Origin of the sequence: Kutzneria viridogrisea DSM 43870 (assembly GCF_000525635.1) — a bacterium.
GTDB classification, from domain to species: Bacteria; Actinomycetota; Actinomycetes; order Mycobacteriales; family Pseudonocardiaceae; genus Kutzneria; species Kutzneria viridogrisea.
Genome location: NZ_CP007155.1, coordinates 5892121 through 5949213, shown reverse-complemented (window position 1 = coordinate 5949213; position 57093 = coordinate 5892121). Strand labels below are relative to the sequence as shown.

General features: G+C 68.4%; 58 protein-coding genes and 2 pseudogenes (2 of these 60 cut by a window edge). 31 read left to right on the top strand and 29 right to left on the bottom strand.

Features of this window, described 5'->3' with window-relative positions:
* Nucleotides 1-432, bottom strand: a pseudogene (gene istA / locus KALB_RS26435) (IS21 family transposase) (it extends 1075 nt beyond the left edge of the window).
* On the opposite strand from istA, the gene KALB_RS49405 reads away from it, so the two are divergent.
* Together KALB_RS49405 and KALB_RS26425 are read left to right on the top strand one after the other, a co-directional pair.
* Nucleotides 340-1278 carry an integrase core domain-containing protein gene (locus tag KALB_RS49405; RefSeq protein WP_236650022.1) on the top strand — a complete coding sequence of 313 codons (939 nt, stop codon included), beginning with the start codon at nt 340-342 and terminating at the stop codon, nt 1276-1278. The pseudogene istA and the gene KALB_RS49405 overlap by 93 nt on opposite strands.
* Before the next feature lie 240 nt (nt 1279-1518).
* Nucleotides 1519-2253, top strand: coding sequence for a prepilin peptidase (locus KALB_RS26425; RefSeq protein ID WP_025358704.1), 735 nt, complete (start codon nt 1519-1521; stop codon nt 2251-2253).
* Nucleotides 2254-2383: 130 nt separating this feature from the next.
* Here the strand turns inward: KALB_RS26425 and KALB_RS44275 are convergent, their stop codons facing one another.
* The 3 genes from KALB_RS44275 to KALB_RS26410 all read right to left on the bottom strand — a co-directional run bounded on the left by KALB_RS44275 (nt 2384) and on the right by KALB_RS26410 (nt 4324).
* Nucleotides 2384-2845, bottom strand: coding sequence for a DUF6292 family protein (locus KALB_RS44275; RefSeq protein WP_148309657.1), 462 nt, complete (start codon nt 2843-2845; stop codon nt 2384-2386).
* 119 nt (nt 2846-2964) lie between these two features.
* Entirely contained in the window at nt 2965-3336 is a 372-nt protein-coding gene (locus KALB_RS44270) for a DnaJ domain-containing protein (protein WP_030108678.1), read from the bottom strand.
* A gap of 547 nt (nt 3337-3883) precedes the next feature.
* Complete coding sequence (locus KALB_RS26410; protein WP_025358701.1) at nt 3884-4324, bottom strand: Hsp20/alpha crystallin family protein; 441 nt, start codon at nt 4322-4324, stop codon at nt 3884-3886.
* Nucleotides 4325-4478: 154 nt separating this feature from the next.
* Here KALB_RS26410 and KALB_RS26405 point away from each other — a divergent pair, with 154 nt between their 5' ends.
* Nucleotides 4479-5075 (top strand): hypothetical protein, encoded by a 597-nt coding sequence (locus tag KALB_RS26405; protein ID WP_025358700.1) that lies wholly within the window; start codon nt 4479-4481, stop codon nt 5073-5075.
* 900 nt (nt 5076-5975) lie between these two features.
* On the top strand, nt 5976-6308 hold the full coding sequence (locus KALB_RS26400; protein ID WP_025358699.1) for a MerR family transcriptional regulator: 333 nt from the start codon (nt 5976-5978) through the stop codon (nt 6306-6308).
* Nucleotides 6309-6860: 552 nt separating this feature from the next.
* On the opposite strand, the gene KALB_RS26390 is transcribed toward KALB_RS26400, so the two are convergent.
* A complete protein-coding gene (locus tag KALB_RS26390) occupies nt 6861-7598 on the bottom strand; it encodes a 5-formyltetrahydrofolate cyclo-ligase (protein ID WP_025358697.1) in 738 nt (245 codons plus the stop codon).
* A gap of 10 nt (nt 7599-7608) precedes the next feature.
* Complete coding sequence (locus tag KALB_RS46890) at nt 7609-8049, bottom strand: tetratricopeptide repeat protein (RefSeq protein WP_236650021.1); 441 nt, start codon at nt 8047-8049, stop codon at nt 7609-7611.
* Between KALB_RS46890 and KALB_RS26380 the strand changes: the two genes are divergently transcribed.
* Complete coding sequence (locus tag KALB_RS26380; protein WP_051913253.1) at nt 8021-8998, top strand: IS630 family transposase; 978 nt, start codon at nt 8021-8023, stop codon at nt 8996-8998. The two genes, KALB_RS46890 and KALB_RS26380, sit on opposite strands and share 29 nt — an antisense overlap.
* Before the next feature lie 19 nt (nt 8999-9017).
* Here KALB_RS26380 and KALB_RS50265 read toward each other — a convergent pair whose 3' ends face one another.
* The gene (locus KALB_RS50265; RefSeq protein ID WP_081789515.1) at nt 9018-9197 is read right to left on the bottom strand and encodes a LuxR C-terminal-related transcriptional regulator; all 180 of its coding nucleotides are present in this window, start codon (nt 9195-9197) and stop codon (nt 9018-9020) included.
* A 396-nt stretch (nt 9198-9593) separates the two neighbouring features.
* The gene (locus KALB_RS26375; RefSeq protein ID WP_025358695.1) at nt 9594-10334 is read right to left on the bottom strand and encodes an SDR family oxidoreductase; all 741 of its coding nucleotides are present in this window, start codon (nt 10332-10334) and stop codon (nt 9594-9596) included.
* 26 nt (nt 10335-10360) lie between these two features.
* Between KALB_RS26375 and KALB_RS26370 the strand changes: the two genes are divergently transcribed.
* A complete protein-coding gene (locus KALB_RS26370; RefSeq protein WP_081789514.1) occupies nt 10361-10963 on the top strand; it encodes a TetR/AcrR family transcriptional regulator in 603 nt (200 codons plus the stop codon).
* 913 nt (nt 10964-11876) lie between these two features.
* Here KALB_RS26370 and KALB_RS26355 read toward each other — a convergent pair.
* Both KALB_RS26355 and KALB_RS26350 read right to left on the bottom strand, forming a co-directional pair.
* On the bottom strand, nt 11877-12545 hold the full coding sequence (locus KALB_RS26355) for a response regulator (protein WP_025358691.1): 669 nt from the start codon (nt 12543-12545) through the stop codon (nt 11877-11879).
* A 78-nt stretch (nt 12546-12623) separates the two neighbouring features.
* Nucleotides 12624-13886 carry a sensor histidine kinase gene (locus tag KALB_RS26350; protein ID WP_148309655.1) on the bottom strand — a complete coding sequence of 421 codons (1263 nt, stop codon included), beginning with the start codon at nt 13884-13886 and terminating at the stop codon, nt 12624-12626.
* 299 nt (nt 13887-14185) lie between these two features.
* Between KALB_RS26350 and KALB_RS26345 the strand changes: the two genes are divergently transcribed.
* Nucleotides 14186-15445, top strand: coding sequence for a hypothetical protein (locus KALB_RS26345; RefSeq protein WP_148309654.1), 1260 nt, complete (start codon nt 14186-14188; stop codon nt 15443-15445).
* Here KALB_RS26345 and KALB_RS26340 read toward each other — a convergent pair.
* Nucleotides 15433-17064 (bottom strand): sensor histidine kinase, encoded by a 1632-nt coding sequence (locus KALB_RS26340; RefSeq protein WP_025358688.1) that lies wholly within the window; start codon nt 17062-17064, stop codon nt 15433-15435. The genes KALB_RS26345 and KALB_RS26340 overlap by 13 nt on opposite strands.
* A 459-nt stretch (nt 17065-17523) precedes the next feature.
* Here KALB_RS26340 and KALB_RS26335 point away from each other — a divergent pair, with 459 nt between their 5' ends.
* The 4 genes from KALB_RS26335 (at nt 17524) to KALB_RS26320 (ending at nt 22551) form a co-directional block, all read left to right on the top strand.
* Nucleotides 17524-19107, top strand: coding sequence for an alpha/beta fold hydrolase (locus KALB_RS26335; protein WP_025358687.1), 1584 nt, complete (start codon nt 17524-17526; stop codon nt 19105-19107).
* Between the two features lie 168 nt (nt 19108-19275).
* Complete coding sequence (locus KALB_RS26330) at nt 19276-19671, top strand: DUF5684 domain-containing protein (RefSeq protein ID WP_051912866.1); 396 nt, start codon at nt 19276-19278, stop codon at nt 19669-19671.
* 67 nt (nt 19672-19738) lie between these two features.
* Nucleotides 19739-20737: a phosphatase PAP2 family protein gene (locus KALB_RS26325; protein ID WP_081789513.1), complete on the top strand. Its 999-nt coding sequence runs from the start codon at nt 19739-19741 to the stop codon at nt 20735-20737.
* 233 nt (nt 20738-20970) lie between these two features.
* Nucleotides 20971-22551 carry an alpha/beta fold hydrolase gene (locus KALB_RS26320; protein ID WP_025358684.1) on the top strand — a complete coding sequence of 527 codons (1581 nt, stop codon included), beginning with the start codon at nt 20971-20973 and terminating at the stop codon, nt 22549-22551.
* A gap of 562 nt (nt 22552-23113) precedes the next feature.
* Here the strand turns inward: KALB_RS26320 and KALB_RS26315 are convergent.
* A complete protein-coding gene (locus KALB_RS26315; protein WP_025358683.1) occupies nt 23114-23800 on the bottom strand; it encodes a hypothetical protein in 687 nt (228 codons plus the stop codon).
* A 769-nt stretch (nt 23801-24569) separates the two neighbouring features.
* On the bottom strand, nt 24570-25466 hold the full coding sequence (locus KALB_RS26310) for a hypothetical protein (protein ID WP_025358682.1): 897 nt from the start codon (nt 25464-25466) through the stop codon (nt 24570-24572).
* Between the two features lie 247 nt (nt 25467-25713).
* On the opposite strand from KALB_RS26310, the gene KALB_RS26305 reads away from it, so the two are divergent.
* The 14 genes from KALB_RS26305 to KALB_RS47765 all read left to right on the top strand — a co-directional run bounded on the left by KALB_RS26305 (nt 25714) and on the right by KALB_RS47765 (nt 38312).
* On the top strand, nt 25714-26160 hold the full coding sequence (locus KALB_RS26305) for an Hsp20/alpha crystallin family protein (protein WP_025358681.1): 447 nt from the start codon (nt 25714-25716) through the stop codon (nt 26158-26160).
* 11 nt (nt 26161-26171) lie between these two features.
* Entirely contained in the window at nt 26172-26678 is a 507-nt protein-coding gene (locus KALB_RS26300; protein ID WP_025358680.1) for a general stress protein, read from the top strand.
* A complete protein-coding gene (gene dnaK / locus KALB_RS26295; RefSeq protein ID WP_025358679.1) occupies nt 26678-28531 on the top strand; it encodes a molecular chaperone DnaK in 1854 nt (617 codons plus the stop codon). The genes KALB_RS26300 and dnaK overlap by 1 nt, the downstream gene beginning before the upstream one ends.
* A 9-nt stretch (nt 28532-28540) precedes the next feature.
* Complete coding sequence (locus KALB_RS26290; protein ID WP_025358678.1) at nt 28541-29071, top strand: nucleotide exchange factor GrpE; 531 nt, start codon at nt 28541-28543, stop codon at nt 29069-29071.
* A 6-nt stretch (nt 29072-29077) separates the two neighbouring features.
* Nucleotides 29078-29932, top strand: coding sequence for a DnaJ C-terminal domain-containing protein (locus KALB_RS26285; RefSeq protein WP_025358677.1), 855 nt, complete (start codon nt 29078-29080; stop codon nt 29930-29932).
* Complete coding sequence (locus KALB_RS26280) at nt 29932-30228, top strand: chaperone modulator CbpM (RefSeq protein ID WP_025358676.1); 297 nt, start codon at nt 29932-29934, stop codon at nt 30226-30228. Before KALB_RS26285 ends, KALB_RS26280 begins: the two co-directional genes overlap by 1 nt.
* Nucleotides 30219-32834, top strand: a complete 2616-nt coding sequence (gene clpB / locus KALB_RS26275) for an ATP-dependent chaperone ClpB (protein WP_025358675.1) — start codon at nt 30219-30221, stop codon at nt 32832-32834. The genes KALB_RS26280 and clpB overlap by 10 nt, the downstream gene beginning before the upstream one ends.
* Complete coding sequence (locus KALB_RS26270; RefSeq protein WP_025358674.1) at nt 32831-33274, top strand: thioredoxin family protein; 444 nt, start codon at nt 32831-32833, stop codon at nt 33272-33274. The genes clpB and KALB_RS26270 overlap by 4 nt, the downstream gene beginning before the upstream one ends.
* A gap of 73 nt (nt 33275-33347) precedes the next feature.
* Entirely contained in the window at nt 33348-33611 is a 264-nt protein-coding gene (locus KALB_RS26265; protein ID WP_025358673.1) for a UBP-type zinc finger domain-containing protein, read from the top strand.
* Nucleotides 33608-35287, top strand: a complete 1680-nt coding sequence (locus KALB_RS26260; protein ID WP_025358672.1) for an FAD-dependent oxidoreductase — start codon at nt 33608-33610, stop codon at nt 35285-35287. The genes KALB_RS26265 and KALB_RS26260 overlap by 4 nt, the downstream gene beginning before the upstream one ends.
* Nucleotides 35287-35739, top strand: coding sequence for a DUF1931 family protein (locus KALB_RS26255; RefSeq protein WP_025358671.1), 453 nt, complete (start codon nt 35287-35289; stop codon nt 35737-35739). Before KALB_RS26260 ends, KALB_RS26255 begins: the two co-directional genes overlap by 1 nt.
* 268 nt (nt 35740-36007) lie before the next feature.
* On the top strand, nt 36008-36886 hold the full coding sequence (locus tag KALB_RS26250) for a PrsW family intramembrane metalloprotease (RefSeq protein ID WP_025358670.1): 879 nt from the start codon (nt 36008-36010) through the stop codon (nt 36884-36886).
* A 36-nt stretch (nt 36887-36922) separates the two neighbouring features.
* A complete protein-coding gene (locus KALB_RS26245) occupies nt 36923-37966 on the top strand; it encodes an IS630 family transposase (RefSeq protein WP_025357638.1) in 1044 nt (347 codons plus the stop codon).
* A gap of 175 nt (nt 37967-38141) precedes the next feature.
* A complete protein-coding gene (locus KALB_RS47765) occupies nt 38142-38312 on the top strand; it encodes a hypothetical protein (protein WP_158510817.1) in 171 nt (56 codons plus the stop codon).
* Nucleotides 38313-38339: 27 nt separating this feature from the next.
* Here the strand turns inward: KALB_RS47765 and KALB_RS48645 are convergent, their stop codons facing one another.
* Nucleotides 38340-39161: an integrase core domain-containing protein gene (locus KALB_RS48645; protein ID WP_236650020.1), complete on the bottom strand. Its 822-nt coding sequence runs from the start codon at nt 39159-39161 to the stop codon at nt 38340-38342.
* A gap of 164 nt (nt 39162-39325) precedes the next feature.
* Here KALB_RS48645 and KALB_RS26235 point away from each other — a divergent pair, with 164 nt between their 5' ends.
* On the top strand, nt 39326-39646 hold the full coding sequence (locus KALB_RS26235; RefSeq protein ID WP_025358669.1) for a transposase: 321 nt from the start codon (nt 39326-39328) through the stop codon (nt 39644-39646).
* A complete protein-coding gene (locus KALB_RS26230; protein WP_025358668.1) occupies nt 39643-40554 on the top strand; it encodes an IS3 family transposase in 912 nt (303 codons plus the stop codon). The genes KALB_RS26235 and KALB_RS26230 overlap by 4 nt, the downstream gene beginning before the upstream one ends.
* A gap of 452 nt (nt 40555-41006) precedes the next feature.
* Here the strand turns inward: KALB_RS26230 and KALB_RS26225 are convergent, their stop codons facing one another.
* The 10 genes and pseudogenes from KALB_RS26225 to KALB_RS49920 all read right to left on the bottom strand — a co-directional run.
* Nucleotides 41007-41411, bottom strand: a complete 405-nt coding sequence (locus tag KALB_RS26225) for a hypothetical protein (RefSeq protein ID WP_025358667.1) — start codon at nt 41409-41411, stop codon at nt 41007-41009.
* The gene (locus KALB_RS26220; protein WP_025358666.1) at nt 41396-41761 is read right to left on the bottom strand and encodes a hypothetical protein; all 366 of its coding nucleotides are present in this window, start codon (nt 41759-41761) and stop codon (nt 41396-41398) included. The genes KALB_RS26225 and KALB_RS26220 overlap by 16 nt, the downstream gene beginning before the upstream one ends.
* Before the next feature lie 147 nt (nt 41762-41908).
* Entirely contained in the window at nt 41909-42559 is a 651-nt protein-coding gene (locus tag KALB_RS26215; protein WP_025358665.1) for an NUDIX hydrolase, read from the bottom strand.
* Between the two features lie 204 nt (nt 42560-42763).
* Nucleotides 42764-42886, bottom strand: coding sequence for a hypothetical protein (locus tag KALB_RS49925; RefSeq protein ID WP_268872217.1), 123 nt, complete (start codon nt 42884-42886; stop codon nt 42764-42766).
* Nucleotides 42887-42981: 95 nt separating this feature from the next.
* Complete coding sequence (locus tag KALB_RS26210; protein WP_025358664.1) at nt 42982-43827, bottom strand: hypothetical protein; 846 nt, start codon at nt 43825-43827, stop codon at nt 42982-42984.
* A 62-nt stretch (nt 43828-43889) separates the two neighbouring features.
* Entirely contained in the window at nt 43890-44771 is an 882-nt protein-coding gene (locus KALB_RS26205) for an aldo/keto reductase (RefSeq protein ID WP_063750721.1), read from the bottom strand.
* On the bottom strand, nt 44708-45919 hold the full coding sequence (locus tag KALB_RS26200; RefSeq protein WP_025358662.1) for a JmjC domain-containing protein: 1212 nt from the start codon (nt 45917-45919) through the stop codon (nt 44708-44710). The genes KALB_RS26205 and KALB_RS26200 overlap by 64 nt, the downstream gene beginning before the upstream one ends.
* 90 nt (nt 45920-46009) lie before the next feature.
* Nucleotides 46010-46162 carry a hypothetical protein gene (locus tag KALB_RS48305; protein ID WP_169743536.1) on the bottom strand — a complete coding sequence of 51 codons (153 nt, stop codon included), beginning with the start codon at nt 46160-46162 and terminating at the stop codon, nt 46010-46012.
* Between the two features lie 272 nt (nt 46163-46434).
* Nucleotides 46435-47532: an XRE family transcriptional regulator gene (locus KALB_RS26195; protein ID WP_236650018.1), complete on the bottom strand. Its 1098-nt coding sequence runs from the start codon at nt 47530-47532 to the stop codon at nt 46435-46437.
* Nucleotides 47533-47718: 186 nt separating this feature from the next.
* Nucleotides 47719-47874 (bottom strand): annotated as a pseudogene (locus KALB_RS49920) (helix-turn-helix domain-containing protein); the annotation flags it as partial.
* Between the two features lie 134 nt (nt 47875-48008).
* Between KALB_RS49920 and KALB_RS26190 the strand changes: the two are divergent.
* Nucleotides 48009-49049, top strand: coding sequence for an IS630 family transposase (locus KALB_RS26190; protein ID WP_025353822.1), 1041 nt, complete (start codon nt 48009-48011; stop codon nt 49047-49049).
* Between the two features lie 48 nt (nt 49050-49097).
* On the opposite strand, the gene KALB_RS26185 is transcribed toward KALB_RS26190, so the two are convergent.
* The 5 genes from KALB_RS26185 to KALB_RS26165 all read right to left on the bottom strand — a co-directional run bounded on the left by KALB_RS26185 (nt 49098) and on the right by KALB_RS26165 (nt 53625).
* A complete protein-coding gene (locus tag KALB_RS26185; protein ID WP_025358660.1) occupies nt 49098-50012 on the bottom strand; it encodes an IS3 family transposase in 915 nt (304 codons plus the stop codon).
* Nucleotides 50012-50335 (bottom strand): transposase, encoded by a 324-nt coding sequence (locus KALB_RS26180; RefSeq protein ID WP_025358659.1) that lies wholly within the window; start codon nt 50333-50335, stop codon nt 50012-50014. Before KALB_RS26180 ends, KALB_RS26185 begins: the two co-directional genes overlap by 1 nt.
* Before the next feature lie 168 nt (nt 50336-50503).
* The gene (locus KALB_RS26175) at nt 50504-52006 is read right to left on the bottom strand and encodes a helix-turn-helix domain-containing protein (RefSeq protein WP_025358658.1); all 1503 of its coding nucleotides are present in this window, start codon (nt 52004-52006) and stop codon (nt 50504-50506) included.
* Between the two features lie 381 nt (nt 52007-52387).
* Nucleotides 52388-53302, bottom strand: coding sequence for an IS3 family transposase (locus tag KALB_RS26170; protein ID WP_025358650.1), 915 nt, complete (start codon nt 53300-53302; stop codon nt 52388-52390).
* Nucleotides 53302-53625 (bottom strand): transposase, encoded by a 324-nt coding sequence (locus KALB_RS26165; RefSeq protein WP_025358651.1) that lies wholly within the window; start codon nt 53623-53625, stop codon nt 53302-53304. Before KALB_RS26165 ends, KALB_RS26170 begins: the two co-directional genes overlap by 1 nt.
* A 160-nt stretch (nt 53626-53785) precedes the next feature.
* Between KALB_RS26165 and KALB_RS26160 the strand changes: the two genes are divergently transcribed.
* The 3 genes in view from KALB_RS26160 to KALB_RS26150 are tightly spaced (each overlapping or abutting the next) and all read left to right on the top strand, a layout consistent with a single transcriptional unit that may run on beyond the window.
* Nucleotides 53786-55348: a TIGR02677 family protein gene (locus KALB_RS26160; protein ID WP_025358657.1), complete on the top strand. Its 1563-nt coding sequence runs from the start codon at nt 53786-53788 to the stop codon at nt 55346-55348.
* Complete coding sequence (locus tag KALB_RS26155; RefSeq protein ID WP_025358656.1) at nt 55332-56582, top strand: TIGR02678 family protein; 1251 nt, start codon at nt 55332-55334, stop codon at nt 56580-56582. Before KALB_RS26160 ends, KALB_RS26155 begins: the two co-directional genes overlap by 17 nt.
* Nucleotides 56579-57093: the start of a TIGR02680 family protein gene (locus KALB_RS26150; RefSeq protein ID WP_051913368.1), read on the top strand. Its footprint extends 3706 nt past the window's final position; only the first 515 of its 4221 coding nucleotides appear in the window; the start codon lies at nt 56579-56581; its stop codon lies off the right edge, out of view. Before KALB_RS26155 ends, KALB_RS26150 begins: the two co-directional genes overlap by 4 nt.

The following is a 57093-nucleotide window of genomic DNA, read 5'->3' as shown; positions in this document are numbered from 1 at the left end:
CACAGCCAGGTCTTGCGTCCGGCGATGGTCGGGCCGTCGCCCCAATCCCATTGCAACCAGAGTCCTGGCTCTGGAATCCAGGGACGGAAGACTCGCCGGTGGCCGGCGCGATAGGAGGCTTTCGCCGCGGCCACCGCGCGTCTGGTGGTGCGGTCGGTGCCGGTGAACCCCATCGCGGTGATCTTCTCGTGGACTCGGTCGGCGCCGATCCCGGCCGCCCGAGCGTTCGATGAGCTCCTCGATCTTGGGCAGGAACTCGTCGATCATCTTGGGTCTGTCTTGCCGCTTGGTCGGGTCGGTGCCCTTGCCGCGCAACTCGACGTAGCGCTTGACGGTGTGATGGTCGCAGCCGGCCAGGTCGGCGGCCGCGCGGTAACTCCCGGTGAGGTCGTAGGCTTCCAGAATCTCCATGATCTCCTCCTTCGTCTTCACAACCGGTTACTGGAACAAACCGGACGGTCAGACACCAAAAGGATCACGAGTCCATCAGTGGGGAGCTCCGCTGTCCGCCAGCGGGGAGACAACCAGACCGGCTATGGGGAGCTTCGCATTTCCGCCGTCAACCACAACTGGGGGTACAAGCGGATTCAGGGTGAGCTGCTCAAGCTCGGCCACCGGGTCAGCGCCTCGACGATCCGGCGGATCTTGAAACAAGCAGGCATACCTCCCGCGCCGGACCGGCGTACCGACACGACCTGGCGGGAGTTCCTGCGCACGCAGGCCTCGACGATGCTGTCGTGCGATTTCTTCCACGTCGACTGTGCGCTCACCCTCCAGCGGGTCTCTGTGTTGTTCGTGCTGGAGGTCGCCACCCGCTCCGTCCATGTCCTCGGCACGACGACCAATCCGGACGGCGCGTGGACCACGCAGCAGGCCCGCAACCTCGTGATGGACCTGGGGGAGTGGGTCGGCGAGGTCCGGTTTCTCGTCCGCGACCGGGCAGGTCAGTTCGCGGCTTCGTTCGATGCCGTGCTGGCTGATGTGGGCATCAAGGCGGTCACGATCCCGCCGCGTTGCCCACGGGCGAACTGCTTTGCCGAACGGTTCGTGCGCACTGCCAGATCCGAGGTCACCGATCGCATGCTGGTCCTGAGCCAGCGGCATCTGGGCGCCGTGCTGGCCGAGTACGTCCGGCATGACAACGGTCGACGGCCGCACCGGTCTCGCGAGCTTCGCCCACCGCGGCCGACCTACCCGGTGGCGAACTTCAACTCTCAGCGGATCAGGCGACGGCGGCTCCTCGGAGGCCTGATCAACGAGTACGAACGAGCCGCGTAAAACTACAGGTCAGCACCAGTGGCTGACTTTTGGAACCCCACAGGCCAACCTGCACGACCGCAAGGCCGAGGCCGAAACCCAGGGCTGGCGCGGGGAACTCGCCGGCCTGGAGGTCAGCATCGCCGCCGCGGAACACAAGCTCATGGCGATGCGCGAGTTGGCCACCCGTCACCAGGTCACGCACCTGGGGATGCCCGATTTCGGGTCGGTCACCGGCCGCGCCAGCGCCGGGGAGGTCTCGTGTCGCCCGGCGTGATCACGGTGTTCGCGATCATCGGCGTGCTGGCCGGCATGGGGGTACGGCCGATCGCGTTCGCGCTATCCGTGCCGACCGGACAGCCGCCGCGCACGTCGTGCCCGCGATGCCATGCCCTGGTGTTGCGTCGCGAGCGCCGGGCGGTTGTGGCCGTGCTGGTGGGGCGCTGCCGTTCCTGTCGCACTCGCATCGGGGTGCCGCCGGCCATGGTCGAGGTGGTCCTGGGCGTGGTGTTCGCGCTGCTCGCGTGCCGACAGTCCGGGGTGTGGGTGGCGCTGGCGTGTTGTTGGTTGGCCGCGCAGGGCGCTGCCGTGGCGTTGGTCGACGTCGCCGTGCGGCGTGTGCCGAATGTGCTGGCGGTGTCCGCCTACGCGGGCGTGGTGGCCCTGCTGGCGGTGGCCGGCGTGGTCGAGCACCATCCGGCCACTCTGTTGCGCGCGGTGCTGGCCGGGATCAGGCTGGTCGCGTTCTACGGCCTGATCGCCGTGGCCAGCCGGGGCGGGCTGGGGATGGGGGATGTCAAGCTCGCCGCCAGCCTGGGCACCGGTATGGGATGGATCAGCGTGACCGCTGTCGTTGGGGGCACGCTGCTCGGGTTGTTCCTGGCTGCGATATACGGGCTCGCGGCGATCGTCGCGAGCCGCTCGCGATGGCGCGCGCAGTTTGCCCTTGGCCCGTTCCTGATAGCGGGCGCGCTCGTCGTGCTTGTCATCGGATGACCGGAATTCAGATTCGCCAAACGATCATCTGGCTGCCCGGTGCCGCCAACCGGCTGCGTGCTGGGTTGTCACGTCCCGCTGCCGTCAACGCCTCACGTGACGCCGGTGCCGGCCAGACACGCGCAGGGAATCAGCCGGTTCGATTGTCGAGGGTCGGCTCGGGCTCGGCCCAGTCGATCAGCCGGCGGGTGAGGTCGGCGCTCACCGCGGTGCTGGGAGGCACGCGTGTGTCGGTATGCCGACCGGTCATCACGGCGCGGACGAACGCGGCGACGGTTGCTGGCGGTGGTAGCACATCGCCGCCCAGTGACGCGGTGATCAAGAGGTCCTCGCCGCAGCCGGTTTCCACCGCGACCGCCCAGCCCTGCTCGGCGGCCCAGATCAGGGCCGCGTCCCGGTCCGGGTGGTCGGGCAGCCTGCTCTCCAGCGCGATGTAGGCGGTGGGCGCGTCGGCCCACTCCGACCAGGCCGCTTCGGGTCCGGCGCCCATGGCGTTGGCGGTTTGGGCGATGTAGTGGTGTAAGCCGTGTTCGGCCAGTTCGTGCCAGACGTCGTCGTCGGTGGGACCGTCGGCGTGTTCGGTGACAGGCATCAGGATCACGGCACATTCCCGGTCAGGACAACCGCCGAGACCGTCCGCAGGTCTGGTGTGGGTGCCCAGGTGCGGCGGAGGGGCAGGGTGGTGTGGCTGTTGGGTAGGCAGAGTCGTGATCACTGGTGTCCTCGGTGGGGTGGGCCGTGGTAGCGGACAGGACCCACGCGCAGCAGCGGCGTCCGGCTCGGTGGGGCGAACGGCGTGCTGGGGGGTGGGGTACCGGGCGTCGGGGGACGGGTGTGCGTGGTCGGCTGGCGTTGCCGGTCGTACTCGGCGCGCCGGGCCGGGTCGCGCAGCACCGCGTAAGCGGCGATCACCTCGCGCAGCCCCTGTGACCCCGTGTCATGCCCAGTGTCATGACCGGCGTCGGGCCGGGCGTCGGGGTGCTGATCGCGGACCCGGCAGCGGTAGGCGTGCGCGATCTCGGCCGACGACGCGGTGCTGACCACGCCCAGGACGGTGTAGTAGTCGGGCAGGTCGTGGGTCATGTCGCGCTCTTTCGATCAGACGGTTGGGGTGGTCCCGGCTGTCTGCCGGGACCACCCCAGCATCGGACGAGGCTGCCAGTACGGCTCGCCGTGTCACAGTGCCGTGTTGGCGTTGGCGGGCCTGGGGGTGAGGGCCCGCGGTGTTGTGGTTACGGTGGCGAACGGCCTGACAGCACGTCCCGCGGTGTCCTTCAGCGACAGGTGATCGCCCTCCTTTCTGACTCCTTCCCGGGTTTCGGTCCGGGCAACAGCACTGGGGGCGGGGACCGTCCCCGGCGCCACACGAACCCGCACCGGCGATGGGCCGATCCTGCCCGTGCCGCCCTCGACGGCGGCTGGCGTGGCCATGCCTCGAAGGGCCGGTGCGGCGGGGTCGGTCGTGGCGGCCGGGGGCGGTCCCAGTTCGCCGCCACGATCGCGTCGAACTCGGCGCGCAGCAGGTCCTCATCCGCGCACAGCAGGACGAGGAACTCCTCCTGCGGGTCCATTCGCGTAGCCGACACCATGGTGATCACCCCGTGATCAGCTCGGCGATCACGTCACCGGGTCAGGCTTTGATCTCCTTGCGGGTGTCCTGCCCACTGCCGATCTCGATCTTGCGGGGCTTGGCCTGCTCGGCGATGGGAATCCGCAACGTCAGCACGCCCGCGTCGTAGTCGGCCTTGATCGCCTCGGTGTTCAGGGTGTCGCCGAGGAACAACTGCCGGGAGAACACACCCAGGGGCCGCTCGGATACTTGCATCTCCACCGACTCGGTGGAGATGGTGGGCCGCCGCTCGGCCTTGACGGTGAGCACGTTGCGCTCGATGTCCAACTCGATCGCGTCGGGATCGACGCCGGGCAGATCGAAGGCGACGATGAACTCGTCCCCGGCGCGGTAGGCGTCCATCGGCATCGCCGTGGGACGCGACCAGGTTCCAGCGGTGTTGTTGAAGACCTGCTGGGTCAACCGGTCCAACTGCCGGAACGGGTCGGTGCGCATCAACATGACTTCCTCCCTGTGGTGTTCTGGTGCCAACGCGCAACTCCGGTATAGCATGTCATCGAAACGATGACAATCTACATGTCACTGAAAGGACGACACGCTGAACGACAGTGCAGGCGGATACACCGCCGTCGAGGCACTCGCCCTGGTCCAGGGCGTGCTCACCGACACCCGTGCGAGGTCGGCGACTCCCGCCGACCTCGTCGCCGCGCTCACCGCACTGCGCCGGCTCCGGGAGGAGCTGGCCGACTGGGAACCCGCACTGATCACCGCCGCACGCGCGCAGAACGTGAGCTGGGCCGCCCTGGCCCCGGCGCTCGGGGTCACCAGCCGCCAGGCCGCCGAACGCCGCTACCTGCGCCTGCGGCCCTCCGACACCGGCGAACGGACAGGCGAACAACGTGTCCGCGCCCAACGCGACAAGCGAGCGGGTGACCGGGCGGTCGCCGCCTGGGCCCGCGACAATGCCGCAGTCCTACGACAGCTCGCCGGGCAGGTCAGCGCCCTACCGGACCTTCCCCACCGCGCCCAGCATCATGCGAACCTGGTCGGTCAGGCTCTCGCCGACAACGATCCCATCACCTTGTTGTCCCCGCTGGCCGACACGCACACCCACCTGACGGCAAACCATGCCGACCTGGCCGCCCAGATCCAGGCCATCACCGACCAGGCCACGCAGATCCGCCACACCACCCACGCGACGCGGTCGGGCTCACCACCCACCGCGGAGCGTCGGACCAACAGCCGCCACTGAGCCCCAGCCACTAGCCAGGTGGTGTCGCGCCTCGGCGTCGGCTCTGGCTGGCCTCCTCTCGCAGTAGTCATTGGTCGCCCGGCCACCAGCGCAGGATGCCAGCCAGAGCCGGACAGCACCTGCTCGATCGACCGCCATGGTCACCGTCGCACGGCCGCGCGGCCGGAGCCCGGGTTCGCTGGTGTCCGTGATCGCAGCTCTGGCCAGCCGGTCACTGACGCACCCAACCCGCCGAGAAAATCTATGCTGGCCGAGGTAGACATTCTGCGATGGATGTATGTAGTCTTCTACCCGTAGCGAGAGAGACAATGTCGAGCAGGCACGGGAGATGACGGAACTACCCGTGAGGTGAGACAGGCGGTCGAGGCAAGACCAGTGCAGCAGTGAGGTCATGCTCGACAGCCGGGAAGACCGGGACCAGTGAGTGAACGATCGAGGTAGTACCCGGTCCTGATGATGAAGTAGCAGTACGTGGGTGGAGATGTCGCGCCCACGCAGCAGGTGAAGTGAGTAGGAGAACGGTTGGTTGGGGCCGGAACCCATCAGGAGAAGCGGTTCCGGCCCCGGTAGTGAGCGAGGCGTCATGCGTGCTGGGACCGGTCTCGGTAAGAGGTCCCGACGCGCGACGTTCGTGGTAGTACACGGTAAGTGGACAGCACATGAGAGAAGGGATGGGTCACGTCATTGGATCGGCCGCCCAGGCCCCATCGGGCCGGGCGGGTACCGCAGTCCCATCAGATTGGTAGGTGGTGCTCGGTTACGAACACGCGATCCCCGCGATGTCTGCCCGTCGAGCGCACGCGGGTACCACAACCCGATCTCACGATCGGGAAATGATGAAACCCAAAACCCTGGGGCCCCGGTGCTGCAGCGCCGGGGCCCTGTGACCGTGAGGTGACTTTGATCCCGGACCCACGTGACACGGCCGCCGCAGACGCGGCCGACAAGTTCGATGACGAGCACTACCCCGCCTACACGATGGGGCGGGCTGCGGAGATGCTCGGCACCACTCCGGGATTCCTGCGCAGCCTGGACGAGGCGAAACTGATCGAGCCGCAACGCTCCGCCGGCGGCCACCGCCGTTACTCCCGCTACCAACTGCGCATCGCCGCCCGAGTACGGGAACTCGTCGACCAGGGCACCGGTCTGGACGCCGCGTGCCGCATCGTCAGTCTCGAAGACCAGCTCCACGAAGCGCAACAGCTCAACGCCGACCTCCGCCGCTCCGACTGACCCTCCGCGCGGTCCTCGGATCGCGCGGAACGGAAGCGATTCCCACAGTTCATCGTTTCTCGGCCGCTTACCCGGCTGCCAACATGAGCACCGACGCCGGAACGCTCCCCCTCCTGATCATCTACCCGCGGCCAGCCAGCGGAATCCCGTTCGCGAAGCCACCGTGCAGAGGGTTTCGAGCATTCGCACCGTGCAGTCGCCTCCGAAGATAGACCAGGACGGCGACACGCCCGGAAATACCAACACTACCGGAGCAACGGCATCACCGGCTGTAATGCCGACCGTCACATGCTGAAGGTCATCAACTCGTTAGTTCAGAAAAGATGTGAAGCTGGGTGGCTTGCTCGGGCTGGCCCTGGGGTGGTTGGCCTTGGTCACGGCGACTTTCCTGGGGTGGTTCGTCGCGGCCCTTGTGTGGCTGATCCTCCGGGTGGCGTGGCGAACACCGCGAGGCTCGTTGCTGCCGATGGGGCCATTTCTGGTGTTGGGTGCCTTACTTGCGATCGGAGTGCTGCCAACCTGACCTCGATGGGCGCCCAGCGCGGGCATCGCCTACTGATCGGCGCGACCAGGAGCACGCGCCGCCAAGGTAGGGATCGCGGCGATCTTTTCCGGGCTCAAGTGGTCCCAGATCAACCCGGCGGGGCGACGCGCAGGGCCACAGCGGATGACTTCGTCCGGCGTGACGATCAGGTCGACGCTGAAGTCGTGCTCGGTCTCCGGCAGCGCAGTGTCAACGACCTGTAGAGCGTGCACGGTGGTCACGATGACGGTATCCGGTCCGATCACCCCAGCCTCTTGAAGGAGAGCCACTTCCAGGTCGGAGTAGCCAGCCCCCTTCCCCAAACGGACGCCGTCACGGTTGACCGCCACGCTGCCGCAAATAATCAGGTCGATCGGACGGAGTTCGTCTACGCCGACATTGGGTGCCACGTCGGCGGCGCCCTGGCTGGACGCGGCGACATCGGGCGGAACGGGCAGTGTCGTCGGGTCGAGCAGGTAGAAGGGGTGCTGCTTCGCGAGTTTCGGCACCGCCATGTAGACGACCTTGTTCTCGCGCAGGGCTCGGACTCGGGCGGGGAGCTGGGCTTTGTCCGGGACCGCCTTGATCACGCGGCTGGCTTGCCACACGGGCAACTCGGCTAGCCGGTCGGCGGCGGCTTCGGCGCCGACGAAGTTCGGGATGCGGCCGTGGACGTCGGTGTCGAGTGCGGCGTTGTGCTGTTCGAGAAGGTCCCAGATGCGTTCGCGGATGGCGTTCTTCGCGTCGTCGACGTTTTTGCTTGTCACAGCGCTCCTTCTAGGCGGCGGTCATCAGGGAGAGCAGCCGGTCATAGACCTCGCTGACGAGTTGTTCACTTCGCCAGCGTCGAAGTTCCTTTCCCGCGTCGAACACGATGTTCAGGCCACCGCCGCCTCGTGTCTCCTCGACCACGTCGATGGCCTCGTGGAGCGCGGCGGTGGCGGCGTCGAGTTCGCCTTGACGTAAATGAGCGAGACTCAGATTGCCTAGTACGATGGCGCGGGATTTGTTTTGTCGCCGGATTCCGCGCGCGGTCTTCTCCAGAACCTTCTGGGCGCGGCGGTGATCGCCGAGGAACAGATATTGAGTCGAAAGTGATCGTTTGCCTGTATGTTGCTCACTTGTGATCGAGGTCGAGGACGCGCGTCGTCTGTCGCCCGCTGAGCGGGAGGTGCTGCGGTTGCGGGTAGTGGCCGCGTTGGAGTCCGGCACCGTCACCGGCTATCGGCAGGCGGCCGAGGTGTTCAGGGTGGCCGAGCGGTCGGTGGGCGCGTGGTGGCGGGCGTATCGGGATGGTGGCCGTGAGGCGCTGGCGGTGCGGCGGGTGCGCCGCCCTGGACCGGCCGAGCTGATCACTGCCGCCGAGCGGGGCACGCTATTCATGGCGATGGCCGACTACACGCCCGAGGAGTTGCTGATCGGTGGCCCGTTGTGGACCCGGGCGGCGGTGGTCGAGTTGATCCGGTTGGTCACCGGGGTGGTGATGACCGAGCAGGGCGTGGGGCTGTGGTTGCGTCGTCACGGGTTCACCCCGCAGCGCCCGGCCCGGCGCGCCTACGAGCAGCAACCGGCCGCGGTGCGGGCCTGGCTGGACACCGAGTATCCGGCGATCGCGTCGCGAGCCAAGGCCGAGGGCGCGGTGGTGGCCTGGGTTGACCAGTGCGGGTTGCGCTCGGATGCGGCCCCGCCGGGGCGGTCGTGGGCGCCCAAGGGACACACGCCGGTGGTGCGGGTGACCGGGAAACGGCTGCGGGTCAACGTCATGTCCGCAGTCGCGTCCCGGGGTGCGTTGTGGTTCACCGTGTTCACCGGCCGGTTCACCGCGCCGGTGTTCACCGCGTTCCTGGCCCGGCTGGCCCGGCAGGCCGGGCGGAAGGTGTACGTGATCGCCGACCGGCACCCGGTCCACCGCAGCAGGGTGGTGCGTACCTGGCTGGAAGCCAACACCGACCGGATCGAGTTGCACCTGATGCCCGGCTACAGCCCCGAGTTGAACCCCGACGAGCTGCTCAACGCCGACCTCAAACGCAACATGCCTGCCGGTCGTGCTCGCACTGTGGAGCGGCTCGCCCGGGACACGCGCCGCTTCCTGCACCGCCGCCAGCGCCAGCCACACCTCGTCCGTGGCTACTTCCAGGCACGCCACGTCCGCTACGCGATCATGTAGGCAACCAAACAGTTTCGGCTCAATAGGTCTTGATACTCGCTTCCCGTATCCGCAGCCGTGTGCCGATGTCGGCATTCGACAGCCCTTCACCCAGAAGCCGCAGCACATCCTGCTCACGCGGGTGAGGGTGGCGATCAGCTGCTGGGCCTTCTGCCGTCGCGGCCGGTCGGTCGTGGTGATCATGCCGACGACGCGGCAAGTGACCGCGGGCGACAGGTAGGTATTTCCCTGGTGGACTGCCCGGATTCCCTGCGGCAACTCAAACACGCCGAGCCATCTGGGGTAAACGTGCGAACCTGCTGGTCAGCTTGGGTGTGGCTGTGCTGGGCGGCCCCACGTGGAGCTGACCTGTAGGAACAGGTGAGCGGCTGATGCTCACACCTTGTAGGTGTCTTCGAGCACCAGCCGCTCGCCTGTTGATGTTGCCCATGTTTTGTGTGCCCCCGGGAAGAAGTGCACCTGCGATGTCGATCTTCTTGCATCGCCTCTGACCTGGCGTTTCTCGGAGGTAGGGGGCACCTGAAACTTCCGCTGGAGTCACCAACCTGTGCGAGCTCACGCCCGGCCGCGTCCTCTCATGCCGATGAGCGGGCGCTCAGCCCTGGCGAGTCGGTCGAATAGTGAGGTCTCCGATTTCGACGTCGTCGGGTTGGTCGATCACGAATGCGATCGCCCGAGCCACTGCCGTGGGGTCGATACCGAGGTTGGCCATGTTCTGCCTGACCTGCTCGCGCACGGCCGGGTCGTCGACGGCGTTGTCGACAAGCTCGGTGCGGACGTAGCCCGGGGAGATCGACGTCGTCCGCAGAACCCCGTCGATGCTCTCCTGCCGCAGGCCCTCCAGGAGGGTGCGCACCGCGTTCTTCGTCCCGGCGTACACCGCCTGGGTGGGGACGATCTTCAGGCCGGAGGTCGAGACGACCGTGACGAGGTGACCACTGCCCTGACGGCGGAACACTGGCAGGGCCGCGGCGATCCCATGCAGGATCCCCTTGACGTTCACGTCGACCATTGCCGACCAGCCCTCGACGTCTAGGTCGGCGATGGTGCTGATCCTGCTGATCCCGGCGTTGCCCACCAAGACGTCCAGGCGGCCGAAGCGCTCGATGGCGACGGTGACGAGCGACTGGAGGTCGTCGGGATGGGTGACGTCCACGCGCGTGGCGGCCGCCTCGCCGCCGTCGGCTTCGATCTCGGCGACCAGCCGGTCCAGCCGGTCGGTGCGGCGGGCGCCGAGGACGACGGCGGCACCGAGTGAGGCGAGGTGGCGAGCTGTTGCTTCACCGATTCCGCTGCTGGCGCCGGTGATGGCGACGACCTTGCCGTGGATGGTCATGAAGATCCTCCGGGTAGAATGGACACATGTCCGGTTACCTCGACGACCTTAGCGGACACGTGTCCGATTCTGTCAAGGGCGGCGGAACGCGGCGTGCGGACGCACAGCGCAACCGCGAACGAATCCTTCAAGCGGCACGCGATCTCGTGCGCGAGCCGGGAGAGCTGAAGCTCAACGCGGTCGCGAAGGCCTGCGGCATCGGGCAGGGCACGCTGTACCGGCACTTCCCGACCCGTGAGGACCTCCTCGCCGAGGTGTACCGCCATGAGGTGGACGAACTGGTTGCCGCAGCTCCGCGGCTGCTGGCCACTCACCAGCCGCTGGACGCGCTGGCGGAGTGGTTCGACCGGGTCGCCGCCTACGCCCGGGTCAAGCGCGACGTGTTCGCCGCCGTCGAGGCGGCGACCTGGCGCGACCTCGCTGCCCACAGCCTCGGCCCGATCGGTGAGGCGGTGGAACTGCTGCTGGCGGCCGGCCGCTCGGCCGGCGGCGTCCGCGCCGACGCCGAAGCCCGCGACGTCATCGTGCTCATCAGCTGGTTGTCGCGGCTGGACGACGCCGAACTCGACGCCCGAGGGCCGCGGCTGCTGTCGATCCTCGTCGATGGTCTCCGCGCACACCACCCCTGAGGCGAATGCGCCGTGGGCAAAACGCTCATGACGCCGTCCGCGCGGCGCACGGTCATGCCGCGAAGCGGGTGTTCGTCGTTCCGGAGATCGGCGGTCGATGGGGGCACTTGCTGTTCGGTGGGTGTCACGATGGCGCGGCGAGCGGTGGCGGCGTGGGTGGCTTCCTGAAGGCTGGCACAGCCCGTCCGGCCCAGACATAACGACGAACGTGCGCGAATTAGATAGCTTCGCCGGCTACAGCCACGAACGGCTGATGATTACTGTCGCCGCGAAACCTATGGTCAGCGGCGCGCAGTTCTGTGGAGTGCCCCCGGGACGGTTCGGGTCCATCGATGCTGACCCCGACCGTGAAGTCGTGCCACCTGAACAGCTCGCACCACTGGTCGGTGATCAGCGTCGCGCCCGTCTGCACACGTGCTGGATCCGGCCTTGCGCGCGAAGCGGTTCGAACGGCGCTAGGAGTTCGACCAACCGTGATCGGCCGATGGCCAGGGATTCGCTGCCGTGCCACACGATCCCGACCGGTGCCCGCGCTGACCACCGGGGCGGGATGGCCGCCGCGATGGTCTCCGCCGTGGCGGGCACCATCCGCTGGCTGAGGTCCCGTTGCGGTAGGTAGCAGTAGGTGCAGTCGAGCGGGCACAGGATGGTGGGTTGAAGGATGATCGCCGTCGGCGTGGTGGAAACCCGCGGGTGCGCAGTGATCGGTGAACCCGGTCCAGCCACGCGGTGTCCAGGCCGGCATCCTGTCGACGGGCGCGTTCGCCCCGCGGCCTTACCACGAGGTCACACAGCCTGTGGGTCACGCTGGCAACGAGCTGGCCCCGCTCGCTGTCCTCCACGAGACACAAGCTGCTCGCGGCCTTCCTCCACCGCCACATCGCGGTTCTACCCTGGTGACCGCCAGCCTGGTCTACCCATCCTGGCCGCGGCGTGGAGTCGGTCCCGCGTCGTGGGCCAGCAATGCGATTTGCACGCGGTTCGTGCAGCCCAGCTTCGCCAACATACGGCTCACGTAGGTCTTGATGCTGGCTTCCCGCATCCTCAACCTGGTGCCGATGTCGGCATTGGACAGGCCTTCGCCGACCAGCCACAGTACGTCGCGCTCGCGGGGGGTGAGGGTGGCGATCAGCTGCTGGGCCCTCTGCCGCCGGGACTGGTCGGGGCTGGTGATCATGGCGACGACGCGGCGGGTGACCGCTGGTGACAGGTAGGTGTCGCCGCGATGGACCACGCGGATGCCGTGCAGCAATTCCTCCGCGGCCGAGCGTTTGAGCAGGAAACCGGTGGCGCCGGCCTGCAGGGCGGCGGTGATGTTGGAGTCCTCGTCGAAGGTGGTCAGCACGATCACCCGGGTCTTCGGCGCGGCCCGACGCAGTCGCGGTATCGCGGTGAGCCCGTCCATGCCTGGCATCCGTAGATCCAGCAGCACCACGTCCGGCTGCTCCACCAGCGTCCTGTCGATCGCCTCCAGGCCGGTGCTGGCCTGGCCGATGACGATGATGTCGTCGGCCGCGGAGAGCAGGGTCGTGATCCCGGCCCGCAGCACGGGTTCGTCATCGGTGATTAGGGTGCGGATCACGCGGGGCCTCGTATCGCTGGTGCTGAAAGACTGGGGTGGGCTTGGTGTCGTGGTGATGGTCGCGCGCCGGGCCGTTGCTCACTGGTCCGGCTCACGGTCGACGATTGCCACGGTGTCATAGGGCAGGATCGCGGCCACTCGGAACCCTCCCTCGGGTGTGCTTCCCGCGTGCAGGACGCCGCCGGCCAGCCGGACGCGTTCGTTGAGACCCACCAGGCCCAATCTCGTACCCGGTGAGGCCGGTGCCGCGAGCGGGGTGGCCGTGTCGTTGCGGACCTCGACCAGCAGTGCGTCCGGTTCGTAGTGGACCGACACGGTGATCGGTGCACCCCGGGCGTGCTTGTGCGCGTTGGTCAGTCCTTCTTGGACAACCCGGTACACCGCGTGGCTCACCGCGGCCGGCAACTTCCGCGACGGTCCCCGTTGCTGGAAGTCCACCCACACGCCGCTGGCCCGTGACCCCTCGACCAGTCGGTCCACCTCCTGCGCGGTGTGGGCGTGTTGGCCCGCGCTTCCGGCACCGTCGAAGGCCAGAGCACCGACCATCGTCGCCAGGTCCTCCATCGCACCGATCGCGGCGCCGTGCAGCGTGCGGACCGTCTGCCGTGCCATGTCCGGCGCGGCCAACTGCACTTCCAGCGCGCCGGTCAGCACCGAGATCAGGCTCAGCCGGTGGCCCAACCCGTCGTGCATGTCCTGGGCGATCCGGTTGCGTTCGCGCAGCCGGGCCTGGGCGGCCAGCAGTGACCGCTCGCGGGAGGACTGCCGCTCGTACCGGGTGTGGGCACTGGCCAGCAGGTGGCGCTGGGCTACGTGCCGGCCGGCGAGGAACGGCAGGAGCACCGTCGAGGCGAACACGGCCACCGCCAGGGCCGCCACCGCGATGCTGCTGACCTCGGTGGGCAGGCGCATGGCCCAGACCAGCGCGGTGATCACGAGAACACAGCCCGCCCACGCCGGCCGAGCGATCCGGTAGCCCGCCGAGTACGCGAGCACCACGGTCACCACACCACCCAGGTGTGGCGGTTGCAGCACAACACCCGCGGCCAGCGGCAGCGCCGGAGCCGACAACCACGGCCGCAACCCCAGCACGGCCAGCAGCACCGCCACCGAGATGACCATCTCGCCGCCGGTGCGGGGAACACCGTCGTGCGGGCCGGTCACGCCCACCACGCTGATGAGCACCTCGAGGACGGCGACCCCCAGGACGACGGTGACCTGCCGCAGCACCTCGTGCGCGGTCACCGCCCGCAGGTCGGCCAGTACCGTCGGAGCGAACTCGGCATATGCGCGTCTCGCTTCGACCACCAGTGCGCGAAGGAATGCCTGTGTCGTGCGCACCTGCGAAGCCTAGAAGCGAGCCCCCCGGTACGTCGCTCATCCAACGTCGCTGTTCGGGGGCGACGAAAGTAAACACCGATTGCCCCATTTCCTCACCGTACCTGACGTTTCGTGGTGTTGACCGGCTGTCGTCCGTGACGGCATGTGCCGCTTCAGTCGTCGGTGGCACACTCGGGTTAGGGAATCGCCGTCGGTCACACTGCCCCGCGCTACCCGAGGACGAGGTTTCGCGGTTACTCTGTGCCGCGTTTTTCCAACGAGGTAGGTCCTCCTCCTCGTGGGTGAGAGGATTTTTTGTCATGACCCCACAAACCCGACCGTCCGAGGTTGAGATTGCGGCTGTCGAACGGTGGTTGCTGCGCAACGGTCTGCCGCTGGTCATCAAGGGCAACGGGGGGTTCCCGCTGTTCGTGCGGATGCTGCCCGTGCTGCTGGCCGTGCTGTCCTTCAAGTTCTTCGACGCGCTCGGCGACCTGCTCCTGCCGGATGGGGACACCGACTTCACGGTCAACCAGATGCTGCTCATAGTGGCCTCGTTCCTGGGCTTGTTGGTCAGCGTGACGGTGGTGCCGCTGGCCGGAGTCCGGCTGCGCGACCGGGTCCGGTGGCTGCGCACCGGGACGGCCTCGCCCGTGGTCGCGGGGGTGTTCGTCGTGGGCTACCTCGCCGCGGGCGGGCTCGCCGAGCACAGTCCCCAGGTCCTCGCGCTGAGCGCTGTCCAGGTGGCGGTGATCCTGGTGCTCGGCTACGTCCTGGTGGCCACAGGTGTCGCCGCGATCATGGTCTGGTCGGCGCGGCGTGCCTGGCAACAGTTGGCCACCGTGGTGCACCTGAGCACCCGGGCGATCCCGATGCTGCTGCTGTTGGTGACCTTCCTGTTCGTCAGCCCGGCGAACTGGATGATGGCCGCCTCGCTGCCACGCTCCCAGGTGTGGTCGGTGATCCTGGTGTTCTTCGTGGTGATGCTGCTGTTCCTGTCGGTGCGGCTGCCCGACGAACTGCGGGCGCTCACCGTGGACCTGGGCCAGCAGACCGCCACCGAGGCCTGCGCGGGCACCCCGCTGGAGGGGTTTCCCGCCCGGATCCGGTACTGGACGAAGCATCCGCTGCGCCGCCGTGAGCGCGCCAACGTCGTCCTGATCCTGTTGATCGGACAGGTGGTCCAGGTGGTGCTGCTCGGTGTGCTGCTGTGGGTGTTCTTCATGGTGTTCGGGCACATCGCGGTCCGCCCGGAGGTGATGGAGAAGTGGGTGGGACACCCACCCACCTCGGGCACCGTGTTCGGGGTACCGGTGCCGGTGTCCAACGAACTGATCCAGGTCTCCATCGTCATCGCCGGGTTCGCCTCGCTGTACTTCGCCATCTACGAGGTCACCGATGCCAAGTACCGCGCGGAGTTCTTCGACGTACTGATCGTCGAGTTGGACCGGACGCTGCTGGTGCGCGAGTGCTACCTGACGCTGTTGGAGACCGACGTGGACAACGCGACCACCATTCTGCCCCCACCCGAGGACCCACTCGTGCGACCGGACTGGCGCCAGCATGGTCAGCTGGAGTAGGAGTCCTTGCTCACCAGGGCGTTGTCGGCGAAGCAGAACCGGACGACGGTGAAGTCGGGTCCGTTGAGCGGCTGTTGGTCGGCCAGGTAGTAGCGGCACACCGCGTGCGGCGGCACGGGCGGCTGACCGGACCGGATGTCCAGCAGCGCCGGTTCAGACGGCTCGGGCAGCACGGCCAGCACCTCCGGTTCGGACTGCCCGACCCAGACCGCGTCGTAGACCGACCGTGACACGGTCGCCCCGTAGCCGGTGCCGACCATCCAGAAGAACAGACTCACCACACCCACCGCGCACACCCCCGCGGCGATCAGCGCACCGGTGCCAGCATGGGCCCGCGCCGTGCCCCGCGGGGCCGGGTCAGCTCCCAGTTCGGCCTCGGGATCGGGCCCGGCCGGGTCGTCCTCGGTGGACACCGGCGAGTCCGTTGCCTGGTAGGGCAACGTCGCGGCGACCCGGAACCCGCCGTCGGGGGCGGCACCGGAGTGCAGAACACCACCGGCCAACCTGACGCGTTCGGCCAGGCCGACCAACCCCAACCGGGTACCCGGCGCCGCCCGATCGGCGGTGTTCACCGACGGGCCGTTGCGGACCTCGACCAGCAACCCGTCGGGCTCGTGGACGACCGACACGGTGATCTCGGCGCCCGCGGCGTGCTTGTGCGCGTTGGTCAGTCCTTCCTGGACCACGCGGTAGGCCGCGTGGCTGACCGCTGCGGGCAGGTCCACCACGGGCCCGGCGCTGCGCAGCTCCACCGGCACCCCGGTCGCCCGCACCCCGGCGACCAGGGCGGGTATCGCCTCCACGGTGTGGGGACCGCGTTCGTCGGCGGAAGCTGCGTCGGGGGCCAGGGTCCCGATGATCTCGCGGAGTTCGGCCGCCGCGTCGTGGGCGGTGGTGTGCAGTGCCTGTACCGTGTCGCGGACCTCGGCGGGCAGGCCGGTGTTGAGTTCCATGGTCGCCGACAGCACAGAGATCAGGCTCAACCGGTGGCCCAACCCGTCGTGCATGTCCTGAGCGATCCGATTGCGCTCACGCAGCCGAGCCTGCACGGTCAACAACGCCCGCTCCCGGCGCACCTGACGCTCCTGCCAGGCCAGCGCCCGCGCCAACTGCGCGCGCTGCGCGGCATAGCGGCCGATCAAGAACGGCAACAGCAGACCCATGCACACAAACACCACCTGTTGTGCTCCGGCAACCGGAGAACGCAGCACCGCGTGCAGATCGCCCGACAGCGCCATGCTGACCGCCACCGCGACGATCAGCGCCGCCGCCGACCGCTGCCAGCCCGCGATGCGGTACCCGGCCCAGAACACCAGGACCAGCACGGCGGCCGTGCTCAGGTCCCACGGATAAGCCAGCGGCAGCCCGACGACCAGCGTCACCGACGGCAACAGCCACCGCAGCAGCAACAACGCCACCAACACGGCCGCAAGCCCGGCAAGCTGCCCGCCCGTCAGGCCGGTGAGCACACCCGCACTGGCCACGTCCACACCAACGACCAAGGCGATGAGCCCGATCTCGGACACCACGCGCCAGCGCGGCACCCGGCGCAGGTCGTCGACAGCCTCCCGCGCACGATCGACAGGCCACCGTGCCACCCCGCTGAGCAGTTCCCGCACGCGGCCACCCTAGCCACCGTGCCGCTCGACCAGGACCGACCGCCACCGTGCGGCCGCCACGGGCTGGCGTGATGTGCGTGACCGGCACTGAACTCACCCACGACGGTTCGGCGATTTCCCCAGACCAGACCATCCATTCTTTAGTAACCCGAACACGTCAACTTTCGTCAACACCCACGTTGACGAAAGATGACGTTGACGCTCGAATCTTGACCGCGAACAACAGTGCGCCGCCACAGAATTCGCCTCCGGCTACACAACCGGAGAGAACGCAACTCGACGGAGTGAAGTGCCTCGGGCGCTGCGCCCCTGTTTCTGCTACGGTCGCCGCGGTTCGAATTATCGACCTGACTCCAATGCGCCGCTCGTTTCGGCAGGGAAAAGACGACTGCCGTGACAACGAACACAGCCGTGGTCAACCAGTGAAGGAGACGGTAGGTGTTTCGCAGGAAACTTCTCGTGGGGGTCGTCGTGACCGCGGCGGCAGCCTCGGTGACGGTGGGCACCGCCGCGGCGGCGCAGGGCGGCTCCGGACCGGACTGGTCGCCGTGCACCGACCTCCAACCGCTGGAGTGCACCACGATCGCGGTGCCCATGGACTACAGCCGCCCGGACGGCCCGCAGCTCACCCTGGCGCTCAGCCGGCTGAAGGCCAAGGAGCCTGAGCACCGCAGGGGCGTGCTGTTCACCAACCCCGGCGGGCCCGGCGGTGAAGGTCGCGAACTGCCGACCGGCTACGCCGACGACCCGATCGCCAAGGTGTACGACCTGATCGGCATCGACGTGCGTGGCCTCGGCGGTTCCACCCAGCTCAACTGCGAGGTGCCCGGCGTCGCGGCCCCAGAGACCACCCGGCCCAGCGATCAGCAGTTCCGGCAGATCGCCGAGGCCGAGCGGCAGTGGGAGGCCGGCTGCCAGCGCGGCGGCGGGGAACTGCGCCAGTACGTCACCACCGCGAACACCGCGCGGGACATGGACCGCGTCCGGCAGGCGCTGGGCGAGGAGAAGATCAACTATCTGGGCGTGTCCTACGGCACCTGGCTGGGCGCGGTCTACGGGCAGCTGTTCCCCGAGCACCTGGACCGCAGCGTGCTGGACTCCTCGCTGGACCCCACCACCACCTGGCACGACCAGGCCTATGACGTGGTGGACACGATCAAGGCCAACTTCGGGAAGTGGGCGGCCTGGGCGGCCGACCGGGACGGCACCTTCCGGCTCGGCAACACCCCGCGCAAGGTGCGGGCCAGTGTGGACAAGATCGCCGCCGCGCTGGCGACCAAGCCGGTCGGCGGGCTGGCCAACCAGTCCGAGCTGGACCTGACCGTCGGCCAGTTCACCAGGTACCGGCAGAGCTGGGCCCCGCTGGCCAAGCAGCTACAGAAGACCCTGGCCGAGCTGCCGCTGCCCACCGGGGACCCGAAGCTGGCCGAGAGCAACCGGCGGGCCGCCGCCGCGGCCGGGCAGCTGGCGGCGAAGGCGAAGACCGAGAACGGCGTGTACCGCAGCGTGGTCTGCGAGTGGGCCTGGCCGACCAACCTGGACGGCTACTACCGGGACATGCGCCGGGTGCGGGACGACTTCCCCTACGGCAACACGGTTTCCCAGATGGCGCCGAACAACTGCGCCTTCCACCGGCACCAGGGCGAGCCGCTGCCCAGGATCGGCCGGGCGCAGTACGGCAAGGGCCTGGTGCTGGCCTCCGACGGGGACACCCAGACCCCGTTGGCCAACGGCGAGGCCATGGCCCGAACCCTGGGCAGCACGCTGATCGCGGTGCACGACGAGGGACAGCACGGGCAGTACAGCGCCGGCCCCTCGGACCCGAACATCCCGGTCAAGCCGAACACCTGCGTCAACGAGAAGGTCAACGCCTACCTGATCGACGGCAGGCTGCCCGCCGGCAACCGGGTGGACTGCGCCACCGCCAACCCCCCGGCTGCCGTGCCCACCGACCCGGCACCAGGTGTGCTGGACAGCATCGAGGACCTCGGCCACCTCGCCGAGCAACTCCTGCACACCATCCTGCCCCACTCCGCCCGGTGACCGCAGGGCCGCCGAGGGGCGGGCACCAGCTCGCACCCCTCGGCGGCCCGCGCCCTCCGCTCACCACCGCCCCGGTCGGTCGCGTGACCACCTGAGACATCCATCCCAGGGCTGCCGCACCCGCGGACCAAGTCAGCCCCCACAACCACGAACACCGGAGGACCACCCATGGACGACGTGACCCTGGACGACGCGGCCGTACTTCCCGTACTGATCCTCACGCTGGTGGTCGCGGTGTTCTCCACCGTCGCACTGTGGCGGGTGTTCACCAAGGCGGGCCGGCCCGGCTGGGCCGCGATCATCCCGATCTACAACCTCTACGTCCTGCTGAAGATCGCGGGCCGACCGGGCTGGTGGCTTCTGCTGTTCCTCATCCCGATCGTGGACATCGTGGTGAGCATCGTGGTGTGCCTGGACCTGGCTCGCGTCTTCGGCAAGAGCGGTCTTTTCGGCTTCGTCGGTCTGTTCGTGTTCAACATCATCGGCCTGGCCGTCCTGGCCTTCGGCAACGCACGCTACGTCGTCTCGCGCCACGACGGCCCCCAACCGCAGCTGGCGTCCTGAACACCCAAGTCCCGGTCATCGTCACACGACTTCCCACTCCTACCAACACCCGAGCGTGCCTGTGTCCATGAAGGACTATGAGAACCGTGAGCCATCGACCGGGCATTTGGCTGCCACGGCGCACCCCGCCGAGGACCGGTCGACGCCGCGCGACCGGGACCAGCCGGTCCGTCCGGCGCGGTGGTTGATCACCGCGCTGGCCGGACTGCTTATCCTCATCACCAGCTACCTGTTCGCCGTGCGCACCACCACGGGCCAAGCACTGGACAACGCCGCACTGAGTGGTGCCGCCCAGGAGGAAGCGGTCCTGATACGCGAGGCCACCGGGGACCTCGACCAGATCACCGTGTACTCCCTGGCCGTCGCGGTGCTGCTGGTCGGCCTGATCGGACTGCTCCGCCGACGCCCGGATCTGGCCCTCGCGGCGGTCGGGGTGATCGTCGCCGGACAGATCATCACCCAGTCGCTCAAGCGGTTCGTGCTGCCCCGACCCGATCTGGTGCCGATGGTCGGACACTTCGCGGCCAACAGCTTCCCCAGCGGGCACACCACCATCGCCATGACGGTGCTGTTCGCCCTGCTGATCGTCACCTCGTACAAGTGGCGGGGCCTGGCGATGGTGCTCACGCTGACCTGGGCGGTGGCCATCGGCGCCGACACGCTGACCGCCAGGTGGCACCGGCTCAGCGACACCATCGGCGCCGACGCGGTCGCGCTGATGTGCGCCTGCGCCGCGTCCTGGTGGCTGGCCCGGCGCGGGGCGATCATCCGGCAGACCGGCCGACGCCGCGTCCTGCGCGTGGTGTTCGTGTCCTTCGTGGCGCTGCTGGGAGTGCTGGCCGCTGTCCTGGGCGGGGGCGTCGGCGTCTACGCCCTCCGGAACTGGGGCGACCCGCAGCGCTTCGACACCGGGCAACTCGACATGGTCTACGACGGCGCGGTCCTCGTCGCCTCCGCCTGTTCGATCATCACCGCGCTGCTGTTCTGGGCCAGCTGGCGGCGTTTGGACATCGCACCCAGAACCAGGGGCTCCAGGGCGACCGTCGGTGTACCGGAGGTCGTCTGACATCTCACCGCGTGCTGTTCGAGGATCAGCCGGGCCGCCCCAACGGCCGGGCGGGGACGCGGCCGCAAGGCTGCCAGCAGTCATGAACTCCTGCAGTGCCCACCGGGTCACCGCTGGGCTGACGGCAGCGGGCGGTGGATCCGACCTCGTTGTGTCCCACAGCGAAGTACTCAGGTCCGTTGTCCATCACGAATTTTTTCTTTTGGCGCACAAGTCGATGAGGGAGTCGCGAGGTGATCGGTAGGAAAGGATTCGCACTGGCCTCGGCCTGCGTCATCACGGCCGTGGTCGTCACCGGTTCGGCGGAAGGTGCCTCGACGGTGGCGTGGTCGTCGTGCACGGACACCGACCTGGCCGGCCTGGACTGCGCCAGGGTCGGCGTGCCGATGGACTACCAGCAGCCGGACGGCCCTCAGGTCGACATCGCGATCAGCCGGCTGAGGGCCACCGATCCCGGCCGCCGCAGGGGAGTGCTGTTCACCAATCCCGGCGGCCCCGGCGGGGCCGGGCTGTCGATGCCGGCGGACTACCGGGAACAGCCCATCACGGCGGTGTACGACATCATTGGGCTCGACCCGCGTGGCGTCGGCCGGTCCACCCAGCTGACCTGCCAGGCCAACGAGGGCGGTCCCGACCTGACCAGCCGGCCCACGGAGGCCGAACTGCCCCGGTTCACCGAGGTCGCCCGGCGGGATGAGGCCGCCTGCCTCGCCACGGGCGGGCAGTTGCGCCGACAGGTCACCACGATGAACACCGCGCGGGACATGGACCGGGTCCGGGCCGCCCTCGGCGAATCCAAGATCAACTATCTGGGTATGTCCTACGGGACCTTCCTCGGCGCCGTCTACGGCCAGCTGTTCCCCAACCACCTGGACCGCAGTGTGCTGGACTCCGCGATGGACCCGAACGAGCCGGTGCGCCAGCAACTCGCCGACGCGCTCGGGGTGATCAAGACCAACTTCGACGCGTGGGCGGCCTGGACCGCGGACCGCAACGGCACCTTCCACCTCGGCACCACGCCACGCGCCGTGCGCGCCTCGATCGAGAAGATCGCCGCGGCCACCGCCGTGAAGCCGGCCGCCGGGTTCGACAACCAGACCGACTTCGACACCGCCGTCGGCACGTCCACCCGCTACCGACCGCTGTGGGCGGCGTTCGCCACGAACATGTACAAGGCGCTGACCGAACTGAAGGTCGCGGCGAAGGACTCCGCGCTGGCGGCGGACAACAAGCGTGCCGTGGCCGCCATGAAGCAGCTTTCCGCTCCGGTCAACGGGGTCTACAACGCGGTGACCTGTGAAACGCCGTGGCCCACCGACATGGACACCTACTACCGCGCCATGCGCACCGCCCGCGACAGCATGCCCTACGGCAACGCCGTGTCCTACGTGGCGCCGAACAACTGCGCCTTCAGCAAGGTCGGCTTCGAGGCACCCACCCCGATCGGTACCGCTCGGTACCCGCGCGGGCTGGTACTCCAGGCCACCGGTGACGTGAACACGCCGTACATCAACGGTGTGCACATGGCCGCGACCCTGGGCAGCGTGCTGATCACCGTGCCCGACGAGGGTTTTCACGGCGAGTACAACGCCTCCGGCGACGCCAGCATGCCGGCCAAGCCGAACAAGTGCGTGGACGACAAGGTGAACGCCTACCTCGTCGACGGGGTTCTGCCGACCGGCCGGGTCGACTGCGCCAGCGTCAACCCGCCGGAAGCGGCCGCACCCGACAACAAGCCGGCCGGCCCCGTGGTGCTGCTGTCCAGCCTGGGCGCGCTCGCGGAGAAACTGCTCACCGCCGTACTTCACCGCTGATCACACACCATTCACCCGCCGGAGGCATATCGATTGTCAACTCCGCTGCGTGTCGAGATCGTTGAGACCAACGAGCACAGCACCGACCCTGTCGATGCCCCTGAGTACGGGTGACAGATGGAGTCTCGGTGTTCGGTATGGCGCTGTCGAACGTCGTGTGGGGCTCGAAAACTCGTCGCTGCAGCTCGACCTCTGTAAGGTGGGGGAGTCGGGACGCTGGGTTCGAAGCGAAATCCGGAGGCGGCGACCCTTTTACTTCACGACAGATCTTGTCCCCCAGTAGCGCCTGATCGTGCCGCTGAACTGCGGAAACAGAGAATCCGCTGCATGTGACAGTTCTGGTGACGTCACTTGACGGCCGAGTAGCCACGGTCACTCCGCGGTGCGTTGTCAGCGCCGCCAGCCTGCGCGAACCAGCAGGAGTAGATGACGCATCCCGGACTTCGAGGCCTCCGAACCCGTCGCGGTCACTCGGCACGCCGCTCTGCGCCGTGCGGCTCGAAGCGGCGCGGATCCCATCTACCGGGGCGGCGATCACGTACTCGAGCCCTACCCGGGTCCGTCAGCGGTAGAGCGCGTCAAAGGCTGCCCTGGTGGCCACCGCGCTCACACCGGCTACCAGTCCCGCGATGATTCCGACCTTCAGCAGACCTCGGTCCAGCGCCCCGCGGTCGGTTGCCAGCGCGGGCGCCGCCGCTGGGCCGGCGAGGCCGGCCGGCTGGGTCGAGAAGGTGAAGGCACCAGCGACGGGCCTGGGCATCCGATGCACGACCTGGGCCGCCTCGATCAGCCGGGCCGCGACGGGCTGCCCGTCGCAGGCCAGCACCTCCAGCCGCCCCCGACCGTGTTCGGCCAGCTCGCTGAACCGCCGGTCGGCAGAGGCCACCAGGAACACCAAGCCCGGCCCGCCGTTCCGGACTCTGCCGTGGTGCAGCCTGCGGGCATGGTGCAGAAGCACATGGTCCGCCGCATCCGGATGCGGTGAGGTGCGCAGCGGGCCGATCTGGTATTCGGCCAGCAGCGAGGCGATCGGGTCTGGCTCCCCGTCAGGGACGGCGTAGCCAGCCACCGTGTGATGCACCTCGGCTCCAGCGGTGGCCCGTAACACCTCCAGGGACGCGCGCAACGCCCGTTCCCGAACTTTGATCGAGCCCAGCAGGTTCTCTAGATCGATCAGCAGGACCCTGGTCGCCTGCTCGTTGGCTGCGCTATCGGCCGTGTGCTCAGCCTCGGTGGCCAGTGGGCACATCGCCAGCCGAGATCACCCGGTCGTGGCCCGCTGGCTGCGCCCCCGGCCGGCCGGCACCCGCTGCTGTCGTGGACTGAAATCCGCTGCGGCGAGGAGGCTGGACGCCTTGACGTAACTGGGATACCGCCAATAGCCGACGAGCCGTGCGGCCGATTGCACGATGCAGCGTCCAAATCGTGAAGCTGCGGTGAATGGGAGTGACGTACCGGAGTGATCCGATTACTACTTGTTCCGAGTGGGCAATTGGCTACGAAGGGCGACGGGCAAGAGCGAGGCTCGTGTTGTGACCACCTCGGCCACGAGCGGTCTCGGTGGCCTGCGAAGCTGACCTGCGAGAACGATCGAAAAGCTGATGCTCGCCTACACCTTGAAGGTGTCTTCGAGTACCAGCAGGGTGCTTGTTGATGTTGCCCATGTTTTGTGTGCCCCCGGCAGGACTCGAACCTGCGCGCCTTCGGCTGCAGGGAGGTGAGGGGGAGACTTCGTCGGGGTCCGAGTGATCAAGTGGAGTTGATCACTTGTGGTCGGGTTCGCGTACTTTGGCGGGCCCGGTGGTGCGGTGAGGGTGCCGATTTGGCGTGAACGGGTCCAGATGGGCTGGTACAGCGTCTACGGGGCGTGTAGGGGCGTCGGTCTGCGGCAAGGGCTGTCAACGGTGGCGAACGGGTGTCGTCTGCGGTCGGTTGGTGGTGGTTGGGGTCGGTGAATGTCGGTTGGTAGATCCACCTGATCGTGTGGCTGGAACCGCGACCCCATAACAGTGTCACAGTCAAAAATTTGGGTCCACGCTCCTGTTTCGCTCCTGTTTGGCCGGTTTGATCTTGGTTGAGGCCACAGTGGACGGTCGCGGCAAGATCGTCATGCGCGTACGAAAAAGGCCCGTCGACCTGGATGTTTCCCAGTGTCGACGGGCCTTGTTCTGACCGTCGGGACGACAGGATTTGAACCTGCGACCCCTTGACCCCCAGTAGCGCCCGATCATGCTGCTGACCTGAGGAAACAGAGAATCTGCTGCGTGGTGTGGGTCTGTTGCCGTTAGTTGACGTCGGCTCAAGGCCGTTCTGGTATGCATGTCGCTCCTGTTCTGCTCCTGCTCTTGCTGCGTGTGCGCTCGTGCACCTGGCGCGCCTCGCGCTTGGAGCCTGATCAATGAGCACGAGGATGCAGCCTGAAGCTGCTGGTCAGCGTTGGTGGCCGACTTGTGGCACCCCACACGCTCGCAGCGGTGCATCGAGGCGTTCGCCAGCGCAGCGGACAGCTGTTGCCCGAGTGCCCTGAGCAGGAAGAACTCGTCCGGTGACGGACCGCGTGAGGCTTTCACCACCAGGCGGCCGATGCCGGCGCCCAGCCCGGTCAGCGGATAGGCCCAGCGCCACATGCCGTCCGCCAGGACGATCTCGCCGCCGGCCTCGCCCAGGTCGCGGACGTGCCGGTCCAGCTCGGGATCCGGTACCGGACCGCGTGGCACCGGCTCCAGTCGGCCGTCCGCGACGACGTAGACGGCCACCACCTCACCGGCGTTCAGCGACGGCACGGTGGTGACAGCGAGCCGGACGATGTCGTCGGCCTCCCGGCCGTCGAACATCATCATGGAGATCGCGAGCAGTCCGTACAGGTTCGCCAGCTGCTGTCGCCACCAGCCGCCCGGTCCGCCTTGGCCCTGCACCGAAACGGTGGTCCTCCATGCGTTCCCCTCGCCAAGCACCCTACTCGCGGCAACCCGACCCGGCAGGTTGATTGCGAACCGGAAATTCGACCTCGCAGGCGCATGTGGTCAAGCCCGTTCCGGTGCCAGAGTCGTCACTGCCACCGGTGCCGCGCCCGGAGCAGGAAGCAAGAGAAGGCAACGGAAACGCGGACGTGAGCCTTACTGCCGGCGGCGGACGTGCTGCGGACAAGGAAGGAGCGAAACTGTGACATTGATGCGTTTTGATCCGTTCCGCGACCTGGATCGGCTGACCGAGCAGGCCTTCGGCCGCGGTTCGCGGGCCATGCCGATGGAGGCGTTCCGGCGTGGCGACGAGTTCGTGGTCGCGCTGGACGTGCCCGGAGTCGACCCGGCCGATGTGGACGTGACCGTGGAGCACAACGTGGTGAGCGTGCGCGCTCGTCGCCGCCCGCTGCACGCGGACGACGATGAACTGGTGATCGACGAGCGGCCGCAGGGCGAGTTCAGCCGGCAACTGTTCCTGGGCGACAACCTCGACAGCGCCAAGCTGTCCGCGAACGTGGACCGAGGTGTCCTCACAATCACCGTGCCGGTCGCCGAATCGAGCAAGCCGCGCCGGGTGGAGATCGGCCGCGACACCGCCGAACGCCGCACCATCGAGACCGGCTCCCGCGAGCCGGCACACGCCTAGGAGGAGTGAAGATGGCCGCGCAGCAGGACGCGCCTGCGCCCACCGCACCCCCGCACGGGAGCGAACACCGCAGGACAGTCGGCGAGTACCCCGCCTACGATGACGCCGAGCGGGCGGTGGAGTACTTGACCGATCACGAATTCCCGGTCGAGCGGGTCGCCATCGTCGGCACCGACGTGCGGCTGGTCGAACAGATCGTGGGCCGGGTGAACTACGCGGGCGCCGCCTTGCGCGGGGCCGGTTCGGGCGCGTTCACCGGCGTGCTGATCGGCTGGTTGTTCGGACTGTTCAACTGGGTCGCACCGATCGTCGCGTCGCTGACACTGGCCGCGTACGGGCTGGTCATCGGCGCGGTGCTGGGCGCGATCTTCGGTCTCGTCGCGCACGCGCTGCAGCGCGGCCGCCGGGACTTCGCCTCCATCCGCGCGATGGCCCCGAGTCGCTACCAGGTGGTCGCCGACGTCGAGGTGGCCGACCGGGCGCGCGCCCTCCTGGCCCGGATGGACGGGGGCAAGTGATGGCCAGGGCTGTCGGCATCGATCTGGGCACTACCAACTCGGTGATCGCCGCGTGGGAGGGCGGCGAGCCCGCCGTGATCCCCAACGCGGAGGGCTCCCGCACTACCCCGTCGGTGGTCGCCTACACCGAGTCCGGCGAGCGGCTGGTCGGTCAACTGGCCCGCCGCCAGGCGATCCTCAACCCCAAGGGCACCATCTACTCGGCGAAACGATTCATCGGCCGCAGGTTCGACGAGGTCGCCGAGGAGGCACGGGCGGTCGGCTTCGACGTGGTCGAGGGCGACGGCGGCGTGGTCCGGTTCAAGGTCCGCGGCAAGCTGCACGCGCCCGAGGAGATCAGCGCACAGGTGCTGCGCAAGCTCGCCGACGACGCCGGCAAGGCGCTCGGCGAGAAGGTCACCGAGGCCGTGATCACGGTGCCGGCGTACTTCAACGACGCGCAGCGGCAGGCCACCAAGGACGCCGGCCGGATCGCCGGCCTCGAGGTGCTGCGGATCATCAACGAGCCGACCGCCGCAGCGCTGGCCTACGGACTGGACAACAAGGGCCACGAGACCGTGCTGGTGTTCGACCTGGGCGGCGGCACCTTCGACGTGAGCCTGCTCGACGTCGGCGACGGCGTCGTCGAGGTGCGCTCCACGGCGGGCGACACCCACCTCGGCGGCGACGACTTCGACCGCCGGATCGTGGACCACCTCGCCGAGCAGTTCCAGCGCGACAACGGCATCGACCTGCGTTCCGACCCGCAGGCGCTGCAACGGCTGTTCGAGGCCGCCGAGAAGGCCAAGGTCGAGCTCAGCTCGGTCAGCCAGACCACCGTGAACCTACCGTTCATCACCGCCGACCGGGACGGCCCCAAGCACCTGACCACCACGCTGATGCGGTCCGTGTTCGAGGAGATCACCCGCGACCTGGTCGAGCGCTGCCTCGACCCGGTCAAGCGGGCGATGGCCGACGCCAAGGTCACCGCCAACGACATCGACGAGGTGATCCTGGTCGGCGGCTCCACCCGGATCCCAGCCGTGCAGGCCCTGGTCCGTCGGCTCACCGGCGGCAAGGACCCGAACATGAGCGTGAACCCGGACGAGGTCGTCGCGCTCGGCGCAGCGGTGCAGGCCGGCGTGCTCAAGGGCGACGTGAAGGACGTGCTGCTGCTCGACGTCACGCCGCTGTCGCTGGGAGTGGAGACCCGTGGCGGGGTAATGACCAAGATCATCGAGCGGAACACCACAATCCCGGCCCGCCGCACCGAGGTGTTCTCCACCGCCGAGGACAACCAGCCCGCAGTGGACGTGGTGGTGCTGCAGGGCGAGCGGGAACGCGCGGCGGACAACCGGGTTCTCGGCCGGTTCCAGCTGACCGACATCCGACCGGCACCGCGTGGCGAGCCGCAGATCGAGGTCACCTTCGACATCGACGCCAACGGCATTCTCGACGTCACCGCGAAGGACAAGGACACCGGCGCCCAGCAGAGCATCACCATCAGCGAGAGCTCCAACCTCAACCAGGCCGAGATCGAGCGCATGGTGAGCGAGGCCGACCGCAATCGGGCCGACGACGAACGGCTGCGCACCGAGGTCGACGCCCGCAACGCCCTCGACACCGTCGCGTACCAGGTGGAGCGGGCCCTCACCGACAGCACACCCGAACATGAGCGGGCCCGTGCGCAACTGCTGGTGGAACAGGCCCGTGACGCTGTCAAGTCGGAGGCGCCGCTGGACCAGATTCGGTCGCTGAACTCGGAGTTGCAGCAGGTGCACGCGTCGCTGAGCGTGCCCCGTCGCGACGACGGCCGGAGTACCTCGTCGGACAGCGACGACGACGTGGTCGACGCCGAGTTCGACCGGACGTGAGGGACAGGCATGAACAATCCGGAGCACGCTGCGGCGGACCACGCTGCCACTGCGGCCGATGTCGGGGCCGGCGCCGACGCGCGCCCCGAGGCGCCGGCCCCGACCCCGCAGGCTCGGATCGAGGATCTCGAGGACCGATGGCGACGGGCGATGGCGGAGCTGGACAATCTTCGCAAGCGCCACGTGGTCGAGCTGGGACGGGCGAAGGCCGCCGAACGGGCGAGGGTCGCCGCGGCGTGGCTGCCGGTGCTGGACAACCTGGAGTTGGCGCTCGCGCACGCGGACGCCGACCCGGGCAGCATCCTCCAAGGTGTGCGTTCGATCCGGGACCAGGCCGTCCAGATGCTCGCCACGCTGGGATTTCCCCGCGACGACGAGACCGGGGTGCCGTTCGACCCGAGCCGGCACGAGGTGGTCGCCGTGGTCGACGACGAGGAGACGGAACCGAACACGGTGGTCCGCGTGGTGCGGCCGGGCTACGGCGAGAGCGGCCACGAACTGCGGCCGGCGGCCGTCACAGTGGCCGGGTCCCGGGAGTGATGGTCCGTGGCGACCGACTTCTATGACACGCTCGGCATTGCCCGCGACGCGTCTGCCGACGACCTCCAGCGGGCATACCGGAGACTGGCCCGCCGGTACCACCCGGACGTGAACTCTGATCCGGGAGCCGAGGAGCGCTTCAAGGAGGTCAGCGAGGCGTACCAGGTGCTGTCCGATCCGGAGCAGCGCGGCCGGTACGACCGGTTCGGCGGGGACTTCCGCCGAATTGCCGAGGACGCCGGTCGGCCCCGCAGAACCTCGGCGGCGCAGGGCTTCCCGGGCATCGACATCGAGGACCTGCTGAGCGGGTTGTTCCGTGGCCGCGGCCGGGTTCCCGGCGCCGACCAGGAAGCGGTGCTCGAGCTGTCGGTCGAGGAGGCGTACCGCGGCGGGCACCGGCGGTTGACGCTGCCCAACACCGACCGACGGTACGACGTCATGGTGCCGCCCGGAGTCGTTGACGGGCAACGGATTCGGCTCGCCGGACAGGGCGGGCGCGGCGCGGGCGGCGCACCGGCTGGGGACTTGTACCTGGTCGTGCGGATCCGACCGCATCGGCGCTATCGGTTGTCCGGCAGGGACATTCACCTCACGCTGCCGGTGACGCCGTGGGAGGCCGCGCTCGGCACGACGGTGTCGGTGACCACGCCCGGCGGTGAGGTGAAGGTCCGCGTGACCGCCGGATCGTCCAGCGGCCGGCGGCTTCGACTGCGCGGCGAGGGCATGCCGAATCCACGGGGCGCAGCCGGCGACCTGTACGCCGAGGTGCGGGTGATGGTGCCCAAGCACCTCACCCGGCGTGAACGCGAACTCTTCGAAGAACTGGCCGCTGTGTCCGAGTTCACCCCAAGGAGGGCCTGATGGCCGCATACCAACTCGTCCGGCCGGTGCTGCTCAGCGCCGAGACGGTGGCCGCGCGCAGCGGGCTGCATCCAGATCTGGTCCGCCGCTACGCCACGTTGGGCCTGGTGGAGAGCACGACCGACCGGACGGGGCGGCTGTGGTTCCCACCGGCGACGGTGCCGGTGCTGGCCCGCGTGCAGCGGCTGCGCAGCGGTCTGGCGCTGAACTACGCGGCGATCGGGCTGGTGCTCGACCTGCTCGACCGGATCAGGGTGCTGGAAGCCCAAGTCAGGAGCCAACAGCGATGGACATGAGCGAACTGACCCAGAAGTCGCAGGAGGCGCTGCGGGACGCGCAGGCCGTCGCGACCCGGCAGGGGCACACCGAGACCGACGACGAGCACCTGCTGTTCGCCCTGCTCGACCAACCCGACGGCCTGGCTCCCCGGCTACTGGAACGGGCCGGCGTCGACGTGTCCCGGTTGCGCGCGGCGGTGCAGGAGGAACTGGGCCGCCGGCCGAAGGTGACCGGACCGGGCGCGGCTCCCGGGCAGGTGTACCTGACCCGCCGGCTCGCCGCGCTGATGGAATCGGCGGAGCGGGAAGCCAAGCGCCTCAAGGATTCCTACGTCTCCGTCGAACACCTGCTGCTGGCACTGCTCGACAACGGCCCGTCCGGTCGGCTGCTCACCGAGGCGGGACTGACCAGGGAACGGTTCCTGACTGCGCTCACCGAGATCCGGGGCAACCAGCGGGTCACCTCCGCCACCCCGGAGGGCGCGTACGAGGCGTTGGACAGGTACGGCCGCGACCTGGTCGCCGACGCACGGGCCGGCAAGCTCGACCCGGTGATCGGCCGGGACGCGGAGATCCGGCGGGTGGTCCAGATCCTCTCCCGCAAGTCCAAGAACAACCCGGTGTTGATCGGCGACCCTGGCGTGGGCAAGACCGCCATCGTGGAGGGCCTGGCGCAGCGGATCGTGCGCGGCGACGTGCCGGAGGGCCTGCGCGACCGCACGATCTTCTCGCTGGACATGGGAGCCCTGCTGGCCGGCGCCAAGTACCGCGGGGAGTTCGAGGAGCGGTTCAAGGCCGTGCTGGCCGAGGTGAAGGCCGCCGACGGTCGGATCCTGCTGTTCGTCGACGAGGTGCACACCGTGGTCGGCGCCGGCGCGACCGAGGGCGCGATGGACGCCGGCAACATGCTCAAACCGATGCTGGCCCGAGGCGAGCTGCACATGATCGGCGCGACCACGGTGGACGAATACCGCAAGCACGTCGAGCCGGACGCCGCGCTGGAGCGCCGATTCCAGCCGGTGCTAGTGGACGAGCCGACGGTCGAGGACACCGTCTCCATCCTGCGCGGGCTGCGCGAGCGGTTCGAGGTGTTCCACGGCGTCAAGATCCAGGACTCCGCACTGGTCGCGGCGGCCACCCTGTCGCACCGGTACATCACCGACCGGTTCCTCCCGGACAAGGCGATCGACCTGGTCGACGAGGCGTGCGCACGGCTGCGCACCGAGATCGACTCCATGCCGGCCGAGCTGGACGAGCTGACCCGGCGGGTGACTCGGCTGGAGATCGAGGAGGCCGCACTGGCCAAGGAGGACGATCCGGCCAGCCGGACCCGGCTCGCCGACCTGCGCCGCGAACTGGCCGACCTGCGCGCGGAGGCGGACGCCAAAACCGCCCAGTGGAGCGCGGAACGGCAGGCCATCCGCCGGGTGCAGCAGCTGCGCTCGGAGCTGGAACGGCTGCGGCACGATGCCGAGGAGGCCGAGCGCACCTACGACCTCAACCGCGCCGCGGAGCTCCGCTACGGCCAGATCCGCGAGCTGGAACGCCGCCTGACCAGCGAGGAGGAGCAGTTGGCCGCCAAGCAGGGCGGCGCACGGCTGCTGCGCGAGGTCGTCACCGAGGACGAGATCGCCGAGATCGTCGCCTCCTGGACCGGCATTCCGGTCGCCCGACTCCGCGAGGGCGAGCGCGCGAAGTTGCTGCGCCTGGACGAGATCCTGCACGAGCGGGTGATCGGCCAGGACGAGGCGGTGCGGCTGGTCGCCGACGCGATCATCCGGGCCAGGTCAGGCATCCGCGATCCGCGCAAGCCGATCGGCTCGTTCGTCTTCCTCGGCCCCACCGGCGTCGGCAAGACCGAGCTGGCCAAGACGCTGGCCGCGGCGCTGTTCGACAGCGAGGAGAACATGGTCCGCCTCGACATGAGCGAGTACCAGGAACGGCACACGGTCAGCCGGCTGCTCGGCGCGCCGCCCGGCTACGTCGGCTACGCCGAGGGCGGCCAGCTCACCGAGGCGGTGCGCCGAAAGCCGTACTCGGTGGTGCTGTTCGACGAGATCGAGAAGGCGCACCCGGACGTGTTCAACACGCTGTTGCAGGTCCTCGACGACGGCCGGATCACCGACGCGCAGGGCCACACCGTCGACTTCCGCAACTCTGTGGTGATCATGACCTCCAACATCGGCTCGCAGCATCTGCTGGACGGCGTCACCGCGACCGGCGAGATCAAGCCGGACGCCCGCGACGTGGTGTTCGCCGAACTGCGCCGGCACTTCCGGCCGGAGTTCCTCAACCGGGTCGACGACATCGTCCTGTTCACGCCGCTGGGGCGGCCGGAGATCGAACGCATCGTGGAACTCCAGTTCGGGCAACTGCGGGACCGGCTCGCCGAGCAGGGCGTGTTCATCGAGCTGACGGAGGCGGCCCGCAAGCTGATCGCCGGCCGCGGCTTCGACCCGGTCTACGGGGCACGCCCGCTACGACGATTCATCTCCCACGAGGTCGAGACCAGGATCGGCCGAGCGCTGCTGCGTGGCGAGCTCGTCGACGGGCAGGCGGTGACGGTCGACGCGCAGGATGGTGAACTCGTCGTGCGCCTCGGGGCGGCGGGGGTGGCGGCATGACTACGGTCGTGTGTGGCCACTGTGGACACCGCAACCGGCTGCCGCCGGCGGCAGCCGGCCGGCCGAGGTGCGGCAACTGCCACGAGCCGCTGCCGTGGATCGTGGACGCCGGTGACAACGACTTCGCGGAGATCGCCGAGCGAGCGACGCTTCCCGTGCTCGTCGATCTGTGGGCGACGTGGTGCGGGCCGTGCCTCAGGATCAGCCCCGCCCTGGTGCGGCTGGCGCAGGAGAAGGCCGGCGAGCTGAAACTCGTCAAGGTCGACATCGATCGGGCGCCGGTGCTGTCCAAACGGTTCAGCGTGCTCGCCGTGCCGACCCTGCTGGTGCTCAAGGAAGGTCAGGTCGCCGCACGGCACGCCGGCGCCGCGCCCGTGCCGGAGCTGCGGTCCTGGTTGGACCGCGTGCTCGCGAACCGCAGCGAGGAGGCCAGGACATGACCAGGAACCAGATGTGGCACTGGTCGCCGTCGCAGCTAACAGACGTCGACGAACGCGGAGCGAAGGAGTGGTGATGACCGCGACCGTGGATCCGCATCTGATGTATGTGCGGAACGTGCTGCCTCGCACCCCTCAGGGCTGCGAGGAGTGCCTGGTGGGCGGATCCAGTTGGCCGCACCTGCGGCTGTGCCCGAGGTGCGGGCACGTCGGCTGCTGCGACTCATCGCCGATGCGGCACGCCAGCCGGCACGCGCACGCGGTCGGCGATCCGATCGTCGAGTCGTACGAACCGGGTGAGAACTGGCGATGGTGCTACGTCGACCAGGCCTTCGCGTGACCGCCCGCGTGGGGCAGCCGCTGCTGGAGACGCCGGACCCGGACGGCGCCTTCCCCCGACTGACCGACGAGCAGATCAAGACCCTGGCCCGACTCGGCTCCGTGCGGCCGACGAGGGTCGGCGACCGGCTGTACGAGCAGGGCGCGCAGGCAACCGACTTCTACGTGGTGTTGGCCGGAATGGTCGCCGTCGTCGAGGGCGTCGGCGCACGGCAGCGCATCGTGCAGGTGCACGGCCCCCGCCGCTTCCTCGGCGAAGTCGGTCTGCTGGAAGGACAACCGGCCTTCGTCAGCGCGGTCGTCGCGCAGCCGGGCGAGGTTCTCGCCGTGCCGCTGGACTCGCTGCGGCCGGTGTTGCTCGGCGATGCGGCGCTCGGCGAGGAGATCCTCCGCGCCTACCTGATCCGACGGTCGCTGCTGATCGGGCACGGCGCAGGCCTGCGGATCATCGGCTCGTGTTTCTCGCCGGACACGCGGCGACTGCTGGAGTTCGCCGCCCGCAACCGGCTGCCGCACCGGTATCTGGACGTGGAGAAGGATGCCCAGGCGGAGACGTTGCTCACCCGGTTCGGTGTGCCGCCGGACGAGACCCCGGTGGTCGTCCTGGACGGCGCGGACCTGCTGCGCAACCCCAGCAATGTGGAACTGGCCAGGAGGATGGGACTGCGCCGACCGCAGCCGCGGCCCGACCTGTCCGACCTGCTCGTGATCGGCGCCGGTCCGGCGGGACTGGCCACGATCGTCTACGGCGCGTCGGACGGGCTGACGCTCACCTCGGTGGACAGCACCGCCACCGGCGGACAGGCCGGCACCACCTCCAGGATCGACAACTACCTCGGCTTCCCGTCGGGGATCTCCGGGGCCGACTTGGCGGAGCGGTCCACCATCCAGGCGGACAAGTTCGGCGGACGGATCACGGTGCCCGCGGAGGCGCTGGACCTCCGAACGTGCGGCGGCCATCACCTCGTCGGCCTCGACGACGGCACGGAACTCGCCGCTCGCGCGGTGGTGATCGCCACCGGCGTGCGCTACCGGCGACTGCCGGTGCCGGGCATTGAGCGGTACGAAGGGACCTGCGTGTACTACGCGGCGACCGCGCACGAGGCTCGGGCCTGCCGCACCGCGCCGGTCTCCATCGTCGGCGGCGGCAACTCGGCCGGGCAGGCCGCGGTGTTCCTGGCTCGCGAGTCGGCCCAGGTGCACCTCCTGGTACGCGGTGGCGACCTGGGGGACAACATGTCCCGTTACCTTGTCGACCAGGTGACCCACCATCCACGGATCGCGGTGTTGACGCACAGCGAGGTGCGAGACGTGGTGGGGGACGAGGACCTGCGGGGGCTCGTCGTGGAGAACACCACCACGGGCGAACGGCACGTCGTGTCCTCCCAGGTGTTGTTCGTGTTCATCGGCGCCCGCCCGCACACCCGCTGGCTGGCCGGCGCGGTCGCCCTCGACCGGGACGGATTCGTGCTCACCGGCCCGGACGCGGACGGCCATCGGGACGACGACGGGTGGCGGCATGTGTCGCGGCGCCCGCTCGCACTGGAGACGAGTCGGCCCGGCGTGTTCGCCGTCGGCGACGTGCGCCGCGGGTCGGTCAAGCGGGTGTCCGCCGCGATAGGCGAGGGCGCGACCGCGGTGCGGATGGTGCACGACCATCTCTTCGAGGAGGACTGATGCCGGTTTTCAGCGTGACCCGCTTCGAACGGTTCTTCCGCGCGGCCGCGGGACTGCACATGGACAAGAGCGACCTCAAGCGGTACCAGGACTTCCTGGACCGGAACGTGCACGACCTGTTCGTGGCGGCCGGCGTGACCGCGAAGGCGAACGGCCGGGACGTGATCGAGCCGGCCGACCTGCCGATCACCAAGGGCCTCCAGGAATGCGTGCGCGAGTTCCGCAAGCTGGACGAGGAACTGGACGTGGCGCCGATGCTGGCGCAGGTGATCGCGCTACCACCGCCGTTGCACCTGACCATCGGCACCGACGCGAGAGACCGGCTGCCGGCCATCGCCGGCGGGCTCAGCGTGGCTCTGGCGCGCGCGTTCCCGCTCGTCGCCCCGTCCGTGAAGAACCCGGGCACCGCCGAGTGGGAACAGGTGTTCGCGCTGTTCGACCTGCTGCTGTAGACCCGCGGTGGCCACGGCCGGCCGGTGGTTCGGCACCGCCGGGGCCGGGGCGCGGACGTCCGAGAGCTCATCGTCGATCTGTCCCACGCCGGGCCGGCGCCCGATGCCCTGCTCGACCTGATGCGAAGGGTGGAGACGAAGGTATTGGCACACAATGGAACCTCGAGTCGGCGGGGCTCGTACCGCCGGTCCCGCACGCGGCGGCGGACCGTCACCGGTCGTTTGCCGACATCGGGGCACCCGGCCGCGGCGTGTGGTGGCGGCGGACATGACCGCCACGCATGTCCGGCCGGTCCGCCGGCAGTGGCCCCGGATCTTCGGGGTCGGGCTGACGCTGTGGCTGCTGTCGGCGGTCGTCACCTACCTGACCGGCAACCCCAACCTGCTGCCGACGCTGGTGCTGGTGGGCAGCTTCCTGCTGCCGGTCACGTTCGTTGCGTGGGCGTTCGAGCGCCGCGACTCCGGCGAGATCACCGCGGAGTTGGTGTTCGGCACGTTCCTGGTCGGCGGGGTGTTGGGTGTGCTGGGTGCCTCGGTGCTGGAGGCGTATCTGCTGCACCCGTCGTCCTGGCTGTACCTCGGGGTCGGTCTGATCGAGGAAGCCGTCAAGCTGGTCGCGCTCGCCGTGCTGACCAGGAGACTCGTCGTGCGGTCGACCCGGGACGGGATGATCCTCGGCGGCGCGGTCGGTTTCGGTTTCGCGGCGTTCGAAACCGCCGGCTACGCGCTGACGGCGCTGTTCACACCGCAGGGGCTGTCCCTGTCGGACGTGGTGACCACCGAACTGCTGCGCGGCGTACTCGCGCCGGTCGGACACGGACTGTGGACCGCGATCCTCGGCGGCGTTCTGTTCGCCACCGTCCACAATGGTCGGATCAGGTTCACGGTCCGGTTGCTGGTGGCGTACCTGGGTGTGTCGCTGCTGCACGCGGTGTGGGACTCGATGTCCGGTATCGCGTTGACCCTCACGCTGCTGCTGACCGGCGGCCCGCACTGGGAGTTCGACCTGTCCCGCGGCTGGTTGGCGGAGCCGACAGCGTCCCAGGTGCGGGTGTACACCGAATTGACCTGGCTCGGCTACGCGGTGGTCGGCGTGGTCGGCGTCCTCTGGCTGGCGGCCATGGTCAGGCGGGCCCGCAGGTATTGAGTCGAAAGTGATCGTTTGCCTGTATGTTGCTCACTTGTGATCGAGGTCGAGGACGCGCGTCGTCTGTCGCCCGCTGAGCGGGAGGTGCTGCGGTTGCGGGTAGTGGCCGCGTTGGAGTCCGGCACCGTCACCGGCTATCGGCAGGCGGCCGAGGTGTTCAGGGTGGCCGAGCGGTCGGTGGGCGCGTGGTGGCGGGCGTATCGGGATGGTGGCCGTGAGGCGCTGGCGGTGCGGCGGGTGCGCCGCCCTGGACCGGCCGAGCTGATCACTGCCGCCGAGCGGGGCACGCTATTCATGGCGATGGCCGACTACACGCCCGAGGAGTTGCTGATCGGTGGCCCGTTGTGGACCCGGGCGGCGGTGGTCGAGTTGATCCGGTTGGTCACCGGGGTGGTGATGACCGAGCAGGGCGTGGGGCTGTGGTTGCGTCGTCACGGGTTCACCCCGCAGCGCCCGGCCCGGCGCGCCTACGAGCAGCAACCGGCCGCGGTGCGGGCCTGGCTGGACACCGAGTATCCGGCGATCGCGTCGCGAGCCAAGGCCGAGGGCGCGGTGGTGGCCTGGGTTGACCAGTGCGGGTTGCGCTCGGATGCGGCCCCGCCGGGGCGGTCGTGGGCGCCCAAGGGACACACGCCGGTGGTGCGGGTGACCGGGAAACGGCTGCGGGTCAACGTCATGTCCGCAGTCGCGTCCCGGGGTGCGTTGTGGTTCACCGTGTTCACCGGCCGGTTCACCGCGCCGGTGTTCACCGCGTTCCTGGCCCGGCTGGCCCGGCAGGCCGGGCGGAAGGTGTACGTGATCGCCGACCGGCACCCGGTCCACCGCAGCAGGGTGGTGCGTACCTGGCTGGAAGCCAACACCGACCGGATCGAGTTGCACCTGATGCCCGGCTACAGCCCCGAGTTGAACCCCGACGAGCTGCTCAACGCCGACCTCAAACGCAACATGCCTGCCGGTCGTGCTCGCACTGTGGAGCGGCTCGCCCGGGACACGCGCCGCTTCCTGCACCGCCGCCAGCGCCAGCCACACCTCGTCCGTGGCTACTTCCAGGCACGCCACGTCCGCTACGCGATCATGTAGGCAACCAAACAGTTTCGGCTCAATAGCACGAGTGGGTCGCCATGCGGAAAGTGGACAGGAGCCGGCGCATAGCGGACGTACAACGGCGTGTGCGGTGGTTACGGTCAGCGGTGTGGTCGAAGATCGATAGGCCGCGGTTGCTGCGGCGATCGGGAAGGTCGCCCGCCTCGACGACGTGCCGATCGCGCTGGACCATGTCTGCCGCGCCTGTGTCCAGATGCTCGATGTTGACGGGGTCAGCCTGTGCACGATCAGCGACCTCGGCCTTGGCGAGCCGATCTCAGCCACCAACGCCATGAGCGACCGCGCGGTCGTGTGGGGCTCGGTTACTCGATTCTGGCCCTGACCTGCCGGTCCGCGACGACCGGGTCGGTCACGCGACGATCTCGTACTCGCTTGTCAACCCGTCAAGGACGGGCCGACGCCGGACGCGGTAGTTGGCGAGGTCGATCGGTTTCGGGGGCCGCGTTTCGACTTGTACCGGCGCAAGCTGCTGGAGACTCCGGTGTGGCCGTGAGGTGTTGAAGTGCCGCAAGTATGCGGCGAGGACGCGGCGTAGATGTCGCTCGTTGACGATCAGCAGCCGATCGAGCAGCTCGCGGCGGAGACTTCCGATCATTCGCTCACAAATCGCGTTCGCGCGAGGCGCTTGTGGTGGGCTGGCGAGGATCCTGATGCCCTCGGCGGCGAACACGGCGTCGAACATGGCGGTGAATCGCGTGTCCCGATCTCGCAACAGAAACTTGATCGAGTCGACATGCTCACCGAGGTCCATCACCAAGTTGCGTGCCGCTTGCACAGTCCATGCGCCGGTCCGGTGGGCGGTGACTCCGACCAGATGCGCGCGGCGGGAGCCGTGCTCGACGACGATCAACGCGTAGATCCGTTTCAGGAAAACGGTGTCGACATGGACGAAGTCCGCCGCCATGATGCCCTTGGCCTGCGTGGCAAGGAACTGCTTCCAGGTGGGACCCGACCGGCGAGGTGCTGGGTCGACGCCTGCGGTGGTGAGGATCTGCCAGACTGTCGAGGCGGCGATGCGGTGCCCGAGACGAACCAGTTCTCCCTGGACGCGCCGGTGTCCCCACTGCGGGTTCTCGGTCGCCATGCGGATGACGAGGTTCTTGATCGCTGCCGCGGTCGGTGGACGCCCTGGGCGGCGCCGGTCGCTGTAGTCCCATTTCCTGGCGATCAACCGCCGATGCCAGGCCAGCAGGGTCGCGGGCGTGACGGAAAAGATCTCCCTCCAGCGACGGCGTGGCAGTAGTCGGGACAGTGCGGTCAGCCACAGTCGGTCCGCTGGGGTGTTGTGCTTCCCCTCGTATCGTGGAGACCTGAACCAAGAGAGATGATCAGGTCGTGGGAAACACAAGACGCCGGTTCGATCCAGAGTTCCGCGCTGGTGCGGTACGGATCGTGGCCGAGACCGGCAAGCCGGTCGCTCAGGTCGCACGAGATCTGGGGATCAGCGCTCACACGCTGCACAACTGGGTGAACGCGGACCGGCGCAACGACGAGGACACGCGCAGCGGCCCGCTCAACGAGGACGAGCGCGAGGAGCTGGCCCGGCTGCGGGCCGAGCGGGCGCGGTGGACGAAAGACCGTGCCGAGTTGGAGATGGAGCGTGATGTCCTCAAGCGCTCGGTGGTCCTGTGGGTCAAGGATGCGATGAACCAGTGATCGTGGCGGAGTTCATCGCGTCCCAGAGGACTGCTTTCGGTATCCCGCACGCGATCGCCTGCCGGGCACTGGGGGTCTCGCAGTCCTGGTTCTACAAGTGGATCAACCGCGCGCCGACCGCCCGGGAGCAGCGGCGGGCGCGGTTGGATGAGCAGATCGGGAGGTTGCTCACCACCTCTGGAGGCACGTATGGCAGCCCCCGGATCACCCGAGATCTACGGGAGGCCGGCTGGACGGTGTCGGAGAACACCGTGGCGGCACGGATGGCCGAACTCGGCCTGGCCGGGCGGCCGCCGAAACGGCGGCGATCGCTGACCCGGCAGGGCAGACGGCCAGTCGTCCGGGACCTGGTGCGGCGGAATTTCACCACCGTGGCGCCGAATGTGCTGTGGTGCGGGGACGTCACACAGATCGACACCGACGAGGGACCGTTCTACCTCGCGACGACCGAGGACCTGTTCTCCCGTCGGATGTTGGGGTACGCCATGTCCGATCACCATGATGCGGCTGTGGTGGTGGCGTCGCTGCAAATGGCCGCTACCACCCGGGGCGGCCAGGTGGGCGGGGTGATCTTTCATACCGACCGCGGGTCGGAATACACCGCGGCCAGGACCGCGGCGGCCTGTCAGGCGCTGGGCGTGGTGCAGTCGATGGGCCGGGTCGGGTCGGCGCTGGACAACGCCGCTGCCGAGGCGTTCAACAGCACGCTGAAGGTCGAGTTCGTGCACCGGCAGCACTTCGCCACCCGCGTCGAGGCGCGGATCAAGGTCGCAACCTGGATTGCGGACTTCTACAACACCACCCGCCGACACAGCGCCAACGACGGATTGGCCCCGATCCCGTTCGAGCATCAGATAGCGCAAGCACGGGGTGCCTCAGCGGAGCAGGTCAGGGCCGATGTGGCATAACACCGTCTCCACGATTCGAGGGGATTGACAAAGGAAGTGGCGGCATGCTGCTCACGAAATCGAGAGGCGGCAAGCCGAGTTAGCAGGGAGGGCATCGACGCCCCTGGACACCGACACCACGTTTGGGTCCCTGGTCCCTCGTCGTCGGCAGCTCAGCGAGTGCAGCATCACGCGGCCCTCGGTCATTCTCGTCGACCGTGATCACTTCCACCTGCGAGGCTACAAGGAACCATAGCGCATAAACGATCTTGACTCACTGCCTCCCTGCCGAGTTCTCGTCACCTGTGCGGACATTGCGAGAACTCACGTTCCCTGACTGCTGGCCAGTGCCCCGAGGAAGCCCCCCGACTCGGCGGCGCTGGCCAGCCGCATGGCCAAGGTCAGAACCTTCCCCGTTGCTTCGCCGCTTCGCCGCTTCGCCGCTTCGCCGCGTCGCCCCTCCTCCTCACGGGTTAGTTGCAGTGCTTGTACAGCGGCAGTGACCCCGTGTGCAGGTCGTGGGCCAGCAGCGCGACTTGGCTGAGCAGCAGGAGGATGAGGACCGCCTGGACGACCGCGCAGATCCGGACGGCGCGGTGGCCGGGGGTGGTGAGGGCGAGCCAGGTCAACCACGCCGTCCCGCCGGCGACCAGCAGGGCGATCCAGTAGGCGAGGTAGACCCCGGTCGGCACGGTCGCGAACGCCCAGCGGGCGCAGTTGGTGGCGATCTGGTGTACCCACTGGTTGTAGGCGGGCATGGCTGCCTGGACCAGGCCGATCGTGATGGCGTCGCCGACGAGTGCCGCGGCGAGCAGTCGCGATGCGGGCCAGGTCGTCGGGTGGCGCAGCGCGGGCTGGGTGTCTACCGGTGCTGGCATCGGGCCCCCAGGTCGGTGATCTGCGTGGTGTAGGCGGACAGATTGGTGGCGGTGGTCGCGGTCGCGGTGACCGTGAGCGGCCCGAGCAGCAGCACGGGGGCCACCAGCAGAGCGATCGCGGCGCGGATGCGGCGGCGCGGCCAGGCCAGCGCCACGGTGGCGCAGGTGAGTACCAGTGCCGTGACCGCCCAGGCGGTGGCTTGGGTGGACAGCTCACACGGGAGGCAGGTGGTGGCGCGGATCGTCGTGCAGCTGGGGCCTTGGGGGCTGAGGAAGTCGGTGTCGGCGTGCAGCGCCCGGATGTCGGTGATCACCGCCATGGCCGTGGCGGCCAACGCGGTCACGGCCACGACGGCCAGGATCCATCCTCGTGTTCGGCTCAATCGAGTACTGGTCACGGGGGTCGCCTTCACTGTCTGGGATGGGCGCGAGTCGGCGCTGGTAGGGGGCGGGCCGGGGGCGGGTGCCCGGCGCGGCCCGCTCGGGTAGGGCCCACGTCACCAGAACAGGTGGGTGCGTTCGCCTGCGCAGTAGCGGCGTGCGGCGATGAACAGGCGCAGGTAGAGCTGGTCGAGCGTGAGGTAGTTGGGGATCAGGTCGGTGGCGGCCAGGGATCCTTCGCTGTGGGTCAGTCCGGTGGGGGTCCGGGTGGCGTAGCGGGCCGGGATGGTGGTGGTGTCGCCAGCGGCGAGGGTGATCGCGTCGTCGATGCCGATCTCGACCAGCCCGGCGACTTCGGCGTCGTCGAGGGGAATCTCGTCCAGGTCGATGGCCAGTGGGATCAGGTGCCAGTGCTGGAACTCGCGTTCGATGTAGTCGGGTGCGAGGGTGATGGCGGTCTGGCGCAGGCCGATCGGGTGCAGGTCGCTGTAGTTAAGCGGAAGGCCGAGTTCTTCGCGGGCTTCGCGGATGCCGTCGGGGATGGTCTCGCCGGCGTGGTAGTGGCCGCCGACGGTGATGTCGGCGTAGTCGGGCCGGTCGAAGGAGTAGCGGCCCGGGGCCTTCTTCTGCAACAGCACGGTCCAGTCGAGGGGGTTGACCGCGAGGGCGGAGAAGGTGCGGTGCCACGAGCCGTTGCGGTGGGCGGTCTTCTTGTCCTCGACGCCGACGTGCTCGTAGCTGTCGGTGAAGGTGTCGATCAGGGGCATGAGGCTTCTCCGTGTCCGTTCCGTGCTCGGCGAGTCCGCGCATGGCGGCCAGGTGGTCGCCTCCGCGCAGGACGTCGTCGCTGGAGGCGACCCCGACCCTGCTCTGTGTGGACAGGGTGTCGCGCAGGGGAAGTAATGGGGTGGCGTTGCCGTAGCCGTGTGCACGGTCCTCGGTGACGGCCCACTCGGGCAGGCTCTGGCTAATCAGACCGGCAAGGTGCGCAGCGCGTAGTCCACGGCGAGGATTCGGGCGCGACCGGTGGCCTGGATCGTGCCGGCCACGCGGGTGTGCAGCACGTGGGGCGAGTTGATAGCCGTCGAGTCCATCGTGTCCTACTTGACGAGGATCACTCACTGGTAGAGCGCATGACACGTGGTTTAGAGACGCGGCCAGGGAATGCACCGCTTCCCAGTGGCCTGCGTCAGCCTGTCAGCTCGGTGAGTAGTTCGTGCGCTGCGTGCTTGGCTGGTTGGAGAAGGGGAGTAGTGGCGTCCTGCTTGGTGGCGATGCGGATGATGTTGGCGCACAACAGGAGTCGGGCGAGCCTGCCCTCGCGGGTGGCGAGGTCGTGGGTGAACTCACGCAGCACGCGGTCGGCGAGATCGGGGACGGGCAGGGAGGCGCCCCACAGGTAGGCGGCATCCAAACCGCGAGGGGCAGCTCCCCAGTCCTCCCAGTCGAGCAGGTGCCCGTCACGGGTCAGGTTGGCCCAGTGCAGGTCGGCGTGCGCGGTGCGCCACTGCTCGATGCTGGTGTCCACGCCGGGGAAGACCTCGTTGACCCGGCGGGTCAGGTGTTCCTGCCGCATCCCGACTCGGGTGGTGGAGTTGCGGGCGAGGGCGTCGAGGTTGGTGTGCAGGCCGGTCCACCAGGAGTCGGGCAGGCGGGTGGCGGTGGTCGTGTCCCCGATGACTGGTGAGGAGACGAGTTCGAGTTCGTCGGCGCGCCACACGACGTCGCGGTCGGTGTCGGTCCACACCACGGATCGGTACCAGTCCGGCCGGGACACGCCGGTCAGGGTGGAGGCGGCTTCCGCGCCGATCCAGGACTGCTCGGACAGCCGGTGTCGGGGACGGCGCTGGATCCGTACCCAGGTGCCCGAGCTGGTGGGCATGCCCTCGGTGACCCCGTAGTTGCCGTGTATCACCGCGGCCCGGTCGGTGGTCAGGCCCAGGGTGGTGTCGACGTGGTCGAGGACGTCATGGTGGGGCTCGGTGCGCAGGTCGATCCACTGGGTTCGGGCTGGGCTCGCCGGGTGCGCGGACACAGGCTTCTCCTTGGAGGTTCGGGGGATGGGAACGGGTTCGCGGTGTTCACGATGCCGGACGGTCAGTGCCCCGGGGGTGGCAGGGCCAGGTTGCCCGTGGGGGCGCCGATGAGGTGGCGGTAACCGGTGATGGCGTCGGCACGCAGGCGCAGGTGTGTGGCGTCGAGCAGTTGGTCCAGGTGGCGGGTGCTGGTGGTGCCGACGGTGATCCGGGCGCAGCGGGGCAGCTCGAACGCGATCCGGTAGCCCGCCTGCGGTGCCGTGTGCTGCTGGCCGGGGAGCAGGAACGCGTCGAGGGGGGCCTGCGACCAGACCGGGTGCTCGGTGGTCCCGGCGAACGGGCTCATTCCCCAGCACCGCGGCGCGTCGATGTTCAGGTGGCGCAGCAGGTCCTCGGTCGCGGTGAGCATGGCGGCGTCCAGGGTCAGGCCGGTGCGCACCATGGCCGCATCCGGTCGGGGCCCGGCGTAGCCGTGGGCCAGAGCGGCGAGCACGGGGCGCGGGTTCCAGCTGGCGATGCCCCAGGCCCGGCACAGGCCGTTGTCGACGGCGGCGGCCATCGTGGCGCAGGCGGTCTCCAGGGCCTCGCGTGCCGGTGCGGCCGCGAGGGTGTCCAGGGTGCGTTCGGGGCTGTGCAGGAACACCACGGCCGGTCGCACACCGAGTTCGTCCACCGACTGTTCGATGGCCTCACGCAGCCGTACGGGGTCCAGGCTGTGGCAGGGGCGGTGGCCGGTGGGGAAGAACCCGACCTTCGTGGACACCTCCACCTGGTCGAGCAGGTCACCGACGGTGGCGGCCAGCGTGCGGTGCGAGCCGAACCCGAGGTAGTTGACGGCGGTGTCCACAGCGGTGACGCCGTGGTGCACGGCGTGCTCGATCAGGGCGCGCTGGTGATCAGACCGGTATAGCCCGAGGACAACGGAGCGGTCAGCTCGGCGCACAGGCCCTCCCGCAGCAGAGTGGCGGCCAGCGCCGCGGTATCGATGCCGGTGGCCTCGTGCACCCCGGCGAGGTTGACGGGGTTGCCCGACAGCAGCAGGCGGACCGCGGGCAGCGTGCGGGCGGCGAGCACGAGCTGCTTGCCTGCCGCGGTGACCTCGACACGGTCGCCGTGGTCGGTGATGCACGGCGGGAAGTCGGTCACGCACACCACGTCGGTGGGCGGGCCGAACACGCCGCGGGTGGCGACGTGGCGGTGTGGTGGCCTCTCCTGCTCGCGTGCGGTGAGGTAGGCCTCGGGCGGGTAGGTGGACAGGACGTCGGCGACCGCGGTGGTCAGGTCGCGCTGTTGCTGGTGGCGTTGCTGCGGGGTGCCCCACCGGTCGAGGTCGTGGCGGAACCGTTCGAGTTCCCGGGCGCGGTCGGCGGCCCAGCTCAACCAGTCGACGCCGGTGCGCTGCACGAATCCGAAGGTGACGTGCAGGCTGAAGCCGTTGTCGTCGCGGCCGGTCCTGGTTGCCTGGTGCCAGAAGCCCCGGGGGATGTGCATGACCTCGCCCGCGGTCAGGGTGCCCGACCAGACGATGGTTTTGCCCGGCTGGGTGTTGGGTTCGGCGTCGCGGTACATCGGTACCGGGCGGGAGGCGCCGCGGACTTCCCAGGTCTTCTCGCCGGCGATCTGCAGGATCAGCACGTCGTGGTCGTCCCAGTGCAGCGAGAACCCGGCGGTGGCCCTAGTGGTCAGGTAGGTGTTGACCTGGACCAGTTCCCGGGACCACCACTGCAGTGCGCGGCACGCGGCTTCCATGGTGGGGTCGAAGGTGTCGAGTGCGTCGAGCACGAGGGTGGCGCCGTCGTCGAGCAGGTGTGCGAGGCGATCCATGTTCGCCATCGTCAGGGCCTGGCCCCGGCGGGTGGTCTGGGTGGTCAGGTACTGGTCGGGGTGTAGCTCGGTGCCGTTTTGGAAGCAACGGAGCTGGGGTGGCCCGAGCACGCGGCGCATGATCGTGTCCAGCACTGTGGCTGGGGTCAGCAGGCGTGGGCAGAGCGCGGGGTCGGTGATGCTGCCGCGGGCGAATCCTCGGCCCAGGGCGTGGGGGCCGTGCCAGTCCAGTGCCTTCTCGATCGCCGCGATCAGGTGGTGGTCCATCGTCGTGTTCCCGTTGTGTCCTCAGGTCGGGGTTGTCGGTGGTGGTGGCCGCCTCGCTGGTCGAGGCGGCCACCGTGTCGGTCGTGCTTGTCAGGCCTCGGGGATGTTCAGGCCGTCGCCGCCCTGGTCCTGGTGTCCGTCTCCACCGCCGACGATGGTGCTGTCGGAGTGGACCGCGTCCATGCGGCCGCGTACCTGCGACAGGGTGTTCACCGCGAGAACGAGCCCGTCGTCATTGCCCATTGCCGTTCGCCTCCTTGATCACATGACAGTTCCTCAGTCTTGTCGGAGTGTGGCAGCTCGTGTACCGCCTACTGGGCAAGGGGGTCTGGGGCAGGTTCGCAGGTTCTGGCGAGCGAGACGGTCACCGAGGCTGGAGCTGATCGCCGCGATGAACTCCGTGCGGCAGCGAAGGTGCCACCGCGATGCGTGGAGATGCTGAGGGCGTCCAGGCTCAGCACGTGTCGGGCTGCTCCGGGCCGGTGAGGTTGCCGGTCCTCACGCGAGCCGTGTGCTCACCCGTGCAGCAGCAGAGCCCGGTCCCGCCATGCCAGCTCGAGCAGGGTGAGGGCACTGGCGGACAGGCGGGGGTTGAGGCGGTCGATGGCCTCACGGGTGAACGGCATGTCAGCGCGGCCGTGCGCACCCACGTGGCGGCCTTCGTCATTGACCGTGACCAGGGCGGCGAACAAGTCGTCGAACACCTCGTCGTCGATCACCGCGACCGTCAGCTGGCCCGCGCCCAGTTCCAGCGGCTCAATCACCAGCCCGTAGTGCCACATTCGGAACCGGCCCTGCGCGCGTGCCCGCTCGAATGAACGGAAGGGTTCCTGTTCGCCGTAGTCGATGGACTCCGGCCCGCTGCCGTCGTGCTCGGGATTGCCGAGGAACTCCTCGGAGAACTCGCGCATGATGTTGCGCCACAACGAGAAGTCGTTGCGTACATCCACTAGCTCCACCGTCGAGGGCTGGAACTCGCCGGAGGGGGTCACGTGGCACAGGCCGCCACCATCCGCGACCGCGCCACCATCCCGTTCGTGCAGCACGAACCGGTGGTCACCGCCAGCGCGATCGCGGCGGATCGTGAGCGTGCTGATCCCCGGCGACATCAGCAGACACGACGGATCGAAGGGATCCTCGATCGAGGCGCGCAACGGCAGCGCGCTCCAGTCCGGCAAGGAACCACCCGTGGCGAGCCACGCGGCCTTGAACTCGTGCGCGACGGCCTGCTTGACGTCGAACACCTGGAAGAACCCGATCGTGCCGAACTCCAGCTCCAACCCACCCTGCCGCGCGTGCAGGCCCAGGAGCCGGTAGCTGAGCCTGTTCTCCATCAGTCGAGGCCTGACCAGGTCACGCACCGCCCGGCTGTAACTGGTGTAGCGCTCGCCCCGGTCTGTCAGCGGGAGCACATGCTCCACCGACCCAGTCGAGGGTGCCGGGGTCTGCTCACCGATCCACCTGAGCGTGACCGCGTCCAGCTCGACGGGTGGATCCAGGAGCCAGCCAGGGCCGGTCAGGACATGACCCCCCGGTGCGCGGCTGGTCTCGGGGTAGAGCCAGGCGGCCAGTTCGGTCAGCTCACGTCCCCGCACGCCCGGGGCCCGCCGCACCCGCAACCAGTCTTGTTGACTGCGCTCGACGCGCGCCTCCACCGACGCCCCAGGGGCCAGAGGGGGAGTGGAGTCTGGGTGCGCACGCTCTGGCGCCCCGGCCGTATCGGGTGCGGTGATCAGTCCACTGGCCCTGCGCTGGTGTCGCTCGGCAGCGGCCTCGTCCCGCAGGGCAATGAGGCGCCCCTGGGCCTCGAGTGCATGGTCCATCGCCTGGATCAACGATGCTGAGGGCAATGCCTGGTGGGGGCGTTCGGCGAGGGAGATGTACTGCTTGGTGTAGCCGATCCTGGCAGCCAGCGTTACCTGCGTCAGCCCAGCGGCCTCGCGCAGCGTGAGGATTTGCTGTGCTAAGCAGGTTGCCAGAAGTTGTGTCTGTAACTCGCGTGAGTTGACCTTGCCGTGAACGTGAAGAGCCTCGTCGGGTTGGATTCGGTTACCACACCAGACTCCACCACGACGAGGCCTCCACCAGTATGCGCCCCGCGCATGTCTACGCCGACTTGACCCCTGCCCAGCACCTCGAACTGGTCACCGCGCTGCACGGACCCTGGCGAGTCGCCACCCGCATCGTCATCGTCTTGCTGTCCGCGTCCGGGATGAGCGCGCCCGAGATCGCGGAACTTCTGCACTACGAGCCGGTCACGGTGCGCCGCTGGATCACCCGACACACCCGCGACGGCATCAACGGGCTACCCGACCGACCCCGCAGCGGACGCCCCCGCCTGGGCAGCCCCACGCTCGGACACCGCATCCACACCCTGCTGCACACCCCGAAAGCCTGGACCACCGCACGACTGTGGCGCGCCGCCCGACGCCCCGAAATGAGCCTGCGCACCTTCTACCGGCGACTGCGTGAACACGCCAGGTGGCGGCGTCCCCGGCTGATCGCCAAAGGCGACCCCGACCACGACACGACCTGCGCCACGATCCAGGCCCGCCTCGCCGCACTCCCCACCGGCTCCGTGGTTCTGGCCGAGGACGAAACCCACCTCGACCTGCTGCCGCGGGTCCGATCGTGCTGGATGCCCACCGGCCTGCGTCACCGGATCCTGACTCCCGGCAGCAACATCCGCCGCACCATCCACGGCGCGATCGACCTCACCACCGGCGCCTGGCACCACCACGTCTCCGTCAAGAACGTCTCCGTGGTGTTCTGCTACTTCCTGCAACAGGTACTCGACGCCTACCCCGACGCCCCTGTTGTCGCGGTGATCTGTGACAACGGCGGCACCCATCACAGCGGGATCACTCGCCGCTGGCTGGCCGAACACCCGCGCCTGTTACTGATCGAGGGCGCGAAATACAGCCCGCAGGACAACCCCGTCGAACGCGTCTGGGCCGGCCTCAAGCACCACATCGCCAACACCGCGCCAGCCACGATGGCCGGCCGCGTCCGACAGGCACACGCCTACTTCCGCGACCGGAGCACCGAACAGAACCTGATCACCGCCGCGCCCTGGACCAGCCCCTGGCTACCCGAAGGTTTCGGACAAGACTTTTGGCCACGTGCTTAGCCGGTCGCGTGAGGTTCACCCCGAACGGTGGACAGGGGCTTACACAGTTCACGCAGCCGCTGGCAGTGACTTCTCGTAGACGTCGGGGCTGAGCATCCCGATCGCGGAGTGCCGTCGCACACTGTTGTAGAAACGGATCCACTTGTCAACCGCAGCAACGAGTTCTGTCTTCGTGGCGTACACATGCCGGTAGTAGTGCTCGTGTTTGAACGTCGACCAGAAGGACTCCGCCGGGCTGTTGTCCCAGCAGATTCCGGTCGCGCCCATCGACCTGCGCAGCCCGTGCCGGAAGCACGCCTGCGTCGTCAGGTGCGCGGTGAACTCGCCGCCGCGGTCCGAATGCAGAATCGTGCCACGACACCGGCCGCCACGTGCGGCGACCGCGGCGTCGATGGCGTCGGTGACCATCTCGGCACCGATGTGGTCAGAGATGCTGTGGCCCAACACTTTCCGAGAGTGCCCGTCCCGGATCGCGCACAGGAACATCTCGCCCGCACCACAGGTCAGGTACGTGATATCGGTGAACCACACCGCATTCACACGGCCCTGGTCGAAGGCGCGGCCGACCAGATCCGGTGGGAACGACGCCGTCGGATCGACCACGGTTGTCTTGACCTTGAACGTGCGGGGGCTGATGCCCTCCAGCCCGATCGAGGCCATGATCTTGGCGACGGTCTTCGCCGTGACCACCTCGCCCTGGTCACGCAGTTCGGCGGTGATCCGCGGTGACCCGTAGGTGCCGTCGGAGTCCTGGTGCGCCTGGGTGATCTTCACCTCGAGGTCCGCGCGACGCTGCTGGCGTGGCGTCAACACCGATACCGCGGCGCGTTTCACGTGCGCGTAGTAGCCGGACGTCGACACGCCCAGCAGCCGTGCCATGCGCAGCACCGAGAACCGCGTGCGCTTCGGTGAGATGGTGCCGGCGGTCTCGGCGAACTCGTCGGGGCCGGCGTACTTCGCCATCAGAGCGAACCGTGCTGGTTCTTCTGCATCGCGGCAAAGTACGCCGAGGCTTTTGACAGGAACGCGTTGTCCTTCTCCAGCTCGGACACCTGCCGGCGCAGGCGCAGCAGCTCGGCCCGCTCGGCCGCCTCCAAAGGCTTGTCGCCATGGACTTCGGCCGCGGTGATCCGGCGCCGTTCGTCTTTGACCCAGACGCTGAGCATGCCCGCGTCGATTCCCAGCTCGCGGGCGACCTCGGAGATCGTCCGGCCGGAATCGATCACACGATGTGCAGCCTCGACCTTGTACTCGGCCGTGTACGACCGGCGCTTGCGAGGAGGCATGGGGACATCCTTCCAGCAGGACGGCTGGTCCTGCTAACTCGGTGTCCACTACCCGGGGTGAACCTCAGCGTGCGGACACCGGTGGAGGGGCGTTGTGTGCCTCCACCGACCGGACATCCGGGTGTGCTGGTGCCTGCCCTGCGTCGCGGTGGCCATCGATTCCGTCGTTCATGGCCGCCCCTGTCCTAGTAGCGCGTCGCGGTGCCGCCACGCCAGCGCCAGGCACGCCGTGCAGGTGGCGCCCATGACCTCCCGGTGCACGAAGCGGTCCACGTTGCCCGCGGTGAACGCGATCCCGTCCCGGGCCGTCGCACCGTCCTTCACAGCGAGTCGCCCCTCCACGTTGCTGTCCGCGATCTGCCGGAACAGCCGGTCGAAGGTGGAGCTGTCGAAGACCGCGACGGTGGCGATGGTCGCATTCAGGCTCAACGGATCCATCACCAGCCCGAGCACCGACACGCGGATCGCCCCGGCCTCGCGGGCCCGGGTCATGTCCCGGTAGAAGGGCCAGCACTGGTAGTCGACGGGGACTCCCGTGCTGCCGTCGTGCTCGGGGTCGCCGAGCAGTTCCTCGGAGTATTCGCGCACCATCGTGCGCCACAGATCCAGATCCGTCCGCAGGCTCTGCGGGGAGATCGAGGCGGGCTGGAACTCACCGGCGGGGATGAGCCCGTAGTGCCCGCCCCCCACGGCGACCGCGCGCCCGTCACGGCGCATGAGGTAGAACGCCGCCGTTCCGGCCGACCTGTCCTGGCGGATGGTCAGGGTCGTCACCGACAGGTTCACCGGCCGCTCCGCGAGGTCGAACGGCGCGGGCCCGAGTAGTGACCGGTAAGGCAGGTCGTCGATCCCCGGTGGGGTCGTGGTCGCCGCGGCATGAGCGGCGAGTTCGTGGACCAACGCTTCAGCGATGTCGAACTTCGCGAAGTACGTCGACAGACCGAACCTCAGCCGCAACCGGTGCCCGTCAGGACGGTGGAGAGCCAGGAGCCGATAGCAGGACCGGTTCTCGAACAACCGCGGCGGTGCCAGGTAGCGGATGGCCGTGCTATAGCTGGCGAACGCCCGCCCAGGGGCCCGCAGGGGAAGCACTGAGGCAACCTCGGCCTCCCGTCCGGTGATCACCGGCAGCGCAGGCTCCTCATCCCAGTCCAACTCGACCTGATCCAGCGGGACCGGGGATTCAGGAAGCCAGTGCGCCGCGGCCAGCACCGGCAGGCCTGCTGCTCGCGCCGTGGCTGGATACAGCTGCGCGGCCAGCGTTGTCAGCACCGTGCCCTGTGCTCCAAGGAACGCACGGACCTCCCGCCAGCGAGCCTGGCTCGCGGCCACCGCGGGCGCCACATCCGCACCCGTGTCGATGCCGATTCCCGCGGAGCGGCCTGCACTCAGGTCTTGTCGGCGGCGTGCGTGTTCCACAGCGGCCTCGGCCCGCAGTGCCGTGAGGCGCCCGTGGGCACCCAGTGCAGAGTCGAGTGCGCGGACGAGCGAGTCGGAGGGAAGCCCCGTACCAGGGCGTTCGGCCAGGGAGACGTACTGCTTGGTGTAGCCGATGCGAGTCGCGAGCGCCGCCTGCGTGAGGCCGGCGGCATCACGCAGCGCATGGATCTCCTCGGCGAGCCGGTCGCGCGCGGAGCGCGGCGAGTGGTTGTCCTGCCTCGCTTCCGACACCGTGTGCACTCCTCGCAGCGGCCCAATGCGCAGCTCGAGTCAAACGCGGACCGTCGTGAGAGTCAAATACCTCCAGCCCACGAAACGTAACGTGCCGCGACACGGTTCACCGACGTATCCACCGCACCGCTCAGCGAGCTTCCTGACCTGCTTCAGGGCGCGTAGGCCGCTGCGGACGGTCACCGGGAGTGTGTCAATGCGGCAAGGCTGAGCAGGTTTGTGCCCCGTAAGACATGCCTCAACAGAGGCGCGGCACTCGACTGCCGTCGTAGTTGCTCAGCCTGCGAGTTGCCTGAGCCCGCACGCAGTGGTCGGCATGCGATCATGAGCCACAGCCGCCGTGAGGTTCACCCCGAACGGTGGACAGGGGCTTACGAAGGTTCAGGCGGCCGCTCGGAGTGACGTCTCGTAGTCGTCGGGACTGAGCATCCCGATCGCGGAGTGCCGCCGCACACTGTTGTAGAAACGAACCCACTTGTCAACTGCGGCAACGAGTTCTGTCTTCCTGGCGTAGACGTGCCGGTAGTACTCCTCGTGTTTGAACGTCGACCAGAACGACTCCGCCGGGCTGTTGTCCCAGCAGATCCCGGTCGCGCCCATCGACCGGCGCAACCCATGCCGGAAACACGCCTGCGCCGTCAGATGCGCTGTGTACTCCCCGCCACGGTCAGAATGCAGGATCGTGCCACGGCACCCGCCGCCCCGGGCGGTCGCCGCGGCGTCGATGGCGTCGGTGACCATCTCGGCACCGATATGGTCGGAGATGCTGTAGCCCAACACTTTCCGCGAGTGCCCGTCCCGGATCGCGCACAAGAACATCTCGCCCTGACCACACGTCAGATACGTGATGTCGGTCAGCCAAACGGCATTCAGCCGGCCCCGGTCGAAGGCACGGTCGACCAGATCCGGCGGGAACGACGCGGTCGGATCGACCACCGTCGTCTTGACCTTGAACGTGCGTGGGCTGATGCCTTCCAGCCCGATCGAGGCCATGATCTTGGCGACGGTCTTCGCCGTGACCACCTCGCCCTGGTCACGCAGTTCGGCGGTGATCCATGGCGACCCGTAGGTGCCGTTCGAGTCCTTGTGTGCCTGGGTGATCTTCACCTCGAGGTCGGCGCGGCGCTGCTGTCGTGGCGTCAACACCGATGCCGCGGCGCGTTTCACGTGCGCGTAGTAGCCGGACGTCGACACGCCCAGCAGCCGTGCCATGCGCAGCACCGAGAACCGCGTGCGCTTCGGTGAGATGGTGCCGGCGGTCTCGGCGAACTCGTCGGGGCCGGCGTACTTCGCCATCAGATCGAACCGTGCGGATTCTTCTGCATCGCGGCAAAGTACGCCGAAGCTTTTACCAGGAACGCGTTGTCCTTCTCCAGCTCGGCGACCTGCCGGCGCAACCGCAGCAGCTCGGCCCGCTCGGCCGGCTCCAGGGGTGTGTCCCCGTGGACCTCGGCTGCGGTGATCCGACGCCGCTCGTCTTTGACCCAGACGCTCAACATGCCCGCGTCGATTCCCAGCTCGCGGGCGACCTCGGAGATCGTCCGGCCGGAATCGATCACACGATGTGCAGCCTCGACCTTGTACTCGGCCGTGTAGGACCGGCGCTTGCGAGGAGGCATGAGGACATCCTTTCAGCAGGACCTTTGGTCCTGCCAACTCGGTGTCCACTACGCGGGGTGAACCTCACACGGCAGAGCAAACGGGTGATTGACTGCTCCGTGTCGGTGATGGTCGCCTGAGCAACCTGACCATCTAGGCACGGCGTCCTACGGTGGGGCGGTGTCGGAGGAGCGGGAAGGGCGGGAAGAGGACGATCTCGACAGATTGTCCTGCTACACCTACCTGACTGTGGAGTTGGCACACATCTACATCCCGATCATGAGGATCTTCACCAGCACCCTGCTCACCGACCTGTCGGCCACCGAGGTCCACGAGCGCCTCGGTGGCGTGGGGGTCGATGTCGATGTGGACACGGTGCCCGAGTTGCTGAAGCGGCTGAGCACGTGGGGGAATCTGATCCCCAGCAATCGGGTGGGCACCGTCGTAAGCATCCGGGACTACGAGCGTGGCCGACACCGCTACCAGATCTCGCAGCGCGGTGAGATGGTGCAGCGGCAGGCCGAGCAGGTGCTCACCAGTTCCGACGCCGCACGCGAGGTGAGCAGGGAACTGCTCAGCCTCATCTCGCAGGGTTTGCTGAGGTTGGAGGACCAGCTCAACCAGCCCGGTGACATTGACCTCCAACTGGCGTTGGAATGCATCAGCACGGTGTTCGTCCAGTTCACCACCTTCTCCGAATCGGTGCGCGACTTCTACGCCTTCCTGGCGCAGGTGCTGTTCCGCTACGACCTGGACACCGCCGAGTACACAGGGTTCAAGGACCTGCTTCTGGACTACGTCGAAGCGGTGACCGACGAGATCCGGCAGTACTCCACCCCGATCGCGGCGTGCCTCCAGTGGCTGTTTGACAAGGGCAGGCTCACCGAGTTGTTGGCGGCGATCGACCATCGGTACGAGGGCCTGCAGCGGCTGAGCGAGCACAACCCGGAACTCCAGGTCCAACGCAGTCGTGGCCGTGATCTGGCCGACTGGCATGCGCTGCGGGCGTGGTTCTCCGACAACGCCAGCGAGGTCGACCACCTGCGGGACACGACCCTGCACGCGCTGCACGCCTTATTGGCCAATGCCAAGCGGTTGATCCGTAGTGCGAGTGGCGAGCTGTCCCGTCGTACCGGGTTGCTGCGTCTTGCGAAGCAGTTCGACCACGCCGACCAGGACCTGGCCGATGCTCTCTTCGTCGCGGCCTTCGGTCTCTACGCACCGGTCCATCTGGGGATCGAGGCATCCGCCGACCAACTGGCCACAGCCGCCACCAGTTGGTGGCACGCGCCCGCTGTCGCGGTTCCGGTGAGCCTGCGGGAGCGGGGAAGCCGAGCACCGCGTGGTCGCATCGGCTTGGTCGAGGATCACAGCAAACAGCAGGAAGCGCTACGACTCCGGGCCGCGCAACTGGTCGAGCGCAGACGGGTCGCGGCCATCGAGCTCCGGCAGTGCGGAGCGGACTTCGTGACCCGACCGCTGTCGGCCGAGGCAGCGCAGCTGTTACGGGAACTCCTCGCCAGGGCGCTGACCGCCGCCACACCGGAGCCGACCACCCTCACCGCCACGGACGGCGATCTGGATCTCCGGATCTGGCTGCGGCCGGCCGCCGACGCGTCCACCCGCGTCTGTGGGGCGGACGGCGTCTTCGAGATCTACGGGCACGAGCTGTTCATCGGCCGCATGTCCTGCACGTTCCCGGACGACCAGGAAGGAGAGGAGTCCGATGGCATACGATCCTGACCCGGATCGAGCCGAAGACCGGCGTACGGCGGCCAGGGCTCTACTGCGGTCCCCGCTGATGACTCCGGTTACCCACCCGACTGCGTTTCCCCTGGTGCGGCAGCATGCTGGCTGGCTCCAACCGCAGTTCAAGGAGGTGCTCGGCTACCAACTCGTCGTCGAAGCCACCTTCGCTCGTCTGTACAAGTCCGGGCTGGGCGCCGCCAGTGGGTACTGCCTGCGACGTCCCAGCGGTGTGCCGTTCTCCCCGCGGTGCTACGCCTACCTCGTGCTGGCCTTGTCAGTGTTGGTAACCGTGCCACCGTACCGGCTGCTGTCGGAGTTTCTGGTCGATCTGCACACTGCGGCTTCTGAAGCCGGTGTGCGCGTGGCGAATCCGGGCAGCATTCACGAAAGGCGGTCGATCGTCGCGGCACTGCGTCAGCTCATGGCCTGGCAGGTGATCAGTGAGGTCGAGGGATCGGTGGTGGACTACGCCGAGGACACCAACGCCAAGGTCCTCCTCCAGTTCGACCAGGAACTCGCCCGCTACCTGGCTCATCGGAGGATCAACGAAGCCACCGAGGACCCGGCGGAGCTGATAGCTCTGGCGGAGCAGTCCGGTCGGGGCGGCACCCCGCACGCTGTTCGGCGACGTCTGGTGGAGACCAGTGTCGTGTACCTGGACGATTTGACCGCCGACGAACGCGCCTGGCTGCGGCACCGCCAACGGCGTGAGCAACAGCAGTTCGAGGAGTTCCTGGGACTCGATATGGAGATCCGTGCCGAGGGAGCGGCCCTGATCGACCACCAGAGCGTGATGTCCGAACTCGTGTTCCCTGGGACGGGCACTGTTTCGCAGGCCGCGTTGTTGCTGATCAGCAGACTGGTCGAGGAGCATCGGCCGATGCATGCGGGTCACCCCGCAGCCGGGCGGGAACTCGTCATCGGCGTCCCGGTCGGTCAGGACGAGATCACCCGGATACTGCGGGAACTGGTCGATGTACACCGGAGGCACTGGGCAGCCGACTACGTGGACGGGGTGGCCAAACTGCGCGTGGACGTCCTGAACCTGCTCGGCCGGCTCCGATTGCTGGTGCCGGATCAACCCACCCGAGCCGATCTCGACCGATCGACGCCGACGGAGAACCGGCCGGTGACCAATGTGGACGGAGCGCGCGGCGGTGGCGGCGAATGGGTCCTGCTCGCGGCGGCTTCCCGTTTCGCCGTCTCCGGCGAACAGGGCCGATCGTGAACGCCGCACTGGGCGCATTGCCGATGACCGAACCGGCCGCACTGCGTAACCCCAGCCGTTATCGGCTCAACCGTGCCGGTGTGTGCAACGTTTGGCAGTACAGCGACCAGGAATTCCGGTTCGGGGACGGCCGGCTCCTGTTGCGGGGCAAGAACGGTGCTGGCAAGTCCAAAGCGCTGGAGGTCCTGCTGCCCTACCTGCTCGACGGTGACGCGCGCCGCATCGACGCCACCGGCTCCACGAAGACCAGTCTGTCCTGGCTGATGTTGGACGGAATCGATCCGATCAACCGTATCGGCTATCTGTGGTTGGAATTCGAGCAGGTGGACGAGACCGGCCAGTTGCGGTGGCTGACCCTGGGCGCGGCGATCAAGGCCTCCAAATCGACCGGCGAGGCCAGGCCCACGTTCTTCGTCACCCCACTGCGGGTGGCGCACGATCTGACCCTGGTCAGCGCGGGGCAACCGCTGCCGGTCGACGTCCTGCGCGAGTTGGTCGGTGCCGGCAACTG

Excerpts from the sequence above, each read along its gene's own strand:
- KALB_RS26200 (WP_025358662.1), bottom strand. The coding sequence starts at position 45,919 with ATGGACCACCACCTGATCGCGGCGATCGAGAAGGCACTGGACTGGCAC.
- KALB_RS26290 (WP_025358678.1), top strand. The coding sequence starts at position 28,541 with ATGAACAATCCGGAGCACGCTGCGGCGGACCACGCTGCCACTGCGGCC.
- KALB_RS44275 (WP_148309657.1), bottom strand. The coding sequence starts at position 2,845 with ATGCCTGTCACCGAACACGCCGACGGTCCCACCGACGACGACGTCTGG.
- KALB_RS26250 (WP_025358670.1), top strand. The coding sequence starts at position 36,008 with ATGACCGCCACGCATGTCCGGCCGGTCCGCCGGCAGTGGCCCCGGATC.
- KALB_RS49405 (WP_236650022.1), top strand. The coding sequence starts at position 340 with ATGGTCGCAGCCGGCCAGGTCGGCGGCCGCGCGGTAACTCCCGGTGAG.
- KALB_RS26370 (WP_081789514.1), top strand. The coding sequence starts at position 10,361 with ATGTCCGGTTACCTCGACGACCTTAGCGGACACGTGTCCGATTCTGTC.
- KALB_RS48305 (WP_169743536.1), bottom strand. The coding sequence starts at position 46,162 with ATGGGCAATGACGACGGGCTCGTTCTCGCGGTGAACACCCTGTCGCAG.
- KALB_RS26410 (WP_025358701.1), bottom strand. The coding sequence starts at position 4,324 with ATGTTGATGCGCACCGACCCGTTCCGGCAGTTGGACCGGTTGACCCAG.
- KALB_RS26265 (WP_025358673.1), top strand. The coding sequence starts at position 33,348 with ATGACCGCGACCGTGGATCCGCATCTGATGTATGTGCGGAACGTGCTG.
- KALB_RS26280 (WP_025358676.1), top strand. The coding sequence starts at position 29,932 with ATGGCCGCATACCAACTCGTCCGGCCGGTGCTGCTCAGCGCCGAGACG.
- KALB_RS26155 (WP_025358656.1), top strand. The coding sequence starts at position 55,332 with ATGGCATACGATCCTGACCCGGATCGAGCCGAAGACCGGCGTACGGCG.
- KALB_RS26255 (WP_025358671.1), top strand. The coding sequence starts at position 35,287 with ATGCCGGTTTTCAGCGTGACCCGCTTCGAACGGTTCTTCCGCGCGGCC.
- clpB (WP_025358675.1), top strand. The coding sequence starts at position 30,219 with ATGGACATGAGCGAACTGACCCAGAAGTCGCAGGAGGCGCTGCGGGAC.
- KALB_RS26315 (WP_025358683.1), bottom strand. The coding sequence starts at position 23,800 with ATGTGCCCACTGGCCACCGAGGCTGAGCACACGGCCGATAGCGCAGCC.
- dnaK (WP_025358679.1), top strand. The coding sequence starts at position 26,678 with ATGGCCAGGGCTGTCGGCATCGATCTGGGCACTACCAACTCGGTGATC.
- KALB_RS26325 (WP_081789513.1), top strand. The coding sequence starts at position 19,739 with ATGAAGGACTATGAGAACCGTGAGCCATCGACCGGGCATTTGGCTGCC.
- KALB_RS26215 (WP_025358665.1), bottom strand. The coding sequence starts at position 42,559 with ATGCCCCTGATCGACACCTTCACCGACAGCTACGAGCACGTCGGCGTC.
- KALB_RS44270 (WP_030108678.1), bottom strand. The coding sequence starts at position 3,336 with ATGACCCACGACCTGCCCGACTACTACACCGTCCTGGGCGTGGTCAGC.
- KALB_RS26190 (WP_025353822.1), top strand. The coding sequence starts at position 48,009 with ATGCGCCCCGCGCATGTCTACGCCGACTTGACCCCTGCCCAGCACCTC.
- KALB_RS26375 (WP_025358695.1), bottom strand. The coding sequence starts at position 10,334 with ATGACCATCCACGGCAAGGTCGTCGCCATCACCGGCGCCAGCAGCGGA.
- KALB_RS26180 (WP_025358659.1), bottom strand. The coding sequence starts at position 50,335 with ATGCCTCCTCGCAAGCGCCGGTCGTACACGGCCGAGTACAAGGTCGAG.
- KALB_RS26270 (WP_025358674.1), top strand. The coding sequence starts at position 32,831 with ATGACTACGGTCGTGTGTGGCCACTGTGGACACCGCAACCGGCTGCCG.
- KALB_RS26185 (WP_025358660.1), bottom strand. The coding sequence starts at position 50,012 with ATGGCGAAGTACGCCGGCCCCGACGAGTTCGCCGAGACCGCCGGCACC.
- KALB_RS26300 (WP_025358680.1), top strand. The coding sequence starts at position 26,172 with ATGGCCGCGCAGCAGGACGCGCCTGCGCCCACCGCACCCCCGCACGGG.
- KALB_RS26345 (WP_148309654.1), top strand. The coding sequence starts at position 14,186 with ATGACCCCACAAACCCGACCGTCCGAGGTTGAGATTGCGGCTGTCGAA.
- KALB_RS26225 (WP_025358667.1), bottom strand. The coding sequence starts at position 41,411 with ATGCCAGCACCGGTAGACACCCAGCCCGCGCTGCGCCACCCGACGACC.
- KALB_RS26165 (WP_025358651.1), bottom strand. The coding sequence starts at position 53,625 with ATGCCTCCTCGCAAGCGCCGGTCCTACACGGCCGAGTACAAGGTCGAG.
- KALB_RS26170 (WP_025358650.1), bottom strand. The coding sequence starts at position 53,302 with ATGGCGAAGTACGCCGGCCCCGACGAGTTCGCCGAGACCGCCGGCACC.
- KALB_RS26330 (WP_051912866.1), top strand. The coding sequence starts at position 19,276 with ATGGACGACGTGACCCTGGACGACGCGGCCGTACTTCCCGTACTGATC.
- KALB_RS49925 (WP_268872217.1), bottom strand. The coding sequence starts at position 42,886 with ATGGACTCGACGGCTATCAACTCGCCCCACGTGCTGCACACCCGCGTG.